Source organism: Chryseobacterium sp. c4a, assembly GCF_009900745.1.
Lineage (GTDB): Bacteria > Bacteroidota > Bacteroidia > Flavobacteriales > Weeksellaceae > Chryseobacterium.
The window spans coordinates 1-57,671 of record NZ_WXVU01000017.1; the positions used below are offsets into that span (position 1 = coordinate 1).

At 34.5% G+C, this 57,671-nt stretch carries 53 protein-coding genes (1 of these 53 running past the window's edge); 28 read left to right on the forward strand and 25 right to left on the reverse strand.

Features of this window, described 5'->3' with window-relative positions:
• Both GTR01_RS19050 and GTR01_RS19055 read right to left on the reverse strand, forming a co-directional pair.
• On the reverse strand, positions 1 to 180 hold a 180-nt coding region (locus tag GTR01_RS19050; protein WP_160137886.1), incomplete at its 3' end, for a helix-turn-helix domain-containing protein.
• Between the two features lie 163 nt (positions 181 to 343).
• Positions 344 to 691: a helix-turn-helix transcriptional regulator gene (locus GTR01_RS19055; protein WP_228452291.1), complete on the reverse strand. Its 348-nt coding sequence runs from the start codon at positions 689 to 691 to the stop codon at positions 344 to 346.
• A gap of 195 nt (positions 692 to 886) precedes the next feature.
• Here GTR01_RS19055 and GTR01_RS19060 point away from each other — a divergent pair, with 195 nt between their 5' ends.
• The 9 genes from GTR01_RS19060 to GTR01_RS19100 all read left to right on the forward strand — a co-directional run bounded on the left by GTR01_RS19060 (position 887) and on the right by GTR01_RS19100 (position 12,208).
• The gene (locus tag GTR01_RS19060) at positions 887 to 2,017 is read left to right on the forward strand and encodes a hypothetical protein (protein ID WP_160139348.1); all 1,131 of its coding nucleotides are present in this window, start codon (positions 887 to 889) and stop codon (positions 2,015 to 2,017) included.
• A 34-nt stretch (positions 2,018 to 2,051) separates the two neighbouring features.
• Complete coding sequence (locus GTR01_RS19065; RefSeq protein ID WP_160139349.1) at positions 2,052 to 2,555, forward strand: DUF4280 domain-containing protein; 504 nt, start codon at positions 2,052 to 2,054, stop codon at positions 2,553 to 2,555.
• Between the two features lie 30 nt (positions 2,556 to 2,585).
• Positions 2,586 to 5,165, forward strand: a complete 2,580-nt coding sequence (locus tag GTR01_RS19070; RefSeq protein WP_160139350.1) for a peptidoglycan DD-metalloendopeptidase family protein — start codon at positions 2,586 to 2,588, stop codon at positions 5,163 to 5,165.
• Positions 5,146 to 6,189 (forward strand): hypothetical protein, encoded by a 1,044-nt coding sequence (locus GTR01_RS19075; RefSeq protein WP_160139351.1) that lies wholly within the window; start codon positions 5,146 to 5,148, stop codon positions 6,187 to 6,189. The genes GTR01_RS19070 and GTR01_RS19075 overlap by 20 nt, the downstream gene beginning before the upstream one ends.
• A gap of 88 nt (positions 6,190 to 6,277) precedes the next feature.
• Complete coding sequence (locus GTR01_RS19080) at positions 6,278 to 7,711, forward strand: peptidoglycan DD-metalloendopeptidase family protein (protein WP_160139352.1); 1,434 nt, start codon at positions 6,278 to 6,280, stop codon at positions 7,709 to 7,711.
• Positions 7,708 to 8,727: a hypothetical protein gene (locus tag GTR01_RS19085; protein WP_160139353.1), complete on the forward strand. Its 1,020-nt coding sequence runs from the start codon at positions 7,708 to 7,710 to the stop codon at positions 8,725 to 8,727. Before GTR01_RS19080 ends, GTR01_RS19085 begins: the two co-directional genes overlap by 4 nt.
• A gap of 35 nt (positions 8,728 to 8,762) precedes the next feature.
• Entirely contained in the window at positions 8,763 to 10,256 is a 1,494-nt protein-coding gene (locus GTR01_RS19090) for a glycoside hydrolase family 104 protein (protein WP_160139354.1), read from the forward strand.
• Positions 10,253 to 11,101: a hypothetical protein gene (locus GTR01_RS19095; RefSeq protein WP_160139355.1), complete on the forward strand. Its 849-nt coding sequence runs from the start codon at positions 10,253 to 10,255 to the stop codon at positions 11,099 to 11,101. Before GTR01_RS19090 ends, GTR01_RS19095 begins: the two co-directional genes overlap by 4 nt.
• Positions 11,102 to 11,275: 174 nt before the next feature.
• Positions 11,276 to 12,208 (forward strand): tetratricopeptide repeat protein, encoded by a 933-nt coding sequence (locus tag GTR01_RS19100; RefSeq protein ID WP_160139356.1) that lies wholly within the window; start codon positions 11,276 to 11,278, stop codon positions 12,206 to 12,208.
• Between the two features lie 303 nt (positions 12,209 to 12,511).
• On the opposite strand, the gene GTR01_RS19105 is transcribed toward GTR01_RS19100, so the two are convergent.
• The 3 genes from GTR01_RS19105 to gldJ form a co-directional block, all read right to left on the reverse strand.
• Positions 12,512 to 12,889 carry a helix-turn-helix domain-containing protein gene (locus tag GTR01_RS19105; RefSeq protein WP_160139357.1) on the reverse strand — a complete coding sequence of 126 codons (378 nt, stop codon included), beginning with the start codon at positions 12,887 to 12,889 and terminating at the stop codon, positions 12,512 to 12,514.
• Positions 12,890 to 13,111: 222 nt separating this feature from the next.
• Positions 13,112 to 14,383, reverse strand: coding sequence for a UDP-N-acetylmuramoyl-tripeptide--D-alanyl-D-alanine ligase (locus tag GTR01_RS19110; protein ID WP_160139358.1), 1,272 nt, complete (start codon positions 14,381 to 14,383; stop codon positions 13,112 to 13,114).
• A gap of 141 nt (positions 14,384 to 14,524) precedes the next feature.
• On the reverse strand, positions 14,525 to 16,126 hold the full coding sequence (gldJ, locus tag GTR01_RS19115) for a gliding motility lipoprotein GldJ (RefSeq protein WP_160139359.1): 1,602 nt from the start codon (positions 16,124 to 16,126) through the stop codon (positions 14,525 to 14,527).
• 165 nt (positions 16,127 to 16,291) lie between these two features.
• Between gldJ and porU the strand changes: the two genes are divergently transcribed.
• From porU to GTR01_RS19130, 3 genes are all read left to right on the forward strand, one after another.
• Positions 16,292 to 20,188, forward strand: coding sequence for a type IX secretion system sortase PorU (porU, locus tag GTR01_RS19120; protein ID WP_160139360.1), 3,897 nt, complete (start codon positions 16,292 to 16,294; stop codon positions 20,186 to 20,188).
• Positions 20,189 to 20,247: 59 nt separating this feature from the next.
• On the forward strand, positions 20,248 to 21,396 hold the full coding sequence (gene porV / locus GTR01_RS19125) for a type IX secretion system outer membrane channel protein PorV (RefSeq protein ID WP_160139361.1): 1,149 nt from the start codon (positions 20,248 to 20,250) through the stop codon (positions 21,394 to 21,396).
• Between the two features lie 262 nt (positions 21,397 to 21,658).
• Positions 21,659 to 23,914 (forward strand): FUSC family protein, encoded by a 2,256-nt coding sequence (locus GTR01_RS19130; protein WP_160139362.1) that lies wholly within the window; start codon positions 21,659 to 21,661, stop codon positions 23,912 to 23,914.
• A gap of 101 nt (positions 23,915 to 24,015) precedes the next feature.
• Here the strand turns inward: GTR01_RS19130 and GTR01_RS19135 are convergent, their stop codons facing one another.
• Positions 24,016 to 24,630, reverse strand: a complete 615-nt coding sequence (locus GTR01_RS19135; RefSeq protein ID WP_160139363.1) for a 4'-phosphopantetheinyl transferase family protein — start codon at positions 24,628 to 24,630, stop codon at positions 24,016 to 24,018.
• 301 nt (positions 24,631 to 24,931) lie between these two features.
• The gene (locus tag GTR01_RS19140) at positions 24,932 to 25,450 is read right to left on the reverse strand and encodes a pyridoxamine 5'-phosphate oxidase family protein (protein WP_160139364.1); all 519 of its coding nucleotides are present in this window, start codon (positions 25,448 to 25,450) and stop codon (positions 24,932 to 24,934) included.
• A 165-nt stretch (positions 25,451 to 25,615) separates the two neighbouring features.
• Between GTR01_RS19140 and ahcY the strand changes: the two genes are divergently transcribed.
• The 6 genes from ahcY (at position 25,616) to GTR01_RS19170 (ending at position 32,704) form a co-directional block, all read left to right on the forward strand.
• Positions 25,616 to 26,929, forward strand: coding sequence for an adenosylhomocysteinase (ahcY, locus tag GTR01_RS19145; protein ID WP_160139365.1), 1,314 nt, complete (start codon positions 25,616 to 25,618; stop codon positions 26,927 to 26,929).
• A gap of 82 nt (positions 26,930 to 27,011) precedes the next feature.
• Positions 27,012 to 28,160, forward strand: coding sequence for an acyltransferase family protein (locus tag GTR01_RS19150; protein ID WP_160139366.1), 1,149 nt, complete (start codon positions 27,012 to 27,014; stop codon positions 28,158 to 28,160).
• A gap of 292 nt (positions 28,161 to 28,452) precedes the next feature.
• Positions 28,453 to 29,238, forward strand: coding sequence for a hypothetical protein (locus tag GTR01_RS19155; protein ID WP_160139367.1), 786 nt, complete (start codon positions 28,453 to 28,455; stop codon positions 29,236 to 29,238).
• Positions 29,239 to 29,510: 272 nt separating this feature from the next.
• On the forward strand, positions 29,511 to 30,314 hold the full coding sequence (locus GTR01_RS19160; RefSeq protein WP_160139368.1) for a hypothetical protein: 804 nt from the start codon (positions 29,511 to 29,513) through the stop codon (positions 30,312 to 30,314).
• A gap of 170 nt (positions 30,315 to 30,484) precedes the next feature.
• A complete protein-coding gene (gene yiaA, locus GTR01_RS19165) occupies positions 30,485 to 30,877 on the forward strand; it encodes an inner membrane protein YiaA (protein WP_160139369.1) in 393 nt (130 codons plus the stop codon).
• Positions 30,878 to 31,018: 141 nt separating this feature from the next.
• The gene (locus GTR01_RS19170; RefSeq protein ID WP_160139370.1) at positions 31,019 to 32,704 is read left to right on the forward strand and encodes a BspA family leucine-rich repeat surface protein; all 1,686 of its coding nucleotides are present in this window, start codon (positions 31,019 to 31,021) and stop codon (positions 32,702 to 32,704) included.
• Between the two features lie 56 nt (positions 32,705 to 32,760).
• On the opposite strand, the gene purE is transcribed toward GTR01_RS19170, so the two are convergent.
• Positions 32,761 to 33,264, reverse strand: coding sequence for a 5-(carboxyamino)imidazole ribonucleotide mutase (purE, locus tag GTR01_RS19175; RefSeq protein ID WP_066700435.1), 504 nt, complete (start codon positions 33,262 to 33,264; stop codon positions 32,761 to 32,763).
• Positions 33,265 to 33,995: 731 nt separating this feature from the next.
• Between purE and GTR01_RS19180 the strand changes: the two genes are divergently transcribed.
• Positions 33,996 to 34,904: a DMT family transporter gene (locus GTR01_RS19180; RefSeq protein ID WP_160139371.1), complete on the forward strand. Its 909-nt coding sequence runs from the start codon at positions 33,996 to 33,998 to the stop codon at positions 34,902 to 34,904.
• Positions 34,905 to 34,977: 73 nt separating this feature from the next.
• On the opposite strand, the gene GTR01_RS19185 is transcribed toward GTR01_RS19180, so the two are convergent.
• Positions 34,978 to 35,898: an alpha/beta hydrolase gene (locus tag GTR01_RS19185; RefSeq protein ID WP_160139372.1), complete on the reverse strand. Its 921-nt coding sequence runs from the start codon at positions 35,896 to 35,898 to the stop codon at positions 34,978 to 34,980.
• A 238-nt stretch (positions 35,899 to 36,136) separates the two neighbouring features.
• On the opposite strand from GTR01_RS19185, the gene GTR01_RS19190 reads away from it, so the two are divergent.
• The 4 genes from GTR01_RS19190 (at position 36,137) to GTR01_RS19205 (ending at position 40,462) form a co-directional block, all read left to right on the forward strand.
• On the forward strand, positions 36,137 to 36,700 hold the full coding sequence (locus GTR01_RS19190) for a hypothetical protein (protein WP_160139373.1): 564 nt from the start codon (positions 36,137 to 36,139) through the stop codon (positions 36,698 to 36,700).
• Positions 36,701 to 36,706: 6 nt separating this feature from the next.
• A complete protein-coding gene (locus GTR01_RS19195; RefSeq protein ID WP_160139374.1) occupies positions 36,707 to 38,830 on the forward strand; it encodes a cation:proton antiporter in 2,124 nt (707 codons plus the stop codon).
• A 179-nt stretch (positions 38,831 to 39,009) separates the two neighbouring features.
• Complete coding sequence (locus GTR01_RS19200; protein ID WP_160139375.1) at positions 39,010 to 39,675, forward strand: SH3 domain-containing protein; 666 nt, start codon at positions 39,010 to 39,012, stop codon at positions 39,673 to 39,675.
• A gap of 79 nt (positions 39,676 to 39,754) precedes the next feature.
• Complete coding sequence (locus GTR01_RS19205; protein ID WP_160139376.1) at positions 39,755 to 40,462, forward strand: SH3 domain-containing protein; 708 nt, start codon at positions 39,755 to 39,757, stop codon at positions 40,460 to 40,462.
• Positions 40,463 to 40,564: 102 nt separating this feature from the next.
• Here the strand turns inward: GTR01_RS19205 and GTR01_RS19210 are convergent, their stop codons facing one another.
• Positions 40,565 to 41,677, reverse strand: a complete 1,113-nt coding sequence (locus GTR01_RS19210; RefSeq protein ID WP_160139377.1) for a 5-(carboxyamino)imidazole ribonucleotide synthase — start codon at positions 41,675 to 41,677, stop codon at positions 40,565 to 40,567.
• A gap of 24 nt (positions 41,678 to 41,701) precedes the next feature.
• Positions 41,702 to 42,253: a DUF1543 domain-containing protein gene (locus GTR01_RS19215; RefSeq protein WP_160139378.1), complete on the reverse strand. Its 552-nt coding sequence runs from the start codon at positions 42,251 to 42,253 to the stop codon at positions 41,702 to 41,704.
• 97 nt (positions 42,254 to 42,350) lie between these two features.
• On the opposite strand from GTR01_RS19215, the gene GTR01_RS19220 reads away from it, so the two are divergent.
• Positions 42,351 to 43,181 carry a sulfite exporter TauE/SafE family protein gene (locus GTR01_RS19220; protein ID WP_160139379.1) on the forward strand — a complete coding sequence of 277 codons (831 nt, stop codon included), beginning with the start codon at positions 42,351 to 42,353 and terminating at the stop codon, positions 43,179 to 43,181.
• Positions 43,181 to 43,564, forward strand: coding sequence for a DUF1634 domain-containing protein (locus GTR01_RS19225; protein WP_160139380.1), 384 nt, complete (start codon positions 43,181 to 43,183; stop codon positions 43,562 to 43,564). Before GTR01_RS19220 ends, GTR01_RS19225 begins: the two co-directional genes overlap by 1 nt.
• Here GTR01_RS19225 and GTR01_RS19230 read toward each other — a convergent pair whose 3' ends face one another.
• From GTR01_RS19230 to GTR01_RS19280, 11 genes are all read right to left on the reverse strand, one after another.
• Positions 43,565 to 43,942, reverse strand: coding sequence for a VOC family protein (locus GTR01_RS19230; protein WP_160139381.1), 378 nt, complete (start codon positions 43,940 to 43,942; stop codon positions 43,565 to 43,567).
• A gap of 26 nt (positions 43,943 to 43,968) precedes the next feature.
• Positions 43,969 to 44,409 (reverse strand): nuclear transport factor 2 family protein, encoded by a 441-nt coding sequence (locus GTR01_RS19235; protein ID WP_160139382.1) that lies wholly within the window; start codon positions 44,407 to 44,409, stop codon positions 43,969 to 43,971.
• A 238-nt stretch (positions 44,410 to 44,647) separates the two neighbouring features.
• Positions 44,648 to 45,703, reverse strand: a complete 1,056-nt coding sequence (locus GTR01_RS19240) for a diphosphomevalonate/mevalonate 3,5-bisphosphate decarboxylase family protein (RefSeq protein ID WP_160139383.1) — start codon at positions 45,701 to 45,703, stop codon at positions 44,648 to 44,650.
• A 143-nt stretch (positions 45,704 to 45,846) separates the two neighbouring features.
• Positions 45,847 to 47,616 carry an AMP-dependent synthetase/ligase gene (locus GTR01_RS19245; protein ID WP_160139384.1) on the reverse strand — a complete coding sequence of 590 codons (1,770 nt, stop codon included), beginning with the start codon at positions 47,614 to 47,616 and terminating at the stop codon, positions 45,847 to 45,849.
• Positions 47,613 to 48,626 carry an NAD-dependent epimerase/dehydratase family protein gene (locus tag GTR01_RS19250; RefSeq protein WP_160139385.1) on the reverse strand — a complete coding sequence of 338 codons (1,014 nt, stop codon included), beginning with the start codon at positions 48,624 to 48,626 and terminating at the stop codon, positions 47,613 to 47,615. Before GTR01_RS19250 ends, GTR01_RS19245 begins: the two co-directional genes overlap by 4 nt.
• A gap of 375 nt (positions 48,627 to 49,001) precedes the next feature.
• Positions 49,002 to 50,006 carry an MvdD family ATP-grasp ribosomal peptide maturase gene (locus GTR01_RS19255; RefSeq protein WP_160139386.1) on the reverse strand — a complete coding sequence of 335 codons (1,005 nt, stop codon included), beginning with the start codon at positions 50,004 to 50,006 and terminating at the stop codon, positions 49,002 to 49,004.
• Positions 49,999 to 50,955, reverse strand: a complete 957-nt coding sequence (locus GTR01_RS19260) for an MvdC/MvdD family ATP grasp protein (protein ID WP_160139387.1) — start codon at positions 50,953 to 50,955, stop codon at positions 49,999 to 50,001. Before GTR01_RS19260 ends, GTR01_RS19255 begins: the two co-directional genes overlap by 8 nt.
• A 90-nt stretch (positions 50,956 to 51,045) precedes the next feature.
• Positions 51,046 to 51,264, reverse strand: coding sequence for a microviridin/marinostatin family tricyclic proteinase inhibitor (locus GTR01_RS19265; RefSeq protein ID WP_160139388.1), 219 nt, complete (start codon positions 51,262 to 51,264; stop codon positions 51,046 to 51,048).
• 115 nt (positions 51,265 to 51,379) lie between these two features.
• On the reverse strand, positions 51,380 to 52,159 hold the full coding sequence (locus tag GTR01_RS19270; protein WP_160139389.1) for an alpha/beta fold hydrolase: 780 nt from the start codon (positions 52,157 to 52,159) through the stop codon (positions 51,380 to 51,382).
• 57 nt (positions 52,160 to 52,216) lie between these two features.
• Positions 52,217 to 52,936 (reverse strand): pyridoxine 5'-phosphate synthase, encoded by a 720-nt coding sequence (locus GTR01_RS19275; RefSeq protein WP_160139390.1) that lies wholly within the window; start codon positions 52,934 to 52,936, stop codon positions 52,217 to 52,219.
• A 150-nt stretch (positions 52,937 to 53,086) separates the two neighbouring features.
• Positions 53,087 to 54,355, reverse strand: coding sequence for a mechanosensitive ion channel family protein (locus GTR01_RS19280; RefSeq protein WP_160139391.1), 1,269 nt, complete (start codon positions 54,353 to 54,355; stop codon positions 53,087 to 53,089).
• Positions 54,356 to 54,531: 176 nt separating this feature from the next.
• Between GTR01_RS19280 and GTR01_RS19285 the strand changes: the two genes are divergently transcribed.
• Together GTR01_RS19285 and GTR01_RS19290 are read left to right on the forward strand one after the other, a co-directional pair.
• Entirely contained in the window at positions 54,532 to 55,023 is a 492-nt protein-coding gene (locus tag GTR01_RS19285; RefSeq protein ID WP_160139392.1) for a DUF456 domain-containing protein, read from the forward strand.
• Positions 55,024 to 55,042: 19 nt separating this feature from the next.
• Positions 55,043 to 55,543 (forward strand): hypothetical protein, encoded by a 501-nt coding sequence (locus GTR01_RS19290; protein WP_160139393.1) that lies wholly within the window; start codon positions 55,043 to 55,045, stop codon positions 55,541 to 55,543.
• Here GTR01_RS19290 and GTR01_RS19295 read toward each other — a convergent pair.
• The 3 genes from GTR01_RS19295 to GTR01_RS19305 all read right to left on the reverse strand — a co-directional run bounded on the left by GTR01_RS19295 (position 55,530) and on the right by GTR01_RS19305 (position 57,478).
• On the reverse strand, positions 55,530 to 56,171 hold the full coding sequence (locus GTR01_RS19295; protein WP_160139394.1) for a uracil-DNA glycosylase: 642 nt from the start codon (positions 56,169 to 56,171) through the stop codon (positions 55,530 to 55,532). The genes GTR01_RS19290 and GTR01_RS19295 overlap by 14 nt on opposite strands.
• Before the next feature lie 174 nt (positions 56,172 to 56,345).
• The gene (locus GTR01_RS19300) at positions 56,346 to 56,852 is read right to left on the reverse strand and encodes a GNAT family N-acetyltransferase (protein ID WP_160139395.1); all 507 of its coding nucleotides are present in this window, start codon (positions 56,850 to 56,852) and stop codon (positions 56,346 to 56,348) included.
• A 263-nt stretch (positions 56,853 to 57,115) separates the two neighbouring features.
• The gene (locus tag GTR01_RS19305; protein ID WP_160139396.1) at positions 57,116 to 57,478 is read right to left on the reverse strand and encodes a hypothetical protein; all 363 of its coding nucleotides are present in this window, start codon (positions 57,476 to 57,478) and stop codon (positions 57,116 to 57,118) included.
• A 62-nt stretch (positions 57,479 to 57,540) separates the two neighbouring features.
• Between GTR01_RS19305 and GTR01_RS19310 the strand changes: the two genes are divergently transcribed.
• Positions 57,541 to 57,671, forward strand: partial view of an endonuclease MutS2 gene (locus GTR01_RS19310; RefSeq protein ID WP_160139397.1) — the beginning only. It continues 2,017 nt past the right edge of the window; the window shows 131 of its 2,148 coding nt (coding positions 1-131); its start codon is at positions 57,541 to 57,543; the stop codon falls past the right edge of the window.

Genomic DNA, 57,671 nt, shown 5'->3' on the forward strand with positions numbered 1-57,671 from the left:
CTTTCTTCTGGAGATTTCCTGTAATGCTAATTCACCTCCTTGCTCATACAATTCTTTAAATCTATAAAAACTGTCTCGGGAATATCCCATCACCTTACAGGCTTTGGATACGTTTCCTAAATGTTGTGCTAATTCAAGTACGCCTAACTTGTTTTTGATGATCTTTTGTTGTGTTGTCATAATACTTAATCTGTTTTAAAGTTATTTAATTTGATTATAAATGTCAGATTAAGTATTAACTAATTCAGCTAAATAAATATAAACTATATGAATTTAAACTCTGCCATGTAATATCCATTATTAATTCTATTTTAATAAACATAGTCATACGATCTTCTTTGAATTAGTTTTTAAATTCTTTCTTTAATCTTGTATTTTCCTCTTTTAATAAAGTAATATAATCCAGTAAGTTTCTAATAAGCTCAACATTTAGGTCGTCTTCAGGTATGACAGAAGTAATTTTTTGAGAATCTTCATTTGTATTTTTTTTAGATACTTCCTCCTCATAAATATCTCCTAAAGACACACTTAAAAATTTGGAAAGTTTGTTCCATTCTTCTTTAGTGATCTTCACATCTCCATTTTCTTTCCTGCTATAGTTAGAGACATCGGTTGCAATAGCATCAGCCACCTGTTGTTGGGTATAATTTTTTTGCTTTCTTATTGTACGTAGTTTTTCTTTTTGCATCATTTTTTTTACAAATATGCAAAAAAAATACAATTCATTATTAGGGGATGTATGAATGTGTTTTTTAATTTTAAAAATCTTTTTAAATAAATAGTCGTAGAAGTACTACACTTTTTAAAATTTATCAAAAGAATAGAATTAAAATAAAATAATATTTCTACCTTTCAGGAATTATTACCAAAAAACACATTCTATATTATGAAAAAAAATATCCCAAATTCGGGTAATTCTCCGAGGAGAATTACCCCACCCTTGAAACAGGACATCTATTTTGTAAAACAAGGAGAAACGCTGGAAAGCATTTCATGGGATTTGAACCTTGAAAATCCTAAATATCTTCGTGAATACCACAATTCAAAATGTAGTTACTTAGACCTTATTCCTGAAGATGGAACTTTAAGGTTTTTGCAGAAACTGCATATACCCAACTCAGGCGAAATATTAAAACTCAATGAGCAAATACGAAAATCCGGAGAAAGCTTATGTCACCTACTTCCAATGGGAAAAATCTCTTTTAATATAGAATTAATAGACGGGGATTATGAAGTGAAACAAACTGAAAGTGATGAAGGGATTAAAAAAAGTGAATATTCATACACGTTACACTTTAAATATATAAAGGAGGAAGAAAAAGAACATTATGTAGAATTCACCATGAACAATTTCAAAAGAAATGAAGAGAAGCCCGAGGAGAAAATAAATAATCTGGCATCCGATTTTGTTAAAATAGTGTATCCTATAACATTGATTATAGACAAATCTGGAAATTTTATTGCAGCAAATCCTATTAAAGAGACTAAGGATATAATCAATGAACTAGAAACATTAAAGCAATATCATACTGGCTCTTATGCCGTTTCTCATATTGACCAAATGAAAAATAAAATGGCTGACCCACAAATGATCTATAATAGTCTCAAAGAAACATTACCCTTTCAATTCATTTTCAATCAATTTTATAAAGCAAATTATCATTCAAAAGATACTACAGCTCCATATCATGATGAATTTTCGTGGCTAGCTCCGGCTTCTCCTATTAGACTGGAAATGGTTCATCAAACCTTACCACAAAACGACTCCAATTTAGTAGAGCTACTACAAACAGGGAAATCCATAGATTACCGAACTGTTTCGGAATTGTATTATACAGACTTGGAGTATGACAAGCAAATAATACCCCATTCAAAATCATTAAGGGCTAATCACTTAGCTACATACACACTGGATTTCATGAACTTTTCTATTAAAAAGATAAAAGCAAAATTTGATATCCAGATTACCGATTACGAGAAGACAATAACTTTTGAATTAGAAAAACTAGTAGGATAATTATTATTTTTTTAGAACCATCAAACACACAGATATGTCAGAAAATTCATCAGCACATAGTGACAAGCATTTTGTCATTCAAAAAGGCAAAGCTCAATGCAATCAAGGTGATCAGTTCCCGCAATTTAAAGTAACATCCCATCAAAAGCATTATTGGAATAATAAAAATGCAACGGAAGATTACCTTGCTGTAACAGAAGATGATGTACAATTCAATCCTCCCGGACCAAGTTTTGGACAATGTAAATTGAAACCAACGTCCAGCGGATATTTACCCTGTGCATTTGCTCCAGCCGGAAAATGGCAGAAAACATATGAAAAAACAAAGGTTATGAATAAAAGCTGCCTTTCTGAAATTTCTGAATTGATGTGCAGCGTTGGGGGAAAAATCACAGTAAAAGAACATGGACAAACATCAACCATGAATAAACAAAATATAACAACGGCTGATCCAAAAACCTATAATATCATTAATCCATTTATGAATTTTGAGGAGTCTCAAAGTGAATTGGAAGGATCTGATCAAGTTTATGAATAGAATTTCTATCAATAATCAATACTAACGACTATGGCAAAATTGACTATTAAAGGTAATACAAAACCTATTGTGGGAAATACGGAGGCTTATTCACTTCCTGTATTTGATAATGTAATGACATCCAATCCTTTTTCTTTCCCGCCTCCTAAAGTAAAATGGGATATCTATATACAAGATAGAAACGGATGGCGGATCGCCAAGGGAAATATAAAAGAAGGAGAAAATGTAACCTACAAATTCACGGCTAAAAGTCTTAAATATAAGGCTTTAAGAATTGAAGTTATAAGAGGCAAAGATAAAGGAGAACTTTATATAAAACCACAGGAAACAGAGGAGCCGAAAATAGTAAGTGTTGAACTACAAGACATTAATTCTGAAAGATTACCAAAAGGAAAGCTATTACATTATACTGATACCATAATAGCTAAAGCCCATTGTGTTGGAATGTTTGGATATAAAGTGGCATTTACTCTTTGGGAAGATGATGCCATAGGAAAAGGACATGATCCTATTGTAAATATGATGAATAAGATCAATCAGATCCCACTCATTGGGGAAGTGAATCATGAGGGAGTTGCCAAAGTTTATTTCAGGCTGCCTGCCTATACTATGGCCGTTCAAATTGCCAATGCCGGAGTAGCAAGAGGAGACAAAAGCGAAGGAAAAACCCATGAATATTATGTAACCGCTGAAGTAGTTTCGAAGCATATTTTAAAGGCCAGCCCTAATGTAAATGTGGCCAACCCTGCTCATATTCCACCTCCACCTAAGAAAGCTGAACCGATAGACAATACTCCACCACACAGAAAACCTCCCGTTGCTCCTGAACATAATAAACCGAAACCCAATAAGCCGAAACCCAAAGAGGAAACAGCAAAGTTTCCTGTAACGCCTGCAGCCAAGAAACAGGCAGATCCTGAAGGGAAAATAGTAAATGCGGAGTTTACAGACGGTACAGGAAAAACACTTAAAAATGCCAAGACCGGAGATACAGTATCCATTAAAATAACTTCTCAGGGGATGAGAGGCAAAAATGTAATGGTAAGAATTTGGGAAGAAGATTTTTCACGATACAGCAATGATCTTGTATATGAAGTATCTGTAACTTTAGCCCACGATACCTCTAATTTTATTAATAACGTTACTCTTACAAAAGAGATGTATAATAAAAGTAATGATTTTGGAGAGGGAAATGAACGGGAGTATTTTATAGAAGTTGAACATCTCAACACTTCCGTGACTTCTCAGGTGATCCCGATAAGTCCAGATGCTGAACCTGTGAAAGTAGATCCGAATGATTCTCCTGCGATTATTAAGGAACCTAAACAGGAGAAAAAAGAAGAAAATGTGTGTGAATGTGAAGCCAAAGTAAGAGCCTTTATGAGAATGCTGAGAGTGAAAGAAGGATCAGAAGGAGAATCAGGCTATACGAAACTCTTTGGACATGAAAACTTTACAAAACCGCCCCACAATAAAGATATGAGTACCCACCCCAAAATTGTAATTACGGCAGGAGGTTATTCATCAAGTGCTGCAGGAGCTTACCAAATAATGCAAGATACTTATAAAGGTTTTCAAGGATATTATCAGGATAAACAAAAAAAATGGCATTATTCAGAAGAGATAAATTATATTAAAAAATATAAAATTTCAAGTTTTGACCAGGAATCCCAGGATAAACTTTGTTTGGTTATCTTTAAACATAATTATCGACCAAAAAGAGCTAATTCATTTTTTTATAAAGAAGATGGCACTCCAAGACCAGGTCGTTCTAAATTTAATGATGCATATGGTGATATTATTCAAATGATAATTGATGATAATTTTGACAAAGCAATTTTGACGTCTAGTTTATGCTGGGCAAGTCTACCAAATGCTCCGTATGGGCAACCTACTGGAACAAAAGACGAATGCAAGGCAAACTATGAAAAATTTTTAAAAGAAGAAATTGCAGGAAAAAGTGATTTGTATCTTAAAAAAGGATTTTTGAAAGGGTTTGGTTACACCTGTTGTGATGGAAATAATGAATCTAATGGAGTTTGTCCAGATGATTGTTCACAGTGTTTTGATTATGCTGATGTTTGGGAAAACCCAGAAATCAGTACAGATAATGGAGGGAAAAATAATAATAGATTTGGATATAATTCTGCAAGAGGACATAAAGGGATTGATATAGTTTCGGGGCCAGAATATAAAGATGTTCATTCTTTAATGTGTGGAGAAATTGTAGCAATCGTAGATACTTTTAAAACAAATCAGTATAAATTTCGAAGTTTAGGTAATACATTAATGATAAAATCAAAAGATAAAGATGGTAAAACAGTATTTATTTTATATTGTCATTTAAATAAAATATATGTAAAAAAAGGGGATAAGGTGAAGCACGGTCAAAAGGTTGCTCAATCCGGCTCTACAGGAAATGCTTCAAGTGATGAATTTCCAAATGGGGTAAAAGGAAGTGGTATAAATAAAAGATATTGGCATTGCCATGTTGAGGCAGCTACAAAAGGGGAAGGTTATAATAACTTCCGTGACTTAGGAGCTTACAGGATAAAAGCAGAAGACTATATGAAAACAAAATTTGATAAAAATGGAAATACAATTAAATAAATTTTTCTTAATAATATTAGTTTTATTTTCTTCGTGTAAGGGAGATGCACAAGAAAATTATACCGTATCAAAAAAAACTCACCAGACTGCTACCACTGCAACTATTAATTTTTTTGATAAAAAATATACGACCAAATACACTATGATTGTTGATGAATCTACCCTTGCAGATCATCCTACAAAGACATTCTTAGATTGTACAAATAGTTATTTTACCATTCATTATATCCCAAAAATTCAAGAATTGGAAAATTATTGGGTAAATCAATATTTCAAAAATAAAGATATTGATAAAATAAATTTTGATGCGGAAAGTAAAGGAATTGAAAAAAAAATAAATGAGAATAGTAAGGATTATGTAATTTTTTGCTACTATGTTTCTTCAAAATTTCTGAAATCGAATGCAGGATGTTCAAGTGAAAGTGTGTATTTGGACGATAAAGCAAATGCGGAAATTTATTATTATAACACTCAAAAAAATAAATGGAAGTTAATTAAACAAGAATCATCACCTGTTCTTCCTAGAATAATAGAATCGAAATACTTTAAGACTAATTTTCCATCGTATTTTGTTCAAAATAAAAAGCAAGAAGAATCTTCTGTAGATATACAATCAGACAATAAAAATATTATAGGTTTATGGCAACTGGATTGCTCGATTAGCAATAGTGGACTTGATATATCATCCAACAAGGGTAAATTATCAGGTACTCTGGCGCTATCTCCTCCGGCAGTTTTCGTAGATATAATAGTGGAAAGAAATGATGGAAAATCATATGATATAAAATATCTTTCGCAGGATATGTCTCCTCCATTAGCATCTGAAAATATAATAGAAGATAAAAACATATCAAAAAGCGAAAAAATTGGTGAGCTTTTTGTAAAAAGCAACAACGAAATTGAGTTAATATGGTATGGTTTGTATAATATTAACATAAAAAAAAGAACACACTTAGTTAATCAATTTTCAAATAATAAATCTAATAATCATATCATACTAAAGAAGTGTTCTGAAAAAGAATAGTTCATGAAATTGTTTACAATGCTTTGAATATGCAGATATAGTCAGTAAACAAGAATATTTTATAAAGGTTGAACATCTCAACACTTCCGTGACTTCTCAGGTTATCCCAATAAGCCCAAGTGCTGAACCAGTAAAAGTAGATCCGAATGATTCTCCTGCGATTATTAAGGAACCTAAACAGGAGAAAAAAGAAGAAAATGTGTGTGAATGTGAAGCAAGAGTAAGAGCATTTATTAGAATGCTTAGGGTAAAAGAAGGAACTGAAAAAGAAATAGGTTATACAACTCAATATAGTGGAAAACAATTTTCAGATTTCAGCGAACACCCTCAAGAAGTTGTGACCGATAGTAAAGGAAAACATCGCTCTTCAGCAGCAGGAGCTTATCAAATAATGACTGACACTTGGAAAAATCTGAAAGGATATTATCAAGATAAAAATAAAAAATGGAATTATTCTGAAAAATTGGATTATGCAAAAAAATATAATATCTCGACTTTTGATCAGGAGTCCCAAGATAAATTTTGTGTAGTGATAATGAAATTTAACTATGTAAAAGATCGTGCCGATAGCTTTTATAACCCTACAGTTTGGAAAGACAAAAAAAACAAGATTCATGATATTACACAAGAACAAAAGCTTAAAGAATGGAGAAAAAGATTTAGAAAGCAGAATGGTGATATTATTCAAATGATTATTGATAATGATATCAAAAGAGCTGCATTAATATCCAGTCTATGTTGGGCTAGTTTACCTGATTCACCTTATGGACAGCAGAGTTCAACATATACTTTTGAGATGGTAAAAGCAATTTATGAGCAAAAATTAGCCGAAGAACTTATTGAACCTAATAAAGAGTTACATTTGAAAAAAGGTTTTTTAAAAGAATTTGGTTATGGATGTTGTGGGGACCACATTAAAAAAGAAGAGTCATTACCTAGCAAGTGTCCCGACGATTGCTCACAATGTTTTGAGTATTCAGATGTTGTCCCCACTCCTAAAGTTAATGACCAAAGTGGTAATAAAAATCATAATAGGTATAAAAAAGAATATAGAATCAAATCAAATGGTAAAAAGTATTATCATACTGGAACAGATATTTTAGCAGTTGTTGGTACAGAAGTACATTCAATGATGTGTGGAGAAGTAGTCCATATAAGAACGGACCTTCCACAAAATGATTATATTAAAGGTTATGAAGGTCCTACTAGTTACGGGAATACTGTAACAATTAAATCTAAAGATAAAAATGGGAAAATTGTATATCATTTCTACGCTCATTTATCCAAGGTAAAAGTCCGAGTAGGAGAAAAAATAAAACATAACCAAATAATAGGGTTATCTGGAAGTACAGGGAATGCTATGCATGTTGAAGTTAAACACAGACATATACATGTTGAAGCTGGTACCTCTTATTCTACCATAGGAGGTTCTAATAATAAACAAAGGTGTAAATTGAATGCAGATTTGAATCCAGAAAATTATATGAAATCTAAATTCGACAATAAAGGCAATACATTATGAAGAAATTAATCAATATTTTTTATTTTTCTATATTAATATCAGGAATTATTTCTTGCAATGGTCAAGAGAATAAAACAAAAATAGTTACGACTATTACAACCAAAAAAACGAGTAACACGACTCAAGCAATTCCTGATTTGTTTGATAAAAAATATTTTCATGGCTATCAATTAAGCCCTGATTCAGACTATCCAATTTATACATATATTGGTAAAGATATTGGGAGCTTAACTGTAAATTTCATAAATAAAAATATAGATAAACAAAATGAATGGTTACAGTTTGATTTTAATAATGGTATAGATGCTGGTGATGACCCCGATGACAAATACTTCAGTGATTTGGACAAGGTTATTAAAAGAAAGTTAGAACCAAACTTAACAGATTATGAAATAATTACAGAGTATGTTCCATTAAAATATTTGCAAAAACAAACACTTGACTTCATTTATCCCTACATAAAAACTTATTACTTATATAATAAAGAAAAGAAGGAATGGCAATTTATAAAAGAAATTAAGATTAATGACAGTTCTAATGAGAAAAATATTACTACATTATTAGAACTAAATTCAATGATTAATCTCAATCAGAAAGACAATTCTCATACTCAAAATGATACAGCATCAATGCCGCTTAAACAATTTGATGGTGTATGGTCTTCTGATTGTCAATCAAATCTTCATGTATCTCTTTCTTCAGTCATTACTAATGCTCAATTTTTAATTCCAGACCGATTTGCTATGAATGCTCAATTAAAGAAAATCGATACTAATAAATATGAGTTGTATTTCACAGATTTTCCACCAATAATTCCCTTACCTGACAATATGGAGGTTTGGGATAATATGGATAATAAAAAGTCTGTAGGTATCATCGAGTTTATTGGAAAATCAAAACTAAGTTTAACATGGTTTGGTTTTTATCATAAGAAGTTCAAAAAGAATATTGAGACAGAAAATCCATTTGATAGTAAAAAGAACACAGATATTCTTGTAAAATGTTCTGATAAATAGGTAAAGGAGATCTTGTATACAAAATCCCCTTAGTATTGTCCTATTATACCTCCAATTTTATTAATAATGTTACTCTTACAAAAGAGATGTATGATAAAAGTAATGATTTTGGGGAAGGAAGCGAACGGGAGTATTTTATAGAAGTTGAACATCTCAATACTTCTGTGACTTCTCAGGTTATCCCAATAAGCCCAAGTGCTGAACCAGTAAAAGTAGATCCTAATGATTCTCCTGCGATTATTAAAGAACCTAAGCAGGAGAAGAAAGAAGAAAAGGTATGTGAATGCGAAGCTAGGGTAAGAGCATTTATTAGAATGGTAAGAGTTGGCGAAGGAACAGGAGAACTGATAAAATCATATGACAAAAAAGAGAAGAAAACTATTTATATAACTCACGATTTTCAAGCTGGATATACAATGGCTTTTGGAGGAACCAAAATAACAAATCTGAGTACACATCCTCAAACCATATATAAGATAAAATCTTCAGACCAAGGATCTTCCGCTGCTGGAGCCTATCAAGTAATGAGATATACATGGTGGGAATTAGCAGGATTTGAGGTTAAGAATAAGAAAAAAACAGGTAAATATTTTGAAGATCGAGATCTTTTAAAAAAACATAATGTTATTGACTATTCTGCTGAATCCCAAGATAAAATATGTGTTATTCTTATGGAAAAACAAAGACCTAATCTAATCAATAAAATTATTGCCAATAAAATTGAAGATGCAATCCAAAAAGACGGTTGCTTTATATGGGCTAGCTTACCTGAGATCAACGATTTAAGTCATTATTATTATAATGATAAACGTCAACCTGCCACACCTTTAAAAACATGTATGGAACATTATAATGATTTTTTTCAAGAAGAATTAAAAGGTAATAGTAATCTACATTTAAAAAAAGGATTTCTAAAAGAATTTGGATATGATTGTTGTAAAGGAAATATTTCTAATTTAGTTGAAAATAATGGAACTTGTAAATCTTGTCATGAAGATCATTATGATTTAACTGATAAAGTTAAATGGCAAACACAATTTGATTCTAAATGGGGTGATACAGAAGCACAAAAAGTCGCATGTAAGAAAACTTGTGATGATATACTTAATAAAGTAGGATTAGCAAATACTTCAAAAGCGGAAGCTGATAGATATCAAACCGCTTTAGAAAATGATAAACATACTACTATATTGATAAATTCTGCTGAAGCTAAACAAGCCGTTCAATACATAAATGAACAATTGAAAAATGGCAACCCTGTCCAAGTTGGTGTAGATCATGCATTAAACTATAAAGGAGGAAAATTGAATGAGGGAACTACTGATCATTTTGTTATTATTATAGGAAAGGCTTGTGAGAATAATAAAATCTATTATCGTTTTTATGATGTAGGTACTAGGCATAATGAAAAAGGAGCAAGTAAAAACAATAAGCTTTTTTTAAAATCTGACAATTCATTAAAAGGAACTACAGTTTATAGTGGTCAGACATATCTAGTAACTCAAGTAAGAAAAAATAAAAAGAAATGAAATATTTAAAATTATTATTATTTTTTTTAGCAATTAATTCATGTAAAGGTCAAAAAGATATCTCGGATCTTACCACAACATGGTATGAAATAAAAAAACAAGGAAATATTTATATTATTATTGATTGTGGCTATGAAGGGGAGTCATTCAAAATCGAGAATGATTCTATATATGATCATGGCATAATGGAAGATAGTGTATTTAAGTTACATCACGTAGTTAGTGAAAGTGATATAACTTCGATATATATTAATGAAAAAGAAAAATATGAAATATCATGGATAGATAAGACAAAGGGAATTATAAAAAGAATAAATAATATAGATGATAACATCGTTAAATATTATGTGAATAAAACTAATCTTAATAAAATCAAAAAAGTTAAGGGCAATAGCAAAGACTGCATTACTAATGAGGATTTTGAAGACTCTGTAAAAACATTAAAAGATAAAAAATGGTATTCTGCTGATGGAACCTGGAAAACTAATTGTACTGATGGTGAAGGAAGTATAACTATTGAAGGTAAAAAAGCATTCTTAGTACTATTATCTAATCAAATTTATCTTGAATTGGTCGAAATGAAAAGATATGATTTTGAAAAAGGTATAGCCTATAAGTTGAAAGAAATTCCGGAAGATGTTGGAACAATAGGAATGAGATTAGATTGGAAAGAATATTTAAATGATGAGCCTGTAGCATATATAAAAAACATTGATAATAATAGACTTAACTTTTATTGGTATGGCTTTTACAATAAGAAAACGAAAAAGAGAGAATTTAAAGACAATAACTTTTATCAGGAAACTGAAAGTAAAGATATTGTTTTAAAAAAATGCAATAATTAAACCTTTTTCTAAAATCTAAATTTTAAATAACCAAAGTCTAAGCAGATAAACATCTGCTTCAACAAAACTCAAACCAGATTCTCCAAGGTGCCACATGACTACAGGTGAGTGAAAGACTGATGATCCCAAGGAGAAGATTATGATTTTTTAATTTGATAAAAAAGGTAATACTATATGAAAAATATTAAAATCATACTATCAATTTTAATCACTTTTTGCTTAGCATCATGTAATGGGCAAAATAAAAAAAACGACTTTTTTTACTATGAGAAAAATGACGATTATTTTACTAGAGATATTGATATCAATATGGATGGTTTCAAAGATAAAGTTGTTTCTAGTAAAAAAAATATGGGTGATGATTTAATATTTTTTTTAGGGAATGAAAAGTCAAAATATCAATTTGCTTTAAAAACCTATAATTTTTCGGAAGATGGTGGATTTGTAATTGATGATATAAAGCCTCTTACTAATAATTCAACAAACGAAGTTTTTTATATTACTACATATTTTGATGGTTCAGGTGGGGCTCAACGAATAAATTATGTTGCCTATGAAGGCAACAAATGGAAATTAACTAGGTCCGTTTATATAACTTCAGATTGGCGTTTAGATGTAAATAAAGAATACTATTGTGATGTAAAACAAAATATCGCTTTAGATGATAAAAAGATAAGAGAAAAATTACATCCAATACCTGATGAAGCCGTAAGAGATAAGGTATGTAAATCAAAGTATAAGTTTGGGGATACTTTAGGGCAATTTGAAGAAAATATAAAGAATTCAGTTAACTATACTGGCATTGAAAGGTATCAAGAGTTATTACTTAAATTCCCAATAAATAATAGTAATATACTGCAGTATAATAACATTGCTTATTACTTGTATCAAAAAGGTGCATATAATGAATCAATATTATTAATCAAAGAAATTTTAAAAAAAGATCCGAATAGGATTGTGGCATGGTTTAATTTGGCTGATTTACAATGGGAATTAGGTAATAAAAATGAGGCTAAAAAATCCTATCAACAATACATTTCATTAATGAAAAGCCAGAATAAGGACTTAAAAAAAATTCCAAATAGAGTATATGAAAGAAGTAAATAAATTAATTTTTTGGATATTCCTAGTATCTGTAATAACTTTAGTAGTCTCTTATTTTCTGATAGAAAGTTCTAACTGTGGAAATAAAGTTATTGTGGGTGATGACATGTTTGGCCTCAATAAAGCAAAATCGAATTGGTGCTCAATTCTCACATATTTAAAGAATATATCGACTGGCTCACTATTTATGGGAGCGTTGATCTATATAGTAAACTATTATTTTTCAGACGATTATTAAAATACCTTAGATTTTGACCGATAATGCATATCTAAAAAACTCCGTCTCAAAAAAATGAGACGGAGTTTTTATTTTTCATATTTGTTCAATTTTTCCTTCAACCTCTGATTTTCATCCTTTAATAAAGAAATATAATCCTGAAGGTTTTTAATGATTGATACATTTTCTTGATTAGTGAAATTAGTAACATTACCCGCCGCTGAGGAACCTGGGCTGTCATTAAAAACAGGATTTTCGACAATAAACTTTGCTTCCTCCTCTTCATAAATTTCGTCCACAGGAACTTCCAGAAAACGTGCAATTTTTTCCCACTCATCTTTGTAAATCCTTACATCACCAGTTTCCTTTCTGCTATAGTTGGATACATCAGTTGCAATAATATTGGCAATTTGCTGCTGTGTAAATCCTTTCTTCTTTCTCAATGTACGTAATTTTTCTTTTTGCATGACCACTTTTTTACAAATTTGCAAAAAAAAATCCAATAAATATTATTATCTTGATGGAACATAGTATTGCCTTTACAAAACAGAATAAACGCCAACTTGTATAAAATGAGAATACTTTTTACTTTTGTATTTTGGTAGAAGTAAAACAAACAAAAGATGAAGTTTTCCCAAGCACATTCAAGAATATTAAGCTTATCGTAAAAGAATACTGGGCTTTAAAGGCTAAATAAAATCAATTACTTTCTCCAGAGCTATTCCTCTGGAACCTTTTAATAGTATGTTTTCTGACTGAATGGTATGTTGTTTCAAATATTCAGCCAGCTCGGTGGTATTTTCAAAAGCAAGATCTGATGAATTTACTCCTTTAAAGTGTTTTCCAACAGTAATGATGGTATCAAATCCAAGTGCGTGGGCTAATTCTAAGATGTTTTGATGCTCTTTCACGCTCTCATCACCTAATTCTAACATATCACCAATGATAATCGTTTTACGACCTTCAAATGTGATAAAGTTATTTAATGAGGCTGTCATTGAACTTGGATTAGCATTGTATGTATCCAGTACTAATGTTTTGTTTTCTTTTTTCACCACCTGCGAACGCATATTGGTAGGAGTATACTGCTCTACCGCATGTTTTATTTTTTCAAAGCTGATTCCAAAATGAAGTCCAAGGCTTGCTGCTGCACAAAGATTCGTAAAATTATATTCACCCGTAAGTTTAGATACTGTCTTTTCTCCTTTATAAATTAATCCTACAAAATGATCTTCTGAGAATGGTTCAAAAGTATAATCCGACTCTTCTTTTCCAAAAGTGATCTTAGGTGAATAACCCTCCGTTTTTTCAACCTGAATAGGATCATTTTCGTTAACGATAATGGTCTGTTGATTTTCTTTAAGGTAATCGTATAGTTCAGACTTTCCTTTAATCACTCCTTCAAAACCACCAAAGCCTTCTAAATGAGCTTTTCCAAAATTGGTAATATATCCGAAATCAGGTTGTGAAATGGTACAAAGGAATTCAATTTCTTTTTGATGGTTGGCTCCCATTTCAATAACTGCCATTTCATGCTCAGGTTTGATAGAAAGAATCGTCAATGGAACTCCAATGTGATTATTTAAATTCCCGTAGGTATACTGAACGTTGTATTTTTCTGAAAGGACAGCATGAATAAGCTCCTTTGTGGTTGTTTTCCCATTGCTTCCGGTAAGACCAATAAAAGGAATATTAAGCTGGCTTCTATGATAGATGGCTAATTGCTGAAGGAATTCAAGAGTAGACGGAACGTAGAAAATGTTCTTATCTTTATTTTCAAATTCGGACTGTTCAACAATGACCGCCAGAGCTCCTTCGTCGATGGCTTTTTCTGCCAGTGTGGCAGCATTAAAGTTATCACCGGAAAAGGCAAAAAAGATATCATTTCTGGCTATTTTTCGGCTATCGATTGTTACTTTATCAGCCTGTAAAAATAAAGGATAAAACTGTTCTATATTCATGTGGAAATATATATTTTTCAAATAAATCACCATGTAATCACTAAATCTGTTTCAGAATTTTTCTGTGAAGCGATTTCATTGTTCAAAAATAAAAAACCTTCCGAAAATCCGGAAGGTTTTTTAAAAGTATTTTGATAAATATTATCTTCTTGTTCTGCTCTTATCGCTAGTTCTGGCATCCTGTGCAACACGGAATCCAACCCAACCATAAGCTCTACCTTGATTTTTATATCTTCTTTGTCCCGGATCCAGCCAATATGCCGTATCCTGCCAAGAACCTCCTTTTACTACTCTTACTTCGTTAGAGATCGCTGAAGTTCTGTCTTTAGTATCTTTTTGCATTTTCACTCTACCGTTTGCATCTACAATGAATCTCTGACGAGGAGCATTGTACATATCAAATCCTGCAGCTGAATCTGATTCTCTTCTGTACTCTAGAGAAGACATTTTATCACCATCTCTATAGTTTCTGTAATCAGCAATCGTTTCTCTTTCGAATTGTCCTGGAAGTCCTTTGTATACTAATCTACCGTCAGCTAAAGTATCATATTTGATGGTTCCTTCATCAATCATTTTGTAAGTACCGTCACCGTTTCTTACGATAGCCTGAGGCATATTTCCTCTGTAGTAGTTGAAATCGTTATAATCTTCATCGATGATAGGTCTGTAAACATCGGCAGTCCATTCTGCAACGTTACCATACATCCCATAGATTCCAAGGTCGTTAGACGGATATTGTCTTACATCTGAAGTTTGTGCAGATCCATCGTTCTTCCATCCAGCGATACCAGAATAATCTCCTTTACCCATTTTAAAGTTTTCAAGGAACATTCCTCTATCTCTTCCTTTGGTACCTCTCAATCTTTCGATTTCAGGTTTTTTACCTAGGTATTGGTTATATTCTCTGTTTTTCGCCATTCCTAATGCTGCGTATTCCCATTCTACTTCAGTAGGAAGTCTGAATTTCTGAACCATTGCTCCATTAGGTGCTCTGTTGGCTGCTAGCAATCTTTGGTTGGTAGTTTTCATACCAGCTTTTTGCTGCATTCTTTTTTCGTTGATGTACCCTTGCATTTCAGGATCATTCGCTTTGAATTTATCCATGTTGAAAGCAGTACCACCTTGGTTATTGGATTCGTTGATATACATATCTTTAGCAATGATACCTGCCTGCATCAAAGCTTTTTCATTAGCTCTGTCTGTCAACCATTCACAGTATCTGTTTGCCTGAGTCCAAGAAACTCCTACCACCGGATAGTAATCGAATTCCGGAGAACGAAGGTAGGTTTCATTATAATCGTTTCTAGATAATTTGTTGTCCCATAATAAGGTATCTGGTAAAGCACCGTTATAGATCTCCTTAAAACTAGGATCACTTGGAGGGAATACATACTTCAACCATGTAAGGTATTCGCGGTATTCGTAGTTAGTAATTTCTGTTTCTCCGATGAAGAATGAACTCACCTGCATTCTGCGTGGTGTATTATTCCAATCATGCATAACATCATCTTTCACTAATCCCATTGTAAAAGTTCCACCTTCTACATATACCATTCCCGGCCAACCCTTCTGCTTCTGTTGCTTTCCTGCAAAAAACCAACCCTGTTTTTCGTTTGGTTTCCAACCCGTTTTACTGACAAATTTTTTGGTACCGCCACCTTTGCTGGTTCCTGATCCGCCACAGCTGGTTAATGCAAGTGTAGAACTTAATGCTATTAATGAAAACAACTTTAGTTTTTTCATAGTCGATATAAATATTTTCAAGAGTACAAAGAAAAAATAAATTATTCAATAAATCAAATAAAGATTTGATTTTTTTGAACAACGATAACAAATTAATTTTATTGTATTACAATTTAATTCTAAAATTTTCATTTATTTTGTAATTTAGCAATTTCAATAATAAACATGAGACGAAAAATCACGCTTTTATCTTTAATCGCTTTTGCATCAACACTTTACGCTCAAAGAAACACCATAGAATGGAATGGTTCTAAAATTCAAGATTTTGGTGATACAAAATTAAATCTTCCAAATTTTAAAAATGAAGGTTTTTCTTTCAGCCAAAATAACGTTTTTATAGTAACAAAGCAAAGAATCGGAGAAAAGGAGCTGAAAATTTCTGACCTAGCGTGGGATGGAGTTTCTAATCAAGATTTATATGAACTGAACAAAGGCAGTCTTCCCGATCATGACATTGCAGAGGTAAGCTATTATACATTGGATGGAGAAAGATATGCCAGCATCAGTGTAGGATTGTTTAAGAATGTAAATGGACGTGTTCAGCGATTATCTTCGTTTAACGTCTCTGAAACTTCTGCCCCTATCAATACTTTTAAAAGTGTTAATAAAATAGGAACTACAGGCAATCCTCTTGCCAGTGGAAGTTTTTATAAAATAAAAGTAGATAAATCCGGGATCTTTAAAATTACAACCCAATTTTTAAGAGATAATGGAATTAACCCTTCTTCTGTAAATCCAAAAAATATGAGGATCTATGGAAATGGAGGAATTATGCTTCCTGAATTCAATCAGGATGCACGATATAGTTCTTTACAGGAAAATGCAATACAGGTAGTAGGTGAAGATGACGGCGTATGGAATGATAACGACTATGCTTTATTCTATGCACAAGGGCCCAATGGATACAATCTGTATGACACCAACAATGGAAATGGTTTCAAAAGAAGAGAGTCAAGAACAGATACAAGCAATAACCTTAAAAATATATATGATGATTTTTCCTATTACTATATCAACTTTGATAAAGGTACAGGAAAAAGAGTGCCCACTATAGATGGAAACTTACCTGCCCAACTGATTAACAGATATGACAGCTATCAAGTCATCAATAATGATCAGAAAAATTTATTAAAAGTAGGAAGAATATGGGTAGAAGATACTCCTTTCAGTACTGAAAAAGTGATTACCCTTACTACTAATTCTCCTATGCAGCCTACTGATGTGATAAAATACAGATCACAAGTAATAGGATACAGATCACAGCAAAATTCTCTTGATATTAAAATCAATGATCTTAATCCGTTTCATGATAATGTGCCTACTGATGAAGCAACTTATCAGTATAACTTCTATCCGATGAGATATAACGGGGTTATTACTAATCAGACAGGAAATCAAATCGTATTTAAATATAATCCGGATATTTCTAAAAACCCTAACGGAGCATTCTATTTAGACTACGTTGAAGTACAATATAAAGAGAACCTTTCTTTCAATGGCAGTCAAATGAACTTCAGAGATTTCTCTCTTGCCAGTGGAAGTAATACAGAGTATGGTTTTAGTATTTCCAATGCATCTTCTATAGAACAGGTATGGGATGTTACAGATATTACCAATGCCAACAGAAGAGTTAATAAAGCAGGAGCAGGCTCTTTCAATTTTGCTTATACGGCTGCTGACCAGAATTTCAACAATGAGTTTGTTGCTTTCCGTGCTGATGCTGCATTTACACCTCAATTTGTAGGAAGAATTGCAAATCAGAATCTCTCTGCTATCAACAATATAGACTATCTTATTCTTACTGTACCTGAATTGATGGGACAAGCGCAAAGACTGGCCAGTTATCATCAGACAAAAAACAATTACAAGGTAGAAATTGTAGATGTTAATAAAGTCTATGAAGAATTTGGAAGCGGAAGCAGAGACCTTACCGCAGTTAGAGATTTCGTAACAAAATTAAATACTCCTCAGGGCAGACTTAAATATGTATTCATTTTAGGGGATACTTCTTATGATTATAAGAATAGGGTTCCCAACAATAACAATATTGTTACCTCTTATCAAAGTGAGCATTCCGCTGATTATATACAATCCTTCGTTACGGATGATTATATTGTGATGACTCAGCCTCAAAATGCGCCTAATATTATATATAACCTACCAGATTTACCTGTGGGAAGAATTCCTGCAACCAATAATACGGAAGCAGCCAATATGATAGATAAAACGCTGGCTTATTATAATGCTCTTCCCGGACAATCAAGTCCTTTTGGAGATTGGAGAATGAAGCTGGATTTTGTGGTGGATGATAACGCAGAAGGCGATGGGCCTTTCCATGATGTCATGAACAAATCACTGGTCAATATATTTGAACAACCGGGGGTAACAACTCTGAAAGAATACAATGTAAGAAAACTGTATCAGGATGCCTTTACCGTACAAAGTACGGCAGCAGGGCCTAGATATCCTCAGGTAAACCAAGCGATCTCTAACAGTATCGGGAATAGTTTGTATTTGTTCTATTTTGGGCATGGGGGAATCAACGGCTGGGCTCAGGAAAGAGTACTAACCACTACCGAGATTCAGAATTCTAATAATTTTTCTAATGTATACAGCAGATTCCCACTTGTATCTACGATAACCTGTGAATTTACATTATGGGATGAACCTGCTACCAATTCTGCGGGAGAGCAGTTTATGAAACTTAAACAAGGAGGGCCTGCTACCATGATTACCTCCAGCCGTGCTATCAGTATTGATTATGGACGTAACTTCACCGATACTTTCACCAAAAATATTTTTAAATTAACGAGTGACGACTTTAATACATTAGGGTATTCTCATTTAAATGCAAAAAAAGAAACAGGGGTTAATCCAAACCACTTCAGAGTAAATGTATTGGGTGATCCGGCGATGAAACTGAGCAGACCACAAAGGTTATTAACTATTGATAATATTGAAACACCTGTTCCTGGATTAATCAGAGGTCTCGATTTTGTTAAAATAAAAGGACACATCAACAATCCTAACGGAACTTTGAACACAGCCTTCAACGGAAGAGTTTCCATTAATATTTTTGATAAAAGATTAAATAAAAAAACTCTTAACAATAACAACTGGTCATTCCCTGTACTCAATTATACTGAGGAAGGAAGTGCTATTGTAAAAGCTTCCGGAACAGCCGTAAACGGAGTATTCACTGCAGAATTCTATGTTCCTAAAGATATCAATTACGCTGTTGGCGAAGGAAGAATCCTTGGATACGCAGATAATAAGGTAACTGATGTATTCAATAACCAGTCTGTACAGGTTGGAGATATCAATCCTAATGGTATTAATGATAACCAGCCACCAAAAGTGAAGTTGTACATGAACAATACAAATTTTGCTGATGGTGGAATCACCAATCAAAATCCAATGCTTCTGGCATGTCTTACGGATGACACCGGGATAAACTCTACGGGATCAGGTGTTGGTCATGATATTACCGTATATTTAGACGGTCAGGTGATCAATACGGTTATCCTTAATGACTTTTATGCTCCGGGAGAAGGAAATGGATGTTTAAATCCTAGTCTTGCCGAGTATCAAAAAGGAAATGTAACCTATCCTTTCAGAAACCTTGCCATTGGACAACATCAATTAACATTTAAAGTTTGGGATATAAACAATAATTCTTCTACTGCTACGTTAAATTTTGAAGTTAAGGATGAAGCAGACCAACGTCTGACGATCAACCGCCCGTTGAACTGGCCTAATCCATTCACTAATAAAACGTATGTTCAGTTTGAACACAATTGTGATGATATCCTGGATGTGAATGTACAGATCTATACCATAACAGGGAGATTGGTAAAAACCATATCTCAGGCAGTAGTAGCTGAACCATTTTTGCAAGGCTTCAGAACTCCTCGCCAGGCTATAGAATGGGATGGAAGAGATGATTTTGGAGCTACTGTAGCAAAAGGTACATATATTTTTAAGATATTTGCAAAAAGTCAAAACCAAGAAAAATGTAAAGGAAGCGCTACTGCTGTAGAAAAAATGGTACTTTTGAAATAATTATATAGCACATAGATAATAAAATTAATAAAAAACTGATAATATATAAAAGACAACATATGAATTTAACTACTAAACTGCTTTTAGGACTTGGGTTAAGTACTGGTTTTCTGGGATATTCGCAAATAAACCCCGTACTTACCGGAGCTCCTTTCCTGAGAATTGCGCCAGACGCAAGATCAGGAGGTATGGGAGATCAAGGGGTAGTAACCTCTCCTGATGCATTTTCACAATTCTGGAATGCAGCAAAATATCCTTTTAGCAGAACAAGTTCTTCCATAGGTCTTACCTATACACCCTACATGGGAAAACTTACCAATGATGTATTCTTATTATATGGAGCATTCCATAAATTTCTAGGACAGGATGAAAGATCTACAATCTCTGCGAGTATTTACTACTTCAATATGGGACAAGTAGACCTTACACAGTTGGTAGGTAATGAAGTGACTTCAAACGGGGTATCAAAACCTAACGAATTCTCCATTGACGTTGCTTATGGTCTTAAACTTTCCGACTCCTACTCTATGGCTGTAACTGGTAGATTTATCCGTTCAGACTTAGCCGGAGGATTCAATACAGATAATACTCTTAAAGCAGCAAACTCTTTTGCTGTAGATATTTCAGCATACTATACTTCTGAGAGATTCTCAAGTTTTGGGGGCTATGATGGTAAATTAAATGCCGGTCTTGCTATACAAAACCTAGGTCCTAAACTGGACTACACCGGAAATGAAGAATCCAGATCTTATCTTCCTACCATGGCAAGATTAGGGATTGGATACGATATGTATTTAGATGACTTAAACAGAGTTGGAATCTCCGTAGAAGGTTCAAAACTTTTAGTACCAGGATCTGAATACGCTGGAGTAGATGCCTACAGAAGACCTAAATATGAAATTCCAAATGTTGGCCCAATAGCTGGTATCGGAAAATCATTCAAAAATCCGAACAGTATTATGTATAGTGGTGCTTTGGAATACTCTTATGACAATGCTTTTTCTGTAAGAGGAGGTTATTTCCATGAAAGTGAAGAACAGGGAGCAAGACAATTTGCTACTGCAGGTATCGGATTAAAGTATCGCTCTTTCGGACTGGATCTTTCTTACCTGATCAATATGTCTAAAGTGAACACTGCATTGGATAACACCCTTCGTTTTGGTCTTACCTGGAACATTGGTGAAGAAACTTCCAACAATGACCGTTAGTCAAATTCAACAATTATACAAAGCCTCACCTTATTTACGTGAGGCTTTTTTATTGAATTCATTCAGTCAATCCGCTTCATTCGTCAATTTCTGCAGCCTACCAATTCACCATTCACTTTGTGAGGCAAAAAATGACTATTGACTCAGCTTAATCCAACTTCTCAACACTTTCTCCGACTTTATTAAAAAAATATAACATTTAAGTTTACAAAAGTCCTTCTTTTATGACCATTCTTTTAAATTCAATAGCTATTTTTGTAGTATGAACTATTCGGCGGAGCTAAAAAAATTTGTGACCAGTCAATATCTGTATTCTGCAATCAGAATTACATTGGCCACTGTTCTCCCTTGTTTAGTTCTTGCTCACTTTGGAATTCTAAAAGAATATTTTCTTTTCCCTCTCGGAACCAGCTTTGTAGCCTTGACTGATCAGCCGGGGCCCTTTATCAGAAGAAGAAATGCTTTGGCATTTGCCATTTGCTGCTTTGTCTTCGTTGCCTTAATCGCAAGTCTGGTGATGAATTTTAAGATATTGGTACTTCTGGAGATCATTGTCTTTGGAATGTTCTTCTCCTTAATTGGAGTATATGGTCAACGATTGGCTGCAGTAGGCTCATTATCACTGGTAGTACTCGCCATCTTCATTGACGGGCACCTTACAGGAGCTGATATTTTTAAAAGCTTACTGATATTTGCCTGTGGATGCATCTGGTTTTTATTGATATTCCTTGTGGTAACCACCATCCGTCCTTATAAGCTGGCAGGTCAGATGATTGGAGAAAACTACCTTCAATTGGCGGAATTTTTAAAAATCAAAGCTAATTATTACCAGAAGAATCCTGATTTTGACAAACTGACAACTCAGGTCATTGCCAAGCAGATTGAAATAAAAAACCTGCAGGAAGATACTCGAGAAACAGTTTTTAAAACCAGAACGATCGTCAATGAATCTACAACAACCAGCCGTTTATTGATGTTGATGTTTCTTAATTCCATGGATCTTCATGAAAAACTGATGACTTCTGAAAGTGATTATCAGAAGCTTCAGCAAAGCTTTGAAGACAGTATGATCCTGGTCAACATTCATGATTATCTTAATCTTTTAGCAGAAGAAATTACCAATGTTGGGATCGCTCTCCAAAGTGGTACAAGAGCCAAACCCATGTTTAATCTTGAATTGGAATTAAAGAATCTCAATTATAATTACTTCGAACTTAGAAATAAACAACTATCTCCTGACAGTTTGGAAAACTTCATGGTTCTGCGTCAGATTCTGATGCGCATCAATGAAATCACCAAGGAGATCAATGAGATTTATAAAGTATTTTCACAGGATGTAAAGTTGGCAAAAAGTTTATCTACGGGATTAGACTTAAAGAAGTTCATGCCTAATGAACCCAAGCTTAACTCTAAGGTTTTAAGAAATAATATTTCATTATCCTCTTCTCATTTCCGCCATGCCATAAGGATTACCACGGCCTTGTTGGTAGGATATCTCTTTTCCATGTTTGATTTTCTGGGATTAGGGCATACTTACTGGATATTGATTACCATCACCGCTATTTTAAAACCAGCCTACTCTATCACCAAACAAAGAAACCTTCTCCGTCTCTACGGAACCGTTACAGGAGCAACGATTGCCTATATCATATTGCATTTTATACATATCAATAGTATCCTACTTGCCATTCTCTTGATCAGTATGATTATGTGTTTCAGTTTTCTGAAAGGAAAGTATTTTTGGGCAGTTCTCTTTATGACAATTTATATTTTTCTGAGTTTTAATTTTTTAAATCCCGGAAAAGTAGATGTTATTTTTAAAGACAGAGTTGTAGATACTGCTATTGCCGGGATTATAGCATTTGCCGTTTCCTATATTGTATTGCCTGTTTGGGAACATACACAGAACCTTGATCTGATGAAAAAATCTGCTGCAGATAACCTCATCTATTTCCAGAGTGTAATGTCTAAGTTCCTGCAGGGAAATTTCGATATTGAAGATTATAAAGTAAAACGAAAAAATGCAATCATTTCATTGGCCAACCTTTCGGATAATTTCCAGCGAATGATTTCTGATCCTAAAAACCAACAGAAAAAATTGGAGGTAGTTCATCAGTTCGTAGCAACATCTCATCTTATTACCGCTTACACTGCTTCTCTTTCTCAATATTCTAAAAATAATGAGCAATATCCTGAAATTGACGCAGAAAGCTGGAGTCGAAAAATAGAAGCAGAAATGCAGCAAACCTCAACTTTATTAAACGGAAACGATATCACCGAAACGCTTAGAATGGAAAGCCGTCTGGAGCCGGAAGATTCGTCTATTGAAGATATGCTGTTGAAAAGAAAAACCGAGATTGAGGAAAATGATATTGTTGACCGAAGAGATCCTGATAAAATTTCACATTTAACAGAGCTTAAAAATATCCATGATATTCTGGAACTGATTTATGATGTTGCCAAAGAACAGCGAAAGGTCATCGAAAAATATAAAGCTGAAAAAGTAGAAGAATCATAATACTTTCCACATATTTTATATTTCATCCATTTGGGAGACTCCTGCTTTGATCTATTTTGGCAGCAAAGTATAAAAACAACTGCAATGAAAACGGGAACAGACTATTCCTCTACAATAGTAAAGCAATAGTCATCAAAAAACTCTACTCTGGCTTTAAATTCATCTGAGAACTGATCATCATATACACGACAGCTGATCTTATGGAGGTGTTTCAATTCAAAAGGTTTTACTTCATAGTTTTTTTTCAGAGACCAGTATTTAGAATGGTGAATCTTATACATACTTTCTTTTACACTCCATATAATCGTATAAAAAGTATCGGCTTTATCCTCAGGAATAAAACCTCTTTCATTTTCATAAGTAAATTTATCAATGACCCTTAGAATTTTGGGATTGAACTTTTCAACGTCTATTCCTATTTTATTTTTAGAAATAGCAATCGCTGCAAAAGGGTAAGAATGGGTAATAGAAATTTCTGCGTCGTATGGGGAAAGAAAAGGTTCTCTTTCTTTGTATAAAATCTTAGAATCCGGTTTTAAGCCTTTCAGAAGCTTACGAACCATCAGTACTTCCAAGAGCTTTTTAGGATGGTAATCCTTTACCTTTTCAGCATTTTCCGGTTCCAGAAGCTCATTGATATTAAGTTCTTCACTTTCATCATACTTCCAAACAAGGATCGTAGCATTATCATCTGAAAAGTCGCGGTAAAGGGGCATTCTTTTTTTATTGGACAAAAATAAGGAAAAAGTTGGAAGATGAGAGATGGAAAACTGAAGTTTCTATTCACCAATCAAGCAAATTGAAATTTATTTAGAAAAAATTCAGAAGCAGATTTCTAATTAGCTTAACCACTAGAACCTCCTGCTTCCATCTTCCCTCTTCCATCTTCCCTCTTCCATCTTCCCGCCTGCATTATCCTAAAATAAGCTAAACCTAAGAAAACTTATAAAGAAACAGCTCTTCTCTTAGCTTAACAACCAGAACCTCCAGCTTCCCTCTCCCAGCATCCCTTCTTTTTTATTTTGCCTGATGGTTCACATCATTTCTATGCTCAATAATTTCCAGATTTGAATCTACAAAATAAGCGCTTCCAAAGCCGTTCACATAAGAACCTTTTGTAGGTTGTAAGGCAATTAAAATAAAATCACCCATTTCAGAAATCACATCTACTACTTTTCCGTGGGCTTCTTTTAGTTTTACAACAACATTATTCCATGTTTCTGAGTCTCTTTCAATCTGGGAAGTTGCAGCTTCCATTGTAAGACGTTCTCTTGCATAGATCTGTTTCGTAGCAGATTCATCCTCAATAAACATCATGGAAGTCTTTCTCCCTTCTGAAAGGTTTTTGGTATGTCTTGCCATGAAAGAAACAAGAATATAGAACGTATTATCTATCTGTACAAAAGGAGCATAACTGGAATTAGGATTTCCTTCAGCGTCTACAGTTGCCAGGATTACACTTTTTGATCTTTCAATCAGCTCTTTTACTTTTGGCGCAACAGGTTTTGCTTTTTTCTCTGTATGGGTATGATTCATAAGCTATAATTTATCTGATAAAAATAATTATTTAGATTAAGACTAAATAATTTTAAGTCATGTTTAATCTCATGAAAATGAAATTGATCTGTTGTTTTTTTATCTTAATTATAAATTGTAATTTTGCCTTTCGTTATCAACTGAATTTAAATTTATTCATTACATATGAGTACAACAACACAATACGTTCCTTATAAAGTTAAGGATATCTCCCTTGCAGAATGGGGAAGAAAAGAAATTACCCTTGCAGAAGCAGAAATGCCAGGTTTGATGGCTATTCGTGAAGAATACGGGCCATCTCAACCGCTTAAAGGAGCAAGAATCGCAGGATGTCTTCACATGACGATCCAAACGGCTGTGCTTATCGAGACATTAGTAGCTTTAGGAGCTGAAGTTACTTGGTCATCTTGTAATATTTTCTCTACACAGGATCACGCTGCTGCTGCTATTGCTGCTGCCGGAATTCCTGTTTACGCATGGAAAGGTTTGAATGCTGAAGAATTTGACTGGTGTATTGAGCAGACTTTATTCTTTGGTGAAGACAGAAAGCCATTGAACATGATTCTTGATGATGGTGGAGATTTAACCAACATGGTTTTTGATAAATACCCTGAATTTACAAAAGATATCAAAGGGCTTTCTGAAGAAACTACTACCGGAGTACACAGATTGTACGAAAGAATGAAGAACGGAACTTTAGTAATGCCGGCTATCAACGTAAACGACTCTGTAACTAAATCTAAATTCGACAACAAATACGGATGTAAAGAATCTGCAGTAGATGCTGTAAGAAGAGCTACTGACGTAATGTTGGCTGGAAAAAGAGTGGTAGTTTGCGGATATGGAGACGTAGGTAAAGGTACTGCTGCTTCTTTCAGAGGAGCTGGTTCTATCGTTACAGTTACTGAAATTGACCCAATTTGTGCACTTCAGGCTGCAATGGACGGGTATGAAGTGAAAAGACTAGATACTGTGGTAGATAACGCAGATATCGTAATCACTACAACTGGTAACTTCAACATTGTAAGAGGAGAACACTTCCTTAAAATGAAAGATAAAGCTATCGTTTGTAACATCGGTCACTTCGATAACGAAATCGATATGGCTTGGTTAAACGAAAACTATGGTTCTACTAAATCTGAAGTAAAGCCGCAGGTAGATATCTATACTGTAGAAGGAAAAGAAATCATCATCCTTGCAGAAGGAAGATTGGTAAACCTTGGATGTGCTACAGGTCACCCAAGTTTCGTAATGTCTAACTCTTTCTCTAACCAGACTTTGGCACAGATCGAGCTTTGGAACAACTCTGCAGCATACGGAAACGAAGTATATATGTTACCTAAGCACTTAGATGAAAAAGTAGCCGCTTTACACCTTAAGAAATTAAGCGTAGAGCTTGAAACGCTTTCTCCTGAGCAGGCTGACTATATCGGAGTTGATGTAAAAGGGCCATTCAAGCCTGAATACTACAGATACTAAGATTTTTAATTTTTATAAAAATTCCTTTGCATGTAATTGTAAAGGAATTTTTTATTCACCATATTTATAGAAAATTTAATTAATGAGCATAGATAGCTACCTCTTTATATTAATTTGCTACTCATCAATATTTATTTCTGGATTTTTTATTTCTAAAATTGTCAATTTTAAGACGGCAACCAATCGTTTTGAAAGTATTGATGGTTTTAGAGGACTTCTAGCAACCGGGGTTTTTATTCACCATTCTATAATTTGGAAAAATTATCTCTACACGAATATATGGGAATTACCTAAAAATCATCTTGCTGTACATCTTGGTGAAAGCTCTGTAGCATTTTTCTTCATGATTACCAGCTTTCTATTCACTAATAAACTTTTACAATCAGGAAGTCAGAATTTGATTTTTTGGAGAAACTTATTATACTCAAGGGTTTTCAGACTGTTCCCTTTATACTTTTTTGTGGTCACTATTTGTATCGTTTTCGCATTAGTTATAGATCATTTTATGCTCAATTCAACTCTATATGTTTTTTTAGCAAGATGCTTAAAGTGGTATATGTTCAACATTAAAGGGAAGGTAATTATTGGACAAGCTTACAATATTGATTTTATGCTAGCTGGTGTGGTTTGGTCATTACCCTATGAATGGTTATTCTATTTTACCCTTCCGATTATTGGAGCTTTTATGCTAAAGAACAAAAATGTAATCTCTATCATTGTATCAATACTCTTTATTGTATTATACATAAATCATAATACAATTAGACTAACCCATGTTATTTCATTCTTAGGAGGTATGATTCCGGCAATCATTCATTATTTTTATCCTAATATAAAATTAAGCAATAAACGATATGCTCTTTTAGCAATTTTTTGTTTAATTATAGGTCTGTCTTTTGATTCAAGCAGTCGTAATTATTTTTCTAAAACTTTTCTAATCATGACCTTTACTATTATTGCTTTAGGCAATAATTTATTTGGATTTTTAAAAATCAATTTTTTAAAATTTTTAGGGGAAATTTCATATAGCACTTACCTCATTCATGGAATTTTATTATTCACAACTTTTTATTTTATTGGCTTCGATACTATAAAAAATATGAATGGAAACGCCTATATGTTTTTGATATTTATCATTGCCATTATCCTAAATATAATTTGCTCATTTACATTTTATTTAATTGAGAAACCATTTATAAATCTCTACTATAAAATAATACGTAAAAAATAAATATAATATTGTAAATACGAATATATTACTCAATAAAAGCTCTTCTACATTGGAGAGTTTTTTATTTTAGAAGCCCATTCCCGCTATACACTCATACTCCTCACGCCCAGGCTAATCTTTATCTTGTTCCGAGGTAACCGCTGCTATCGGGGCTAGGATAGGTTGATAAAAGTTATTTTGTACACAAAGATTTCTGATTTAAAACATGATTTAATCCCAATATTTCAAAATAACGGGATCTTTTATTTCCTTGCTTCAAAGCATTCATTATTTTTGAAAAATAAAAAATAACATGAAAAAACACTTATTTCTGGGAATCATTGGGGCAGTTGTATTCTTTAATAGCTGCAGTAGTGATGATAATGATTCTCCCAAAAAATTATTATTGAGTAAGGCTACAATCAATTATTATGACTACTCTCCTAATCCTATTCCTGAGGACATCATATACAAATACAATAATAGTGGAGAAGTTATAAAAATTGAATCAAGGTTTGGTTCTACTATATTTGAATACAGCAATGGAAAGATTCTAAAAAGTAAGTATTATACTAAAGAACAACAGTTAGAATCTAGTTCTGTCTATAATTACAATGGAGATCAGTTGGTAAATATCCAATATACCTCCCCAAATTCAGCTGACAAATCAACGGTAACTTACAGCTACGATGCCAACGGCAAAATGATATATTCTACACATTGTGAATCTGCCAACTGTGAATATCCAACAACCTCTTCTATGACGTATAGTGGAGACAATATTACTTCAGAAATCAATGCATTTACATTTGGAAAAACAGCTCATAAAAGAGAACTTACCTATGATAATAAGCTAAGCCCTTACACCAATCTCAATAAATACCTGAGAATAACCATGGGAGGAGCATACGGCATCAGTGCGAATAATTATACCACTGAAGTAATAAGCAATAAAGATAGTGCCGGCAATTGGAAACAAGGGCAACGTATTACTTACAGTATCCAATACAATAGCTCTCAACTCCCTGTTCAGATTATCGGAACAGAAGCCAATGGAAAAAAATATGTTCAATACAATTATGAATATATTACTCAATAAAAGCAATCATAAAAACTCTCCTACATTGGGGAGTTTTTTATTTTAGAAGCCCATTCCCGCTATACGCTCATACTCCTCACGCCCTGGCTAATCTTTATCTTGTTCCGGGGTAACCGCTGCTATCGGGGCTAGGATAAGTTGGTAAAAGTTATTTTGCACACAAAGGTTTCTGGCTTTAAAAACATGATTTAGTCCCAGTATTATGAAATAATAAAACCTTTTATTCTAAAACCTCATTGTATTTTTTATTTTTGCCAAAATTTTTAAATTACATGAAAAACTACTTATTCCTGGGGATGATGAGCGCAGTTGTATTCTTTAACAGCTGCAGCAGCAATGATGACAATGAAACTAAAAATGAGCCTACGGGAAAAACATTATTGCTAAGTAAAGTTACGACAACATACTATGACGATCCGTCTAAACCTAAGACCGTTATCAAAAGCTTCGAATACAACAGCCAGGGAGAACTTATCAAACAATTATCTGCAGGAAAAGCCATTACTTTTGAATATAGTAACGGTAAACCCATAAAAGCAAATTATTATAATGCCCAGCAACAGCTGGACTTCTATTCCAACTTTTATTATACAGGGAGCCAGCTTAATAAAATCAAAAACATTTACTCAAATCAATCAGGGAGCAGAACGATAAATTATGCTTATAATTCCAATGGCCAACTTTCCTCTTCTACTCTTTGCAAAACAGAAGATTGTTCCAACTCCAATACGACTTCTTATACTTATTCCGGAGACAATATCTCAGTAGAAACCACATTAGGGACATCCGCTATGGATATGGGCAATAAGTATGAATATTCGTATGACAATAAATTAAACCCATACACCAACATCAATAAGTATCTGAAAATAATGATGGGAGAAATGACCGCTTTAAGTAAAAACAATTACTTGATCAACAAAGACAGTTTCGAGTTCAATGGCAACTGGACACCAAGCGAGACAACTACTTTTACCATTCAATACAACAATTCCGGATTTCCAGTTAAGGCAACAGGAATAGGCAGTGATGGAAATCTTTCCGTACAATACGATTACGAATATATCTTACAATAAGATTGTCAATAGAAAAAAAGAAGCCCACCGAATACCGGAGGGCTTTTTTATTTTTAGTTCCCGTTTACATCGCCCATTATCATTCCGTATTTTACCCATATTTTTTTATGATAATAACAATGTTAACAAAAAATGAATATATTTAACCCTTTAAATAAAACATTAAAATCATGAAAAAACAAAAAGTATCAAATGCATTTGTAGCTGCCTCTTGGGTCGCATTGGGAGCAGGAATGATCGGTTATATCGTAGGTCTTGCAAGAGCAGAAATGCAGCTGAATGAGAAAGGTTACTATTTTACGATCCTATTATATGGTTTATTTGCCGTTGTTTCTTTACAGAAAGCGGTTCGTGATAAATTGGAAAATATTCAGGTAACTGACATTTACTATGGGATTTGTTGGTTTGCGACCCTTTCTTCCATTGTATTGCTTGCGATAGGACTTTGGAATGCCACCATACTTCCAAGTGAGAAAGGATTCTATGCCTTTGCCTTTCTTTTGGCACTTTTTGGTGCTATTGCCGTTCAAAAAAATACCCGGGACAATATGCTTCAGGAATAATACAGAAACTCTCCATGTCTTGGAGAGTTTTTTATTTTATATCATCAATAATTTCAAAAAAATAGACAGAAAAATATTAAATAATCAACAAAACAATCATTTATCCTATTTTTACTATATTTATTTCACAAAATATTGATAATGTATAAGAAAAATTTACTTTTTATTCTTTTCATCTTATTCTTTCAGATCATAAAAGCTCAAGATGAGTTTATCACAGTCTGGAAGCCCAGCCTTCCTTCATCATCTTCCACTGGTTCCACTGGAATTCCCTTCCCTTCTAATGAAAATCAAATCTGGTTTCCCGGAAAAGGAACAAATTACAATATCTATTGGGAAGAAATAGGCTATCCCTCTCATCATGCTACTCTATCGAATATATCTTCCGATTATCAGTTACTTATTGATTTTGGGCACCCACTAAATCCTACACCTTCCGATGCCACTTACCGGGTAAAGATTAGTAATGGGAACGGAAGTTTTAATCAAATACGGTTTATGAGCTCACAGATAGTGGGAGGAAATCAGTCTCTTAGTATAATAGGAGATTCATATAAAATACTAAACGTTGAACAATGGGGAAATATAACCTGGACTTCTGTGCAGTATGCATTTTATCGTTGTGAGAATCTGGACATTACAGCAACCGACATTCCTGACCTTTCACAAGTAAATGATATGTCTAATATGTTTTACAACTGTCATCATCTGGTGGGAAATCCTACAATCAATAACTGGGATATATCCAATGTTACTTCCTTAGCAGGAACTTTCAATTCGTGCTATTTATTCAATCAGCCTATAGGAAATTGGAATACTTCCAATGTGACTTCAATGGGAGCTATGTTCCTGATGGCACAAAATTTCAATCAGCCCATTGGAAACTGGAATACCTCTAAAGTGAAGAATACCACTTCTATGTTTTTTTATGCCTTGGAATTTAATCAGCCTATCGGTAACTGGGATATGTCTCAAAATCTTCAAATGGAGCTGATGTTTGTTGGTGCCGGACAATTTAATCAGCCTATTGGAAACTGGAATACATCAAACGTCATTGACATGCATGCTATGTTTCAATATGCTACCAACTTTAACCAGGACATCAGTGCATGGAATACAAGTAATGTAAAACTGATGAGAGATATGTTTTTTATGGCGGAGCAGTTCAACATTAATATTTCAACCTGGGATATAAGTAATGTAAAAGATATGTCTAATATGTTTAATGGTGCCAAAAAATTCAATCAAAATATTAGCGGATGGGATGTAAGCTCAATAACCAACATGTCGTATATGTTGAGTAATGCAAAGGCTTTTGATCAAAATTTAGGAAACTGGAAACTCAACTCATTACAAATAGCCAACAATCTTCTTGAAAATACGGCTATGAGCTGCCAAAACTATAACAACACTCTTTATGGATGGAGCCAAAATCAGTCAATAGCTAATACAATCAATATATCACCAGTCTCTCCTCTTGAGTATTCAACTCCTGAAGCAGAAGCAGCGAGAAATTATCTGATCAATAATAAAGGCTGGACAATCGCCGGAGACACCTATAATCCGGAATGCTTATCTCATCTTGGAACTTCAGATATAAAAACAGATCATAAGATAAGCATCTATCCTAATCCTGCTACAGATATTATTTACATTAAAAATACCACTGCAGATCACTATACAATACTTGATCCGGCAGGAAGAGTTGTTTTAAAAGGAAGCCTGGCCAATGAAAAAATTAGTATTCAAACGTTAGCACCTGGAAACTATTTTCTGCAACTTCATCTGAAAGAGAATACTCAGAATTTTAAATTTATAAAAAAATAGAAACAAAAAGCCTCACTGAGAAGTGAAGCTTTTTATATACTGAGTTTACCTATCAACTATTGATCAAAATGATTAGGATGCTGTGCTTTAATATCTTCCACAGTTCCCAAGACTTTATCTTTTAAGGAATCTTGATATTTTTGAAGCTTTGTGGCAACTTCTTCATTACCGCTTCCTATAATTTTAGCTGCTAAGATCCCTGCATTCAATGCTCCGTTCAACGCTACGGTTGCTACCGGAATTCCACCCGGCATCTGAAGGATTGAAAGTACAGAATCCCATCCGTCAATAGAATTGCTGGATAAAATCGGAACTCCAATCACTGGCAGTGTTGTACAGCTTGCCACCATTCCCGGCAGATGTGCCGCTCCTCCGGCTCCGGCAACAATAACTTTAAGGCCTCTTTCCTGAGCTGTTTTTGCATAATCAAACATTCTCTCCGGTGTTCTGTGTGCTGAAACGACAGTCAACTCGTAAGGAATATCCAAACTTTTAAGAAAATTGGCAGCTTGTTCCATGATCGGAAGATCACTCTGACTGCCCATAATAATACCTACCATCTTCAATTTTTATTAGATTTTCAAAGATAAAAAATTAAAATGTAAAGCTGGAAGTTAGGAAGCTGGAAGTTTATTTCCGAACAACATACTACCTATTCTTTTATACAGTAATTTATACGAAAACTACTAGTACCTCCATCTTCTATCCTTCCATCCAATTACTTTCAAAACGATATACTCCTTTATTATTGTTATCATCCGTCAATCCATTTTGAAAACTACTATAACTTCCATCCTCCAGCTTCCAACTTCCTTCCAATTACTTTCAAAAAAACATACTCTTTTATTGTTATCATCCGTCAATCCATTTGAAAACTACTATAACTCCCATCCTCCAGCTTCCAACTTCCTTCCAATTACTTTCAAAAAACATACTCTTTTATTGTTATCATCCGTCAATCCATTTGAAAACTACTATAACTTCCATCCTCCAGCTTCCAACTTCCTTCCAATTACTTTCAAAAAAACATACTTTTTTATTGTTATCATCCGTCAATCCATTTGAAAACTACTATAACTTCCATCCTCCAGCTTCCAACTTCCTTCCAATTACTTTCAAAAAAACATACTTTTTTATTGTTATCATCCGTCAATCCATTTGAAAACTACTATAACTTCCATCCTCCAGCTTCCAACTTCCTTCTTTCATCTGTATCACCAAAAATCACTACAACTGTACCCATCCTCATCATTAAAAAACTGCTAAATTTGTTTGTTACACTCAATTTACTTTGAAAGATTATAAACTTATTTTCGCTGTTCTCACGGTTGCTTTAGTCTGGGGAACTACATTTTTGGCAATTCGTGTAGCTGTAGAAACGATTCCTGCATGGTTTGTTGCGGGAATCCGTCAGTTTTTGGCTTCTATTATTATGTTGATTATCCTTCTTTCAAGAAAGGAATTCAAATGGATTGGCTGGAAAAGTCTGGGATACCAGATTATTTTTGCATCGTTAATGTTAGTTGTTGCAAATGGAATGACTACCGTTGCTGAAGAAACGGTATCGAGCAGCCTGGCATCGCTTATCAGTGCCTGCTCTCCTATTCTGGTCTTCTTAGGAAGTGTAGCTGTTGGTTTACAAAAGTTCAGCCTCCGTGCACTTCTTGGTGTCTTGATGTGCTTCAGTGGAATTCTTTTTATTTTTTGGGATGGTCTTCAGGATCTTGCCAACCCTGATTATAGAACAGGAATGATCTTCCTTTTCTGCGCTATTTCAGGATGGGCCTCAGGAACTATTTTCACCAAAAAGCTTAATATTCAAAGTGGAAATATCACCCTGAATTTATTTTATCAGTTCCTATTCGCAGGTATTGTTCAGATTATTTTGGCTTTCGTATTCTCAGAAAACTATAATTTCGGAAACTGGACATTAAAAAGTATCTCAGCTATGTTATATCTGTCGATTTTCGGCTCAGTAGCTGCTTTTTTTGCCTTTCATTATGCTTTGACCAAAATTTCTCCGGTACAGGTTTCCATATTGGCTTATATTAACACCATTATTGCTATATTCCTAGGCTGGCTGATTATGGATGAACAGATATCTGTCAAATTTATTCTTGCGGCAGCATTAATTATTTGTGGTGTATTTATTATCAACTACAAACCGGAAATGTTTAAAAGACAGAAAGTAGCAGCATAAGATATAATAAGAAAATGAATTTTTCCTTTTCAAAGATCATCCGTAATATTTCAATGATGGTTCAATCTATATATTATTGATACATTCCATTGATCTTTAACCAGTTTAAAAACAAATTTGTCCACTCACCGGTATTGGTATCCTTTTTACCCAACCCCCAGCCATGTCCTCCGGATTGAAATAAGTGCAGCTCAGCCGGAATTTTATTATTCTTCAAAGCATCATACATAAGGATACTGTTTTCAACTGACGAAATCGGATCATCTTCAGACTGTGCCAGAAAAGTGATTGGAGTGTTTGCTGTTACCTGCTTTTCAACAGAATATTTGACCTGATCTTTTCTGTCTGATGATTTTCCCAATAATGATTTAAAAGAATGCGTATTGTTATTAGGGGGAAGCATAGATACAACAGGATAAATCATTGCTGTAAAATTCGGTCTGGCTGAAACTCGATCGACGGCATCTTGTAATGGATAATACATTGTATCAAAAGTAGAAGAAATATAGCCCGCGAGGTGTCCTCCAGCAGAGAAGCCTAAAACCCCTATCTTATCTGGATTAAGTTTATATGTCTCTGCATTACTTCTGATAAGACGTAAGGCGCGTTGAGCATCCTGAAAGGGAACTGATTGAGTAGCCCATCCTTCACCAGGTAGCCTATATATCAATTCAAAAGCTGTAATTCCCTGTGATTGCAGCCACTCTCCTGCCGGATTGCCTTCGGAGCCGGATTCAATATGAGCATATCCACCGCCACTTATTATCAATACTGCAATTCCGTTGGGGTGAGCAGGTTGATGAATAATCAATTTAGGGATACTAATATTGGTAAAAGACCCTTTGGAAGAAATAACCTCCTCTCCTTTTGGGCCAGGGCCATCTGGTATTTTTGTCCATAGAGTAATGGTCGGCAAAAGATTTGAACTTTCAGCTTTCTTCTGTGCGAAAGATAAATTTGAAAAAAGAAAGATAATCCAAAATGTATTTTTCATTTTATTGAGCTTTACTAAACAATACCATAAGACAGGTAAAATCCGTCTCATCATACCATCAAATCTAAGATTAAAAATAATACATGTTGAGAAGAAAATCAACAGATAAACAAAAGATTATGACCAATTTATAAAAAACACATCTTCTAAATTTGAACCTTAAAAATAAAAAAGCATCGGAAAATAGGTTTTCATATTCTTTTCATTTTTCTTATATTGTATACTCAACCTATACAACATGATTAAAAACACATTTTTCGTACTTCTTGCAGCCTCTTTTCTTCTTGTAAGCTGTGATTACAAAGAAAAGGAAAAGAACCTGACAGACAGGGAAAAACAATTATTGGAAAAAGAAAAAACATTTGCCAAAAAAGAATCTGAATACCAATCGCTTTTAAAAATGAGGGATAGTATTTTTTCTAAAAAAGATTCGGTGGTGATTGCCACTTGGCCCGCTCAGATCTCCGGCCCATGGAACGGAAAAGTAATCTGTACAGAATCTAACTGCAGCGACTATGCTGTGGGTGATCAACGTACAGATATCTGGGAATTTGATAATGATTCTACTCAACCCATCACCAAAATCATCAATAATAATAACCTGGTAAGACTATACGCCGGTAAATTTGAAAATAACGAGATCAGACTTTCCTTCAAAACAGATTCTACAGCTAAAAAGAATGTAGAAATGAATGTTCTGCTAAATGATATTTCTGACAATAAAATCAAGGGAACAAGAACGATTACTTCTGACGGCTGTACAGCCAAGTTCTCTGTTGAATTAGTACGTTCCACCAAATAAACACATATGATTTTACTGAGTATACACAACCTGAGCCTTCCTATAGAGGATCCGGTACTGAAGTTCCTATTGGTACTGATTATCATTCTTGCAGCGCCATTATTACTGAATAAAATTAAAGTTCCCCACCTTTTAGGTCTTATTATCGCAGGAGCTATCATTGGGCCTAACGGATTTAATGTGCTATCCAGAGACAGCAGCATTGTAGTCACAGGAACAACCGGACTACTTTATATCATGTTCCTGGCAGGACTGGAAATTGATATGGGAGACTTTAAGAAAAACAAATGGAAGAGTCTCACCTTTGGACTTTACACCTTTATTGTTCCTTTTGTATTGGGGTATTTGGGAGGTTATTATATCCTTCATTTCTCAATGCTTACTTCGATCTTATTTGCCAGTCTTTTCTCCTCTCATACGCTTATTGCCTATCCCTTAGTAAGCAAACTGGGAATGGCAAAAAATAAGGCAGTTAACATTACTGTTGGCGGAACGATGATTACCGATATTCTAGCCTTATTGGTATTGGCAGTGATCGTAGGGATGTCCCAAGGCGATGTAGGAACTGAATTTTGGGTAAAATTATCGGTATCATTTATTGTTTTTGCACTGATTGTATTGATTGTTTTCCCTATTATAGGACGTTGGTTCTTCAAAAGAGTTGATGATAAAATCTCACAATATATTTTTGTATTGGTGATGATCTATCTGGCAGCAATGCTTGCCGAACTTGCAGGAGTAGAAGCCATCATCGGAGCTTTCTTTGCCGGATTGGCATTGAACAGGCTTATTCCGCATACCTCTTCTCTGATGAACAGAGTGGAATTTGTAGGAAATGCCATCTTTATTCCTTTTTTCCTGATCAGTGTAGGAATGTTGATTGATTTCAAGGTGTTTTTCAAAAGCTGGGAAACTCTTGAAGTAGCTGGAATCATGCTTGTAGCCTCTATTGGTGGAAAATATCTTTCCGCAGTGGCTACTCAAAAAACATTTAGACTTACAAAAGAAGAGGGAAAACTGATCTTTGGTTTAAGTTCTGCCTCTGCAGCAGCAACCCTAGCCTCTGTAATGGTAGGATATAATATTATTCTTTCTGAAACTGAAACCGGAGAACCTGTAAGATTATTGAATGAGCACGTATTGAACGGAAGTATCTTATTGATTCTCATTTCCTGTACGATTTCCTCATTTATCTCTATGGCCAGCGCTCAGAAAATCGCTGAAGCAGATAATGAAGACACAGTTTCCGGAGACAGCCATGAAGAAGAAAATATATTGTTGGCCATCAATCACGAAGAGACCGTAGAAAGAATGGTAAACCTGGGAATTTTGATTAAAGCCCATTCCAATACGGAAGATCTTTTTGCCCTAAATGTCATCAATGAAGATAAAAATGAATCCTCTGTAAAAAATGCAGAAAAGCTACTCCACCAAGCAGCTGATGCGGCGGCGGCGGCTGATGTCAAATTACAGGCTCTTAAAAGATATGACAATGATGTTATCAATGGAGTAAACAATGTTATCAAAGAACAAAAAATTACAGATCTGATTATCGGTCTGGAAGATGAGAAAGGTTTCTCGCCATCTTTTGTTTACAATCTTTACAACGGCTATCTGCAAAATGACGATGTCAATGTATTGGTGTATCACGCAGCCCAACCACTTTCTACTATCAAGAAATATGCGGTGATGATTCCTGAAAATGCTCACAAAGAAGCTGGATTCTTCCATGCGCTGCTAAGGGTTTGGAATATCGCAAGAAATTCCGGTGCGACCGTTGTTTTTTATGCCCCTGAAAATATCCTGGATATCCTTCAGAAAATTATCAAAAAAGCCAATATAGAAGCAGAGTTCATCATTATGAATACATGGCAGGACGGTGAAAGAACAGCCGCCCAACTGAAAGAAGACGAAGCGTTGATCGTTCTGATGGCTAAGCGTGGAATGCAGTCCTATATTCCTAGGATGAGGCTTATTCCGGAAATGCTAAACAGATATCTGAATGATAACAATTACCTGCTGATTTTCCCATTCTCCGAGTATGACAAAAACAGTCCTGAAATACGTTCTGTAGGCAATCATGGAGATTTTGTGGAAATCGGAAATGTAATCCAGAAGATATTTAAGTAAGGAAGAAAAGAAGCTGGATGCTGGAAGTTATTGAGTATGATAAATAATGAATGTCTACAATTTCGTTTATTTTTTTTCTTAAGAAGACTTGGAAGTAATTACTCGTCTGAAAGTAACTTCCAGCCTCCTTCTTCCAACTCCCAACCTTTTTACCTATTTTTACCTAAAATTAAAATTCATTGAAAACAAAGAAGATATTCCTTTTAACAGCAGCTTTAAGTGTACAATTATCATTTGCCCAGTTTGCAAAAATTGTAGATAAGGATGGCTATGTGAATATAAGGGAAAATGCAGATGCTAACAGTACTATTGTTGGAAAAATTAACTCAGATGAGATTGTCTATATATTTGATCCCAACGATAAGAATTGGGCGAATGTAAGCAATGGTTATGTTCATAATTCAAGGCTGAAATACATAGAGTCCTATCAAAAAGTTCCATCCATTGCACGTGATGCCAGCAAAGCTGTCTTTAAATCAGGAAACATTAAAGTAAATATCGTCTCCGGAAAATTTAATTTTAAGGAAAATGAAAAAGATTTCACCTCAACACTACAAGGAGATTTCTATAAAGACCAGCAGGTATGGGGGCTAGACGGAACCATTCCTAAGACCCACTATGTATCCATTACTGCACAAATTGGAGATAAAACCATTCAGATTCCTGCCAAGGAGATTGAAAACCTTTTCCAGGTCAATAATAAGTCTACGAACTGCTATTACGACCGGATCAATGATACTTTATACATCTCAATGCTGAATTCCGATGGGGCTGGTGCTTATGTTGCCCTTTTTACCATTGAAAAAGGCGAGTATAAAGGAAGAACACTGGAGATCCCTTTTTAGTCTTATTTTCAGAACAACCTAATTTCCATGATCCATCAGATTAAACAATAAAGCTATTATTAAAATTTAAAATGATCCAATGGCATTGAAAACAAAAAAGATCTTCCTTGCAGCCGCAATTCTAAGTATTCAGCTTTCTTTTGCTCAATTTGCTAAAATTGTAGATAAAGATGGCTATGTAAATCTCCGAGAAAATCCGGATGCAAAAAGTAAGATCACTGGAAAAATCAAGTCTGATGAAATTGTTTATACTTTTGAACTGGATAAAGCCGATAAAAACTGGCTAAATGTTTATTATGATGATAAAACAGCTGGTTTTATCAATAGTTCGAAAGTTAAACTTATTGATTCTTATGAAGTCATTCTTCCTGTAACCAAAGATGAAAACAAAGCCATTTTCAAATCCGGAAATATTAAGGTGGATATCATTACTGAAAAGTTCAATTATAAAGACAATAAGAAGTTCTTTTCTTCATCCAGTCATGGGGGGCAAAAAATAGAGGATAAATATAAAGGAAACTTGATATGGGGAACAGACGGAACTGCTCCCAAAACACATTATAAATTTATCACCGTTCAGATTAAGGATAAAAAAGTTCAGATTCCCACTAAAGAAATTGAAAACCTTTTTAATATCAGTAATGAATTTACAACATGCTATTACGATCGTAAAAATGACACGGTATATCTTACTATGATTAATTCTGACGGTGCCGGAGCTTATGTTGCCCTTTTTAAAATTGTAAAAGGAGTATATAAAGAAAGAGTGGTAAAAAAGCCTTTCTAATTTTTATTGAATTCCGATCTTAATTTAGAAGGTTACGATCACTGATTAAAATAAAAAGAGCTGTAGAAAACTACAGCTCTTGATTTTATAGATCAAATTCAATTATTCTGAAATCACTCTCACCATTCCCTTTACCTTTACAAGCTTTTCCATAAGCTCTTCTCTGGAATCTGCTAACACATTGATGTGTCCCATTTTCCTTCCTGGTTTGGTTTCTGTTTTTCCGTATAAATGAATGTAAGTTTCCGGTAATTGAAGAACATCTTCCATTCCTTCGTATACTACCTTTCCAGAGTAGCCCTCTGCTCCTACTAAGTTCAGCATTCCACTGTAAGTAATGGCATCCGTATCTGCCAGAGGAAGATTCTTCACCACACGATACATCTGTTCAAACTGTGAATTGGTATTTCCTTCCTGACTTTGGTGTCCGGAGTTATGCAGTCTTGGAGCCGTTTCATTTACCCATACCTTTCCTTCTTTATCAAGGAATAATTCGATGGCAAAAAGCCCCGGAGAATTTACGGCATTCAAGAACTTCTCTGTAATGACATCAATTTGCTGTTGTACATCTTCAGTCAAAAGAACCGGACATACATTGAAATCCAAAAGATTAAGTTTTGGATCGGCAACCATTTCCGTTACCGGGAAAGTATTGGTTTCCCCCTTTTCATTTCGGGCAACAATCACAGAAAGCTCCTTATCAATATCTACCAAACTTTCAATGACTGAAGCTTCTTTCCATAAATGCTGATAATCATCTTCTGTTTTAATCACCTGTACCCCTTTTCCATCATATCCTCCTGTATTCATCTTCTGAACAAATGGCAATGGCATCATGATCTTTTCATCACTATTCCACACCACCTGAAATTCCGGACTTGGAATATCGTGAATTTTATAAAATTCCTTCTGAAGGATTTTCTGTTGAATGGTCTTAATGATACCTGCATTAGGAACCACCCGGATTCCCTGTTTTTCAAGTTCGGCCAATGCATCTGCATTTACATGTTCTATTTCGATCGTTACCACATCCTTATCTTTTCCGAAGTTCAGAACGGTTTCGTAATCATTGAAATTTCCTTGCGTAAAATATGAGATATTATGGCATGGCGCATCAGAAGCCGGATCGAGAGTATAAAACTCATCATCATACTTCAACGCACTTTGTATCAACATTCTTCCCAGCTGTCCGCCTCCCAGAATTCCTATTTTCATTTTTTATTTTTATTAGATTTACCCTTATTGAATTTTATCAATTTTTAAATATCCCAGTCCCATTGGGTTTTCCTGATTTTCAGCCTCAGATTTTGTAAGAACAATAGAATATTTTTCTTTCATTGAAGCAGGAAGAATATCACTTACATTGAAAATATCATCAATATCTACCCCATGCTTATCGTCAATATGGCTTACCGCACCTTCAAATCCCATCGTCTGATAGAATTCAGTAGCCCTAGCACGTTTTACAATCTCTCCCATCGTTTGTCCTACCATAAGATGCTGTTCATGGAATTCTTCAAAAAAACCAGGCTTATATCCTCCTAAATTAAGGAAGAACAACTGGTTTTCTGATGTACTTTCTCCTTTTTCAACGATCTTCACTTCATAGCCATCAGCAAATTTTACTTCCTGATAACAATCAAGGTGAATTTTACCTTCTGCTTCTTTCCAGAAGTCCTTCATATCGGGAATCAAATCTTTAAGACTCTCTGCAATTCCGAAAAATACGTCATGCTGCTCGATATTTCGTCCTTTGGGAGTTGCCCCAAGGATGACATAAAATAATTTCATTTCACTTTTCATGCATACAAAAATACGTTAAATTTATCTTTTTCAAATGTTTGGCAGACTACTACAATAATTTTATATTTGTAACATTAATTGTAGTATGTCAGAAATCATCATACTCTTCTTTGGCGCTATTTCTGCGGGCCTTTTAGGCTCACTTACAGGGCTGGGAGGGGGAGTTATCATCATTCCTTTATTAACGCTGGGATTCGGCGTTCCAATGCACTATGCTATCGGAGCTTCTCTCATTTCTGTAATTGGGACTTCTTCCGGTGCAGCAGTTGCTTTTGTAAAAGAAGGCTTTACGAATATGAGAATCGGAATGTTTCTCGAAATAGCCACTACTGCCGGAGCCATTGTAGGCGCTTTGGTTTCGGGAATGCTTAATCCGAATACCATTGGAATTATTTTCGCAAGTATTCTTCTTCTAACAGTTGTTTTAAATTTAAAAGGAAAACCTGACCATCAGGAACCTTTAATCAATGGAAGTCTGGAAGAAAAGCTTAAACTTTACGGAACTTTCCCTGATAAAGGAATATTAAAAAGCTACTCTGCAAGAAATACAGTTCCAGGATTTTTGATGATGATGTTTGCCGGAGCAATGTCCGGTCTACTAGGAATTGGATCTGGAGCATTGAAAGTATTAGCGATGGACAATATGATGAAATTGCCTTTCAAAGTTTCTACAACAACCAGTAATTTTATGATTGGGGTAACAGCTGTTGCCAGTGCACTAATCTATTTCCAAAGAGGTGAAATTATTCCGGTAATTGCAGCTCCTGTACTCATTGGAGTGGTTATTGGAAGTTTTATTGGATCTAAAACACTAATGGTATCCAAAACCAAAAAACTGAAGGTATTTTTTGCCATTGTGATTACGATTCTATCGGTGTATATGATGTATAACGGTATCAACAAAAGCTTCAGATAATGAAAAAGAATTTTACAGATGTAGATCTGAACCGCTCCGTAGGAAATCTTTTAAGATTGGGTGTAATTCTGTCTGTGGCTACTTCATTGATTGGTTTCATCAAACTCTTTACTGAAGGATTTGAAATGCCTAAGAAATACACCAGTCTTGCTGTAAGCAGCTCTTCTGAGAAGGTTTGGAGCCACTTTTGGGATTCTTTATGCAAAGGAGAAGGAATGGCTATTATTCAGCTTGGAATCCTTATCCTGATCCTTACTCCCCTGATGAGAATTATCTTTGCTTTAATTGGCTATTTAAAAGAAAAAGACTACATATATGTATTCATTTCTTCAGTTGTTTTAGCAATTATGGCAGTGAGCTTCTTTGCAGGATACGCCCACTAATTACATTTCATAAAACTCTAACGGCAACTGGTCGGGATCCTGGGTAAAGAAAAACTCTTTTCCTGTGAATTCATCAATACGAATTTCTTCACAATCTAGCCCCTTTCCTATCAGTTCGTTTCGCTTTTCCGTTACATTTTCAACTGAAAATGCAAGATGTCTCAATCCACATGCTTCAGGGCGGGATGGCCTTGCAGGAGGATTGGGAAAAGAGAACAACTCAATCACATAATGATCTCCTATCGCCAGATCCAGTTTATAAGACTGCCTTTCTTCACGATATACTTCACGAACAATCTGTAATCCTAAAACCTCCGTATAGAACTTCTTTGATACTTTGTAGTCTGAGCCAATGATGGCAATATGGTGAATTTTCATTTCTTTTTTAGATACTTTGATTTTTATTATTTTATTTCCTTACAGTTTTCCTTTCTTCGGGTATCAATAATATATTGAATCTTCCATTCATTATTCTGCTTAACGAGTTGAAAACTATTGGATCCACAATGAGATAATTTTCCTTTCAGATAAAAGGTGTAAGGGGTGAATACACTAGCCAGGTTCCCATCTGTATGAACAGCTTCTATGATAATTCTTTCATCCAGATCATCCTGCTTAAACTTGGAAACAGTTGTTATGAACTCCTGTATATTATCGCTTTTTACAGTTCCGTCTTTAGTAATAGTCTGCAACACAGCATTTTCAGCAAAGGCGGTTTTTACAAGTTCTGGATCAGCATTTTTCATGCCAAGAAACAGGCTGCGAATAGGCTTTTCTATGTCCTGATTCTGTTGTCCAAAACAGAAACTACTGAATACGAGAAGGATTGCTGCTATTTTATTCATGGGATTGATTTATAGAATAAAAATAAGGAAAATATGTTTTGGCTAAAGCCATTGGAATTAATTCATCATAAAAAGGTGGGCTAAAGCCCACCTCTATTGAATATTGTTAACGACAAAGCGTAGTTTAAGATTATTAAATAACCACGGATCGCCCAGGTTTTCACAGATGACTGTGGGTATTTTATTCTTTCATGAATTTTTATAAACAAAGACTATATCTATTGAAAATTCTTTTATTTTAAAACCTCATCACATCCTTTACCACGCCATTCTTTTGGGTATGCTGTAGTAATTCTGCTTCGATGAATGTTTTAATCTGTTCTTCTGAATCACCACTTGGGAATAAAAGATGTACGTTTGCACCCGCATCCAGGGTAAAGAATAATGGTAAACCTGTTTCTCTTCTGAAATCCCAGATTTTATTGATGACTTCCAATGTTCCTGTTTTCATCAGGATAAATGCAGGATCGCTCATCATCATCATCGCGTGAAGCGTAAGGGCTTCATGCTCTACTAATTTGATAAAACTTTCCATATCTCCGCTTTTCAGGATTTCTTTCATAGGAACAAAGTTTTCCCTTGCTTCCTGGAATCTTCTTTCTGCATACGGATTGGTATTCATCAAACCGTGCCCAACTGTTGAAGAAACGCTTTTCTGTCCTTCATGGATTAACAGAACCCAGTCATTGAAACTCTTAAATACTTCATGGATTTCAGTTTCAGGATAAGGAACAGCAAATAGATCAGAGCTTCCCTGAACTTCTTCTGTTTCTCCCCAGACAATAAGCCCATTGTACAAACTTCTGCATGCACTTCCGCTTCCTAATCTGGCTAAAAATGAGGCTTTTCTTAAGGATTCTTCTTCAGAAGTTTTTCCTGTAAACGTTTCATCCAATGCCATCAGACATTTAGCTATTGCTCCGAAACCTGAAGCAGAACTTGCAATTCCTGAACTGTGAGGGAATGTATTTTCTGTTCTGATGATATATTTCCCCTTTAAGATCCATGGAAGATACTGTTCAATATTTTTAAAATATTTTTCAATCTTTTCAGCAAACTTCACTTCTTCATTTCCTGCCAGAAAAGTCTGTACAGAAAAAGGTTCATCAGCCAGAAACTCCATGGTAGTATTCGTTTTACAATGGTTTAATGTATAACTGATACTTGGATTAGCAGGGATCTGATTGTCGTACTTCCCCCAATATTTAATCAAAGCAATATTAGACGGACAGCTCTCTGAAACCGTTTGTGTATGAATGGTGAAATTTTCTTTTCCTATAAATTGTGTTGTCATCGTTTAATTTAAGTGATTGAGACTTGGCCACCCCTCCAGAGGAGGGAAATTTCCACAGCTTCATTTGTGATCTCTATGAAAATCGAAGTTTTTTATAAAACTTAGGTACTAAAACCTCTGCAGCTTTGTGGTTTATAAGTCTATTAATACATCTTCTCTATAATATCTGCATATTTTTTAAGAACCACATTTCTTTTTACTTTCAATGTTGGAGTAATTTCTCCCGTATTGATGTCAAATTCTGCTGGCATTAGAGTAAATTTCTTCACTTTCTCATAATCAGCAAGGTGGCTTTGTAATTCTTTTATTTTCTCTTTGTAAAGATGAATTATCTTTTCATTTTTTACGGCATCCTCCCAATTGGTGAAAGGAATATTATTCTTTTTAATATAATCCTGTAAAAACTCAAAATTTGGAACAATTAAGGCCGAAACAAACTGTCTTCCTTCTGCTACCAACATGATTTGTTGGATAAAATTATTATTGGTCAGAAGGTTTTCAATCTGTTGCGGGGCAATATACTTTCCGTTGGAAGTCTTCATCAGATCTTTGAGTCTGTCTGTAATAATCAGGTTTCCTTTATCATCAATTTTACCTGCATCACCGGTTTTAAACCAGCCATCTTCCGTAAATACCTTTTCGGTTTCTTCAGGTCTGTTGTAATAGCCTTTCATGATCCCGTTTCCTCTGGCCTGGATCTCGTCACTTTCGCCAATACGGATTTCTACTCCCGGTAAAGGTTTTCCGCTTGTTGCATGCTCAAAATGAGTTAAAGGGAAAAGGGTTAAAGTAGCGGTTGTTTCCGTTAAACCATACCCAACAGTGACATGAATACCCACAGATTCAAAGAATCTTGTTACTTCAGGTGATAAGGAAGCACCACCACAAGGCAAGAACCATAATCTTCCACCCATTTTATCTTTGATTTTACTGAAGACAAGACTATTTGCAACAGATTGTTTCAATTTTAATCCAAAAGGAATTGGCCTTTCATTTCTTCTCAATTCAGCAGTTTCCCATCCGGTTTTAAGTGCCCAATCGAATATTTTCTTCTTCAATGATGAACCTTCTTCTGCTTTTTCCAACACTCCGGCATAGACTTTCTGGAAGAATCGTGGGACAGCACACATCGCAGTAGGTTTTACTTCTTCCAAGGCTTTGGCTACATTTTTAGGATCTTCAAGGAAATAGACTCTTGCTCCGCCATACAAACATAATAAGCTCCAGCTTCTTTCAAAAACGTGGCTTAATGGTAAAAATGCCAGAGAAAGCTCTTCTTCAAAGTTTTTAAATTTAAAAAATTCAAAGTGAGAATCGAAGGCTTTGATAAAATTTCCGTGAGTAAGCATTACTCCTTTAGGGGTTCCTGTAGTTCCGGAAGTATAAATCAACGTTGCCGTATCATCATATTCTTTTTTACAGATTTCCAGTTCTGAAGAAGATTTCGCGATAAAATCTTCAAGATAATAACTATTGAATTCTTTTTTGATCCATACTGCTTTTTTAGAAATAAGTATGGTTTCAAGTTGATTGCTTTCTTTATGTAAAAACTCCAGACAAGCGTCATATTGCCCCTGATTTCCTACTAAGACTACCTTAGCACCGGAATCATTAATGATATATTCTGCCTGCTCAGCATTATTGGTAGAGTAAATAGGAACAGTAACTGCTCCGATGGCCATTGCAGCTAAATCTACGATCATCCATTCAGATGAATTATCTGAATAAATAGCTACTTTATCGTTTTCCTGAACTCCTGCTTCTTTTAAGGCATTGGCTGTTTTAAAAATAATTTCACTGAATTTTTTCCAGCTTAGCTCTTTCCAGGCTTCATCTTTCTTTTTAAAGCCGATTGCTGCTTTTATAGGATGTTTTTCTAGATTTTTAAGGATTATTGCCTCTGCAAGATTCATTTCTTCAGCTTTTTGTCGTTAATATAATTGTTCAGGTGAAAGTCGATGCTTTCTTGGATGGGAATAAACTGATAATTCAGTTTTTCCTTGACTTTGTGATTGGAAATGGTGTTGAATGAAGAGATCGCTTCAATATTGGATTCTGTAGCCATTTTCAGCTTTGGAATCAACCATCCGAAAAGAGTATTGGCCCATTTTCCTATATTTAATATAGATCTTGAAAGTATTCTTGCCTCTTTAAGTCCCAGTCGGGTTCTGATCTGTTTGGCCAGATCGGCATATCTGTTATTTTCAGAAACAATGATAAAACGTTCTCCAAAAATATTGTTTTCCATAAGTTCAATGGCAGTTTTAGCAACATCTCTCACATCTACATAAGCAGATCCACCCGCAAACGTAAAGCTATTATCTTCAAAAGTTGAAAAAAGCTCACCGCTGCTTTGCGTCCAATTTCCGCTTCCTACGATCATACCAGGGTTGATAATGACTACATTCAATCCTTCAGCAGATGCTCTCCAGGCTTCCATTTCGGATAAATGTTTAGAAATTGCATAGGCAGAATGTTCCAATTTTGGATTAAAATCAGAATCTTCATCCAGCTCCCCTTTTTCGTTATAGTTATCTAAAACAGCTACAGAGCTTACATGCAGAAACTTTTTAACATCTGATCCTTCACAGGCATACAATAAGTTTTCAGTACCTTTAATATTGGTATTATACATCTCTTTTTCATCTTTGGGATGAAAACTTACTTTTGCGGCACAATGATAGACCTCGTCTACCCCTTTCAGGGCATCCTTTAAAGAATCAATATCATCAAAATCCACGTTCATCCATTCGATTTTATTGAAAAAATCATCAGGATTCTCCGTATAAAAGCTGTATGAATGCCTTACTTCGTTTAAATTGCTGCCCGGTCTTTTGGAAGCTCGTACATTTTTACCTCTTTTAAGAAGCTCCAGCACGATTATTCTCCCCAGAATTCCGGTTGCACCCGTTACAAAAACCATTAATGTATGTTACTTGATTACTGACTAAAATATGACAATATTTTCTATCCGGCAATTCTTTAGATTACTGCAAAAGTTGTCTAAAAAAATGCTTTTGCAAATTTGCGATTTTTAAAGCAAAATTCAACTTTATTTAACCAATATTATCATTCTGAAAATCACAAAATTTGAAACTAAAAAGAGAACCTTATTATTTTAACTACAAAAAACACAAAAGTTTTTGAACACTTATGAAATTTAAGTTATCAGCTTTGCGTATAAGAGATCCGCTGAAATGCCGTGAAAAATCTTATCTTTTGGAGAGATGGTAAAAAAAAGCCCTGAAAGCTAAAAAACCTCCAGGACTACTATATAAAAAGTTAATCATTTATATCATTATACCATCACTACATTGTCTCTTCTTGGAGCTTTATCACACAAAACATCTGCAATACTCTTAGAGATCAGATTTCCTTCTGTACGATTATCCAGCCAGAAGAATTCTCCGGCAGCATTGATTTCTATAAAATAATATTCGTCCTCAGGAGAAACAATAATATCTATTGCTCCGTAGTCAACATTGTAAACATCGAGAAGTTCCAAAAGTTTCTCTTTAACATCTGCAGGTAATTCTGTCGGTGTCCATTTATCCAGCAAATTAATACCATCCTTTCTCCAATCCACTTTAGCATCTTCAAACTGTTGAGAGTCTACTTCAAAAGCATACACATCTCTTCCTACTATCGTAACCCTAAGCTCCTTTTTCTTTTGAATCATCTTCTGAAACTGCATCGGGCAATACAAAAGTGAATCCAGCTCTTCAAGTTTATCCTCACTCACAACATTGGTGAACACTACATTTTCCACGCCGTCCTCGTAGATCGCAAAACCGGTTTGCATTTTAGCAACAACATTCTGATGTTTCAAGATAAACTGTTTGGCCTCTTCCGGATTATTCGTAAGACAGGTTTCCGGAACGGTAAGTCCTATTTTATGAGCAATTTTCAGCTGTTCTTCTTTACTGTCAAGCCTTCTGTAAACGCTTGGTTTCCCTAATGAATAGGCATCTATAGATTCAAGAAATCCAAATAATGTATTACGAATTTCTCCCATCGCTGCATTATAGAATTTTTTATCCATTTCTTCCTTCAATCCTTTTCCGATATTGTATGCTCTACGGTACCAAACGGCTGAAATATCATCTAATCGGTATTTTTTTTCTGCTGTTTCAAGGATTGTAATCCATTCTCCATCCTGGAAAACAGTTGACAATTTATTTTGCAATGGATATAAATCAACATCAAAGCGAATAACCTCACAATGGTTATCCTTAATGTATTCCGTTACTTTTTCAATAGAAAAATTGTCTGCAGTATGTGTTATTATTAATATTTTATTCATGGATATTGATTCTTTTGATAAGACTTTCGGCAATTTTATCTGCTATGGGAAATCCCAGCTCTTTTTGGAGCATTCCCCATTCTCCTTGTGGATTGACTTCCAGAAAATAATATTTTCCATCTTTTCCCCGGATCATATCAATAGCTCCGGTGTACAATCCCATTTCCTTCATCATAGAAGTGATGTTCGATTTGATATCATCCGGCAGTTCATAAGCTGTCCAGAAATAATTTTCGTGACCTACTCTCCAATCTGCATTTTCACTATTATTGATCTTTCCGGTATAAAACTCACCATCTACATACATAATTCTCAATTCGTATTCCTTATCGATATAAGGCTGAAAAATCATAGGACAATAGACAATATCCGAAAGATTTCCCAATGTTTCCTCTTCAATCACCATTGTAGAGATCAATCCTTCACCGCTCATTGTTTTCCTGGTTACCCCATGAAGTTTAGCAATCGCTTTTCCTGAACAATGCTGATCAAAAAAAGCTTTTACTTTTTCTTCATCATTAGAAAAAATGGTTGGGGGAATGAGCAGATTATTTCGTTGGGCAATTTTCAGCTGAAGCATTTTATTTCCATCAATCTTCTTTTCATTCTCATAAGGATTAATCCAGGGTAGATGCTCTAATTGAGTCAACAGATTATAGCGAAGGTTCGTATATTCATTAAGGAATATCTTTTCATAATCCTGGTCGAGTTCTTCCGGTACATTGATTCGCCATGCTTTTCTATGCCATACTCCTTTAATGGTATCAGAATGGAGGGTATTTCCATATTCATCCGTTATCTCAAAAGAATTCTCATTAACGCTCATCTGCTGAAGATGGTTCAAACGATCTGAATTCAGCCTGAAATAAGGAATATTTTTAGAGGAAAGGTATTGAAAGAAATGATCAATGGTATAAAAATCCTGTGAATGGGTGATACAGAGAATCATTTTGCCGATTTTATTAAAAAGGGAAACTTAACATTTTAAGTTTCCCTTTTTGTTACAATTTTATTAATATGTTATTGTAAAATAATCATTTTATAGTAAGATCGTATCATCATCACCGTCTGAAGGATATTTCATCGTATGCTCCATATCGTTCAATTTAGATGTTACATGATCCAAAGTAATGTTGGTAACAACATCTCTTTCAGGAATTGTAATATCTGTACCTCCTTTTACAGTTTCCGGATCTTTAAGTTGCTTTTCAAGAAATGTTGCGAAAAACGGCTTTTTGTTTGATTTTTTGTTTTCCATAAGTTAATATTTTTATTTATTTGACAATCGAAAGATACAAATTTTTCAACTCATAGAGAAATAAACGAATATTTTAATACAATTTTAACATATTATCAAAATATATAAAATATTTTTAATCAAGACCAAGGAATTGCTTAACAACACTAGCAAAATCTACAGGATTCTCTGCTTGTACCCAATGTCCTGCATTTTTAACGGTTACTATTTTAGCTTTGGGAAATTGTTGCTTTATTCCATATTCATCTTGTGGTAAAATATAATTGGATTTCTTCCCTGCTATGAATAAAGTTTCTCCTTCAAAAACACCATACTTCACAGCATTTGATACAAATTCATTATACTTTTCAGATAGTGTTTTAAGATTGAATCTCCAATTTAGTTTTTTATCATCATCCCAGTACAGGTTCTTTGTTAAAAACTGGATGGTTGATCTTTCAGGAATATATTGAGTCAAAACAGCCTCTACATCATTCCTTGAGCCAACGGTATTAAAATCTACAGTTTCCAGTGCTTTGATGATTCCCTGATGGTGTGGCGGATATGCTTTTGGTGAAATATCTACAACAATCAGCTTCTCCACTTTTTCAGGATATTTAATAGCAAACTGCATCACAGCTTTCCCCCCTAGTGAATGTCCCAAAACATGAGCTTTCTGAATTCCGTAATGCTCCATATAGCGAGAAATATCATCTGCAAGATCATCATGAGACATATCTTCAGAATGAAAACTTCTTCCGTGATTTCTAAGATCAATAAGGTGCACCGGAAGATACTCTCCAAGATCTTTCCCGAAGCTTCCCCAGTTATCAAGCATTCCAAACAGTCCGTGGAATACTAAAAGCGGCGTAGCGGTAGAACCTTCGCCAAATATTTTTGAGTTTAAGATTTCCATATTTTTATAGAAGTTAAATGTGAAAAGCCAGGTAAACTTATGTAGGCTTTTCCGTTATTACCATTTTGCCAATCTCTTCAAATAAGACTGAACTGTATTTTCCAATCCCATATACAATGCCTCAGAAACCAAAGCATGTCCGATAGATACTTCTAAAAGATTGGGAATAGTATCTGCAAAATATTTTAAATTTTCCAGGCTCAGATCATGTCCCGCATTGATTCCTAACCCAAATTCAGTGGCTGTCACCGCAGTATCATAATAAGGTTTTATCGCCTTTTCTTTATTGGCTAAATAATCTTTTGCATACGCTTCCGTATATAGTTCAATTCTATCTGCACCTGTCTTTGCTGCATATTCTACCAACTCAGGTAAAGGATCAAGAAAGATTGAAGTACGAATTCCGGCATTTTTAAATTCTGCAATAATCTCGGTAAGGTAATCCAGGTGTTTTTTAGTATCCCATCCTGCATTTGAAGTGATAGCATCATCTGCATCCGGTACCAGAGTTACCTGTTCAGGTTTCACATCCAATACCATATCGATAAAGGATTGATGCGGATTTCCTTCAATATTAAACTCAGTCGTCACCAATGGCTTCAGATCATACACGTCTTTTCTTGTAATGTGCCTTTCATCCGGCCTTGGGTGAATGGTAATTCCCTGACCTCCGAACTCCTGAATCTTTATTGCTGCTTCTGTCACACTTGGTGTTTCACCTCCTCTTGCATTTCTTAATGTCGCAATCTTATTGATGTTTACGCTTAGTTTTGTCATTTTTTTATTTAGATGTTAGATAGAAGAAGTTAGAAGATGGAAGATAAGAGCTGGAAGTTGCCCCAGACTTATTACTTCTTTTTCGTGTTCTAATTCTTTTATCATTTTAAAATTGAATTTATTTTTTGAGAAAGAATAAACTTTCTGCTTTTATACTTTAACACTTACCTGCATCACCTGAAGTTCAAATTCCTTTGAAGCGACGAGTAAGTGGTCGAAAATATCAGCTTGAATCTGTTCAAAGTGTTCCCATTTGGAATCATTGGCGAAACAATAGATCTCAAGTGGCAGCCCTTGCGGGGTAATTTCCAGCTGACGAACCATTCTTGTTGCATTTTTCTCCACATCAGGATCATTTTCTATATATTTCTGTGCATAATACCTGAAAACTCCGATATTGGTTAACTGTCTTCCGTTAATGGTTTTATCATTATTGCTCAGACTTTCTTTTTCACTTCTGATTTCTACTCTTTTCTGTTCCAGATAGTCTGCAATGAGATTAATTTCTTTTAAACGTTCAATATCCTCATCGGTAAGAAACTTAAAGGAATTGATATTAAAATAAATAGATTTCTTAATTCTTCTGTTATTGGATTCCGACATCACCTGCATATTTTTAATCTCCGTAGTCAGGAAATCATAGGTAGGAATGGTAGAAATCGTTTTATCAAAATTGGTGATTTTTGTAGTAAGAAGACTTATCTCCGTAATATTTCCTTCAATACTATATTTGGGAATGCTGATCCAGTCTCCTACTTTTAAATTCTTGGAAGTAGCCACATGAATTCCGGTAACAAATCCCAGAATAGTATCTCTGAAAACAAGTACCAAAACTGCCGTTATTGCTCCTAGACTTCCTACAATTGTAGTTCCTTTAATTCCGAAAACTACACAAAGGCCAACCACAGAAAACACAAAGATTCCAAGAATTTTTACGGTCTCAGAGATTGCATTAAGGGCCATAATCTTATAAAAATCCTGTTTAATGGAGAAATAATTTCTGAACGCCGTTAATGATCTGTACAGCATTCCTGCTAAAATCATTACTAATCCCAAATTCACACATCGTATAATGAAAATGGTGGTCTTAGGTAATGCTCCTTCAGGAAAAATAGACCCTTGAATTCCACCAACGACAGTAAGTGCTGCAAAATGAGCGACCGAATTGGTAATTTTGGATTGATAAATAGATTTAAGGATCGGAAATTTTTCTTCGTTATGGAATGAACGAAAAATAGCATTGATAACAAATTTAAAAACAAAGTCTACAATTAAGAATACAGCACAAAGTATGGCCAGCTTTACAATAATATGAATAATCCAATCCAGCCCGGAGGGAGTAATCTGGGAGATATAAATGTATAACTGTTCGCTTATTTCCTGCAAATAGTTCTTGGTTTCCTGTAGGTCATCTTTCATTACAGCAAATTTATAAAATTAAGGATGATGATGTTAGTATTCGTAATCAATTTTCATCCCAAATTTAAAAACTCCTTATAAATTTCTTTTTTATTTGTTGGGAAATACTGTATTTTCATAATCAGGCATATTTATTGAATCACTGAGGTTTCATATCTTCGTTTATATTTTAAAGAATGGATACAACTGTTATTAATATTCTCTGTCTTATTTTATTGTTTGTGGGAATACTGGGCACATTCCTTCCTGTTTTACCAGGACTTTTGCTAAGTATCTGCGGATTGCTGATCTATAAGTTCGGGACAGATGCTGATCTTCCCATGATCTATATCTGGGCTTTTGGAATTCTTACAGCAGCCTCTGTTGTTTTAAGTTATGTAATTCCTGCAAGAACTAATAGAAAATATGGCGGAACACGCTGGGGAAGTATCGGGTCGGTGATAGGAACTATTGTAGGTATATTTATTCCCATTCCATTAGGTTTTCTGATCGGAATGTTTGCCGGAGTATTTATCGGCGAACTTCTTCATGATAGTAAAGATATGAATAAAGCGTTGCAGTCTACTAAAGGAGCTTTCATTGGTTTTATTTACGGAACGGGATTTAGTTTCGTCGTAGGTGTGGCAATGTTTTTGGTAGTACTTCTTAATATGTTTGATATTATTTAACCCTAAAAACAGAAAAACTATGTTCCATAAAGCCGTTATATTCAGTTTGGGAATTTTTGCATTAACGGGATGCGATGCCCAAAAGAAAGCCAAAACAGATTCAAAAACACCTCCAATGACAACCAGTACGACCTCAAATAATCAAAAAAATGGTATCATCTATTTGAGTGAAGGAGAAAATAAATTTCTGAAAGAATATCAGATGAATATTACCTTCAAAGGAATTTCTGAAGACAGCCGCTGCCCTGAAGGGGTGAACTGTATCTGGGCTGGAGTTGCTCTTGCTCAGGTTGAAGTAATGGGAACTTCTACCCGACCGGTACTTTTAAATCTGGCCAGTATGGATTTTGCTAACCGTAATTATCACCAATCGACTGATTTCAATGGATATACCATCACATTACAAGAGGTAACCCCCTATCCTAAAGCAGAAGGTGGAACTACAGCATTAAACGGAAATTATAAAATAGGAATCAGTATTAAAAAGGCCGGAGCTCCATCCAATACTACCACGAAATAGGTTTCTTTCCTTTGGAAATAAGATATTCATTAATTTTTGAGAAAGGCTTGCTTCCGAAGAATCCTCTATACACCGAAAACGGTGACGGGTGCGCCGATTTCAAGATAAAATGTTTAGCCGGATCAATGAGTTCGGCTTTTTTCTGTGCAAAAGCGCCCCACAATACGAAAACTACGTTTTCTTTTTTATCAGAAATTTCTTTGATGATATAATTGGTAAAGGTCTCCCAGCCAAGATCTTTATGAGAATTAGGTGAGTGAGCACGAACCGTTAACGTTGCATTCAATAAAAGAACACCTTGTTTTCCCCAGTCATCAAGCTCTTTGGTAGTTCTTTCTACTCCAAGATCATCTTTTAGTTCGATAAAAATATTTTTAAGGGATGGTGGAGCTTTTACCTGCTCAGAAACAGAGAAACACAAACCATTGGCCTGATAGTCATTATGGTAAGGATCCTGTCCAATAATTACGACCTCAACATCATCAAAAGGAGTTAATTCCAATGCTCTGAAAATTTGATTTTTCGGTGGAAAAACCTTTGTTGTTGCATATTCATTTTTTACTTTTTCCCAAAGGGTTGTAAAATATTCTGTACTTTTTATCGGGGCTAAAATTTCTGTCCAGGTCATATTGCAAAAGTAATTAATATTGAAATAAGACTGCAAATTATACTTTAAATATCTTTATTTTTCTTTCCATTAAAATATAGGAAAAATAGGATAATACAATAGATAAAGCTATTCAGAAGCACGAAAGACACAAACACATAATATATAACGAATAGGAAACGAATGAGCTCAGGATCACTTTCTTTTTAAGCTAAAAATAATATTATCCGAATTCCCTTCATCTTTTTGATCTTCTTGCAATATGAAATTATATTTTAAAAGAAGTCCTTTAGAGCTTTCATTGAATTGGCTTGTGATCGCTATAATCTCCTCCAATTGCAAATCATGAAATCCATAGTCCAGAACAGCATTCAGAGCTTCAGACATGATTCCTTTTCTGTGATAGTCCGGTAATAATTCATACCCTACCTCGGCTGTTTTCTTGTCTGGCGAAAAATTCCAGAGGCATATTGTTCCGATAAGATTCCAGGAGTTTTTATATGAGATTCCCCAAAAAGCAACTTCTTTATTTTGAGTTTCTTTTTTGATGTGTAAGATAAACTCCAGTGCATCATAATTGGTTTTAGGAGACTTTCTTTTCACATATTGATTTGTCACTTCATTACTTCTGATGAGTAAAATATCTTCAGTATGAGCTTCATTAATCTCTTTTAAAATCAGACGTTCTGTTTCCAGTTTCATTTATTTTGCATTAAAGTTTCACCGTCCGCCGGCAGCGGATTTTCGATCTTATTTATTACTTACCTGTTTTATCTCTAACAAAAAATTAGTTTTCCCGGTCTGTGATAAAAATCTCCCCTTTTATATTTTTTAGCATCTTTAGAAAATGCTTCAGAATCAAATTTCTCGGATCGAATATCAATTTCTGAGATGATTTCTTTTTTTTGCGCAGAACAATCCCCTCTATCCCAAGCAATAAGAAAAAAATTATCTTTTTCATTTTATTAAATATCTCTTAGCACAAGTCTATTATCTCTTGAAGAAACATTCTTATTACTGTCTAATCCAATAAAATGATACCTCCTATAACTTAAATAAGAGGTTTCCTCATACATAATTGCCCCTTTATCATGATCTGTATTTTTCTTTACCACTTCTTTTCTAGAGCTGTCATTTTGCTGACTGAGATTGATAATTCTCTTCATCTGCTCATCTTTAAGGCTTTTATTAGCTCCGTATTGAGCTTTCTTAGCACTTTTAAAGTACAGTTTCTTTCCCACCTGGCTCATTTTTTCAAACTTCTGTTTTTTAGTTTGAGCCTGAATTCCTACTGAAAAGAAAAGCAGAATAAAGAATAATTGTTTCATGGATATATTTTGTAAATCATTCAAATATACGTAATAATCAAAATTCTCACTAAATTTGCACTGTGTATATAGATAAAGAAGATTTAGACGAATTAGAGTTTCCGCAATTGCTCGCGGAAATCTCCCCATTTGCGTATTCTCCGAAAACAAGAGAAAAAATTCTTCAACTTCGTCCGATGGAAATTGACGAGGC

Excerpts from the sequence above, each read along its gene's own strand:
- gldJ (WP_160139359.1), bottom strand. The coding sequence starts at position 16,126 with ATGAAAAAACTAAAGTTGTTTTCATTAATAGCATTAAGTTCTACACTT.
- porV (WP_160139361.1), top strand. The coding sequence starts at position 20,248 with ATGAATTTAACTACTAAACTGCTTTTAGGACTTGGGTTAAGTACTGGT.
- GTR01_RS19130 (WP_160139362.1), top strand. The coding sequence starts at position 21,659 with ATGAACTATTCGGCGGAGCTAAAAAAATTTGTGACCAGTCAATATCTG.
- GTR01_RS19295 (WP_160139394.1), bottom strand. The coding sequence starts at position 56,171 with ATGACCTGGACAGAAATTTTAGCCCCGATAAAAAGTACAGAATATTTT.
- purE (WP_066700435.1), bottom strand. The coding sequence starts at position 33,264 with ATGGTAGGTATTATTATGGGCAGTCAGAGTGATCTTCCGATCATGGAA.
- GTR01_RS19170 (WP_160139370.1), top strand. The coding sequence starts at position 31,019 with ATGTATAAGAAAAATTTACTTTTTATTCTTTTCATCTTATTCTTTCAG.
- GTR01_RS19075 (WP_160139351.1), top strand. The coding sequence starts at position 5,146 with ATGGAAATACAATTAAATAAATTTTTCTTAATAATATTAGTTTTATTT.
- GTR01_RS19155 (WP_160139367.1), top strand. The coding sequence starts at position 28,453 with ATGAAAAAACACTTATTTCTGGGAATCATTGGGGCAGTTGTATTCTTT.
- GTR01_RS19085 (WP_160139353.1), top strand. The coding sequence starts at position 7,708 with ATGAAGAAATTAATCAATATTTTTTATTTTTCTATATTAATATCAGGA.
- GTR01_RS19245 (WP_160139384.1), bottom strand. The coding sequence starts at position 47,616 with ATGAATCTTGCAGAGGCAATAATCCTTAAAAATCTAGAAAAACATCCT.
- GTR01_RS19095 (WP_160139355.1), top strand. The coding sequence starts at position 10,253 with ATGAAATATTTAAAATTATTATTATTTTTTTTAGCAATTAATTCATGT.
- GTR01_RS19100 (WP_160139356.1), top strand. The coding sequence starts at position 11,276 with ATGAAAAATATTAAAATCATACTATCAATTTTAATCACTTTTTGCTTA.
- GTR01_RS19215 (WP_160139378.1), bottom strand. The coding sequence starts at position 42,253 with ATGAAATTATTTTATGTCATCCTTGGGGCAACTCCCAAAGGACGAAAT.
- GTR01_RS19230 (WP_160139381.1), bottom strand. The coding sequence starts at position 43,942 with ATGAAAATTCACCATATTGCCATCATTGGCTCAGACTACAAAGTATCA.
- GTR01_RS19065 (WP_160139349.1), top strand. The coding sequence starts at position 2,052 with ATGTCAGAAAATTCATCAGCACATAGTGACAAGCATTTTGTCATTCAA.
- GTR01_RS19250 (WP_160139385.1), bottom strand. The coding sequence starts at position 48,626 with ATGGTTTTTGTAACGGGTGCAACCGGAATTCTGGGGAGAATAATCGTG.
- GTR01_RS19255 (WP_160139386.1), bottom strand. The coding sequence starts at position 50,006 with ATGAATAAAATATTAATAATAACACATACTGCAGACAATTTTTCTATT.
- ahcY (WP_160139365.1), top strand. The coding sequence starts at position 25,616 with ATGAGTACAACAACACAATACGTTCCTTATAAAGTTAAGGATATCTCC.
- GTR01_RS19140 (WP_160139364.1), bottom strand. The coding sequence starts at position 25,450 with ATGAATCATACCCATACAGAGAAAAAAGCAAAACCTGTTGCGCCAAAA.
- GTR01_RS19185 (WP_160139372.1), bottom strand. The coding sequence starts at position 35,898 with ATGAAAAATACATTTTGGATTATCTTTCTTTTTTCAAATTTATCTTTC.
- GTR01_RS19235 (WP_160139382.1), bottom strand. The coding sequence starts at position 44,409 with ATGAATAAAATAGCAGCAATCCTTCTCGTATTCAGTAGTTTCTGTTTT.
- GTR01_RS19290 (WP_160139393.1), top strand. The coding sequence starts at position 55,043 with ATGTTCCATAAAGCCGTTATATTCAGTTTGGGAATTTTTGCATTAACG.
- GTR01_RS19205 (WP_160139376.1), top strand. The coding sequence starts at position 39,755 with ATGGCATTGAAAACAAAAAAGATCTTCCTTGCAGCCGCAATTCTAAGT.
- GTR01_RS19220 (WP_160139379.1), top strand. The coding sequence starts at position 42,351 with ATGTCAGAAATCATCATACTCTTCTTTGGCGCTATTTCTGCGGGCCTT.
- GTR01_RS19190 (WP_160139373.1), top strand. The coding sequence starts at position 36,137 with ATGATTAAAAACACATTTTTCGTACTTCTTGCAGCCTCTTTTCTTCTT.
- GTR01_RS19275 (WP_160139390.1), bottom strand. The coding sequence starts at position 52,936 with ATGACAAAACTAAGCGTAAACATCAATAAGATTGCGACATTAAGAAAT.
- GTR01_RS19225 (WP_160139380.1), top strand. The coding sequence starts at position 43,181 with ATGAAAAAGAATTTTACAGATGTAGATCTGAACCGCTCCGTAGGAAAT.
- GTR01_RS19160 (WP_160139368.1), top strand. The coding sequence starts at position 29,511 with ATGAAAAACTACTTATTCCTGGGGATGATGAGCGCAGTTGTATTCTTT.
- GTR01_RS19195 (WP_160139374.1), top strand. The coding sequence starts at position 36,707 with ATGATTTTACTGAGTATACACAACCTGAGCCTTCCTATAGAGGATCCG.
- GTR01_RS19285 (WP_160139392.1), top strand. The coding sequence starts at position 54,532 with ATGGATACAACTGTTATTAATATTCTCTGTCTTATTTTATTGTTTGTG.
- GTR01_RS19240 (WP_160139383.1), bottom strand. The coding sequence starts at position 45,703 with ATGACAACACAATTTATAGGAAAAGAAAATTTCACCATTCATACACAA.
- GTR01_RS19105 (WP_160139357.1), bottom strand. The coding sequence starts at position 12,889 with ATGCAAAAAGAAAAATTACGTACATTGAGAAAGAAGAAAGGATTTACA.
- GTR01_RS19055 (WP_228452291.1), bottom strand. The coding sequence starts at position 691 with ATGATGCAAAAAGAAAAACTACGTACAATAAGAAAGCAAAAAAATTAT.
- GTR01_RS19060 (WP_160139348.1), top strand. The coding sequence starts at position 887 with ATGAAAAAAAATATCCCAAATTCGGGTAATTCTCCGAGGAGAATTACC.
- yiaA (WP_160139369.1), top strand. The coding sequence starts at position 30,485 with ATGAAAAAACAAAAAGTATCAAATGCATTTGTAGCTGCCTCTTGGGTC.
- GTR01_RS19070 (WP_160139350.1), top strand. The coding sequence starts at position 2,586 with ATGGCAAAATTGACTATTAAAGGTAATACAAAACCTATTGTGGGAAAT.
- GTR01_RS19305 (WP_160139396.1), bottom strand. The coding sequence starts at position 57,478 with ATGAAACAATTATTCTTTATTCTGCTTTTCTTTTCAGTAGGAATTCAG.
- GTR01_RS19135 (WP_160139363.1), bottom strand. The coding sequence starts at position 24,630 with ATGCCCCTTTACCGCGACTTTTCAGATGATAATGCTACGATCCTTGTT.
- GTR01_RS19110 (WP_160139358.1), bottom strand. The coding sequence starts at position 14,383 with ATGAATATAGAACAGTTTTATCCTTTATTTTTACAGGCTGATAAAGTA.
- GTR01_RS19210 (WP_160139377.1), bottom strand. The coding sequence starts at position 41,677 with ATGAAAATAGGAATTCTGGGAGGCGGACAGCTGGGAAGAATGTTGATA.
- GTR01_RS19265 (WP_160139388.1), bottom strand. The coding sequence starts at position 51,264 with ATGGAAAACAAAAAATCAAACAAAAAGCCGTTTTTCGCAACATTTCTT.
- GTR01_RS19280 (WP_160139391.1), bottom strand. The coding sequence starts at position 54,355 with ATGAAAGATGACCTACAGGAAACCAAGAACTATTTGCAGGAAATAAGC.
- GTR01_RS19270 (WP_160139389.1), bottom strand. The coding sequence starts at position 52,159 with ATGGAAATCTTAAACTCAAAAATATTTGGCGAAGGTTCTACCGCTACG.
- GTR01_RS19150 (WP_160139366.1), top strand. The coding sequence starts at position 27,012 with ATGAGCATAGATAGCTACCTCTTTATATTAATTTGCTACTCATCAATA.
- porU (WP_160139360.1), top strand. The coding sequence starts at position 16,292 with ATGAGACGAAAAATCACGCTTTTATCTTTAATCGCTTTTGCATCAACA.
- GTR01_RS19300 (WP_160139395.1), bottom strand. The coding sequence starts at position 56,852 with ATGAAACTGGAAACAGAACGTCTGATTTTAAAAGAGATTAATGAAGCT.
- GTR01_RS19260 (WP_160139387.1), bottom strand. The coding sequence starts at position 50,955 with ATGATTCTCTGTATCACCCATTCACAGGATTTTTATACCATTGATCAT.